The following is a 57,671-nucleotide window of genomic DNA, read 5'->3' on the forward strand; positions in this document are numbered from 1 at the left end:
GATCGTCACGGCCCGGGCGCCCTCGTCGTGTTCCCGCCGTCCCGTGACGATCAGCGCCGGTGCGCCAGCGACAGCGTCCGCTGGGCCGTCGCCACCACCGCCAGGTCGATGAACGTCCCGTCCGGCAGCGCCTGGGCGCCCTGTTCCCGCGCGGCCGCCTTCACCACCGCCTCCGCCCGTTCGAGTTCCTCCTGGGTGGGGAGGTAGGCGCGCTCGATGACCGGGAGCTGGCGCGGGTGGATGGCCGCGCGGCCCAGGAAGCCGAGGGCGCGCCCATGGGCGCAGGTCGCGGTCAGACCGTCCAGGTCCCGGATGTCCGGGTGCACCGACTGGGGCGGCGGCGGCAGGCCCGCCGCCCGCGCGGCGACGATCACCCGGGCGCGGCACCAGTCGAGGCCCGCGTCACCCCGTACGCCCAGGTCGGCCCGTAGGTCCGCCTCGCCGAGGGAGACACCGCGCAGGGCCGGGTGGGCACTGGCGATCTCGTAGGCGTGTTCGATGCCCAGGGCCGTCTCCAGCAGGGCGTGCAGCGGCGGAGCACCGCCGCCGGCCCGGGCCGTACGGTCCGCGATGCCGGTGACCTGCTCCGGCGAGGTCACCTTCGGCAGCCGCAGACCGGTCACCCCCGGCAGCGCGGCCACCGCTCCCAGGTCGGCCGCGGCCAGCGGGCCGTCCAGGGCGTTGATCCGGACGTGGACCGGGACCGGCTGCGGGTCGGCGAGCAGCTCGGCGGTGGCCGCGCGGGCGTACTCCTTGCGGTCCGGCGCGACCGCGTCCTCCAGGTCGACCACGACGATGTCGGCGCCCGAGGCGAGGGCCTTGGCGACCACCCGCGGACGGTCGCCGGGGACGTAGAGCCAGGTGAGGGGGGTCGCGGTCATACGGCGCCCTCCTCGCGCAGGGCCGCGAGCCGGGACGGGGACAGGCCCAGCTCGGTCAGCACCGCCTCCGTGTCCGCGCCGTGCGGGCGGCCCGCCCAGCGGATCGCGCCGGGGGTGGCGGAGAGCCGGAAGAGGACGTTCTGCATGCGCAGGGGGCCCAGCTCGGGGTCGTCGACGGTGGTGATGGTGTCGAGGGCCGCGTACTGGGGGTCCGTCATCACGTCCCGTACGTCCTGGATCGGGGCGACCGCGGCCTCCGCCTTGTCGAAGGCCAGCAGGACCTCCTCCCGGGAGCGCTCGGCGATCCAGGAGCCGACCGCCTCGTCGAGGACGTCGGCGTGCCGGGCCCGGTCGGCGCCGGTCGCGAACCACGGTTCGTCGATCAGCTCCGGGCGGCCGACCAGGTGCATCAGCCGTTCGGCGATCGACTGGGCGGAGGTGGAGACGGCGACCCAGGTGCCGTCCGCCGTGCGGTAGGTACCGCGCGGGGCGTTGTTCTGGGAGCGGTTGCCGGTGCGCGGCTGGACATGGCCGAGCTGGTCGTACCAGAGGGGCTGCGGGCCGAGGACCGTCAGGATCGGCTCGATGATCGCCATGTCGACGACCTGCCCCTCACCCGTACGGTCCCGGGCGGCCAGCGCCGTCATCACCGCGTACGCCGTGGCCAGTCCGGCGATCGAGTCGGCCAGGCCGAACGGGGGCAGGGTCGGGGGTGCGTCCGGTTCGCCGGTGATCGCGGCGAAGCCGCTCATCGCCTCGGCGAGGGTGCCGAAGCCGGGGCGATGGGCGTAGGGGCCGAACTGGCCGAAGCCGGTGACCCGGGTGAGGATCAGGCGGGGGTTGGTCGCAGACAGCTCCTCCCAGCCCAGATCCCACTTCTCCAGCGTGCCGGGACGGAAGTTCTCGATGATCACGTCGGCCGTGGCGGCGAGGCGGAGCAGGGTCGCGCGGCCGCCGCGCTTCGACAGGTCGAGGGTGATCGTGCGCTTGTTACGGGCGAGCAGCTTCCACCACAGGCCCACGCCGTCCTTCGACGGGCCGTGGCCCCGGGACGGGTCGGGCTTGGTCGGGTGTTCGACCTTGACGACCTCCGCGCCGAAGTCGCCGAGCATGGTGGCGGCGATGGGCCCGGCGAAGAGGGTCGCGAGGTCGAGGACGCGCAGGCCGGTCAGCGGGGCGTCGGTCATGAGCCGTACCGTGCCTGGATCTCGGCGCGGTACGGCATCGACGCCGACGCCCCTTCCCGCTGCACGGACAGCGCGGCGGCCGCGGCCGCCCACACCAGGGCCTCCCGTACGGGCCGCGCCTCGCCGAGGGCCGTCGCGAGCGCGCCGACGAAGGTGTCGCCCGCTCCGGTCGAGTCCACGGCGGTCACCCGCGGCGCGGGGACGGTCAGCGGTTCGGCGCCCCGGGCCGCGTACAGGCTGCCCGCCGCGCCCAGCGTGACGACCACCTCCGGCACCTGGTCGAGCAGGGCGGCGGCCGCCTCACGCGGGTCGGTGCGGCCGGTGAGGGCGGCGGCCTCGTGCTCGTTGGGCACCAACAGGTCTGTGGCGGCGAGGAGTTCGGGCGGGAGCGGCTGGGCGGGGGCGGGGGTGAGGATGGTCCGTACGCCGTGGGCGCGGGCGGTGCGCGCTCCCGCGAGGACGGTCCGCAGCGGGATCTCCAGCTGGAGCAGCAGCGCGTCGGCGGAGGCGATCACGCCCTCGTCGCCGGGGGTGAGGCGGTCCACGGTGCCGTTCGCGCCGGGGACCACGACGATCGCGTTGCCGCCCTCGTCGTCGACGACGATGTGCGCGGTGCCGGAGGGGCCCTCGGTGGTGCGCAGCGTGCCGGTGTCGACGCCGGAGCGTTCCAGGGTGGAGCGCAGCCGGGTGCCGAAGGAGTCGTTGCCGACCGCCCCGATCATCGACACGGTGGCTCCGGCGCGGGCGGCGGCGACCGCCTGGTTGGCGCCCTTGCCGCCGGGGATCGTACGGAACTCCCGGCCGGTCACGGTCTCCCCGCGCTGCGGGGCCTTCTCTACGTAGGCGACGAGGTCCATGTTCGTGCTGCCGAGCACGACGATGTGGGTCATGGGCGAGATGCCTCCACATGGGCGAAGTGGGCCAGGGTGTCGAAGCCGGTGCCGTCGAAGTCGGCGACGGAGGTGGCGAGGCGGTTCTTGAGGGGGGTGATCCAGCGCTCGGGCAGGCGCGCGGGCGTGCCCGCGAGGAGGCCGGCGACGCTGCCGGCGGTCGCGCCGTTGGAGTCGGTGTCCCAGCCGCCGGAGACGGCACGGCAGACGGAGCCGGAGAAGTCGCCGTCCGCGTGGGTGAGGGCGGCGGCGATGAGGGCCGTGTTGGGGATGGCGTGGACCCAGTGGTAAGTGGGGGAGTACAGGGCGTGGAGTTCGTCCACGACCGTGTCGAAGTCCGGCTGCTCCCGGGCCAGCCGGACGGCGTGGGTGATCGCCGCCGCGAGGCGGGAGCGGGGCGGGACGACCGCCAGGCCGGCGCGCAGGCAGGCGTGGATGTCGACCCCGCTCGTACCGGTATCGACAGCGGCGTCGCCGGAGGCGGTCGCGATGACGGCCGCCGTGAACATCGCCGCGTAGACGCCGTTGGCGGTGTGGGTGAGCGTGGCGTCGCGGTGGGCCTGCTCGGCGGCGGCCCCGGGGTCGCCGGGGTTGGTCCAGCCGTGGACGTCGGCGCGGATCAGCGCGCCGATCCATTCGCGGAAGGGGTTGCGGTGGCGGGCGGTGTGCGGAGGTTCGATGCCGCTGAGCAGGTTGCGGTAGGCGACGCGTTCGGCGGTGAAGGTGCGGCCGGCGGGGAGTTCGTCCAGCCAGACGGCGGCCACGTCGGCGGTGGTGAAGGCCCTGCCGTGGCGGCGCAGCAGAAGCAGGTTGAGCAGGGGGTAGTTGAGGTCGTCGTCCTCGGGCATGCCGTCGATGTTCTCGGCCAGCGAGGTGGGGGCCGAGCGGCGGTTCCAGGGGTGGGCGCGCAGGAGTTCCTCGGGAACGCCCCTGGCGGTGAACCAGGTGGTCAGGGGCCAGTTGCCGGTGGACCGGGCGAGTCGGCGGATGGCACTGAGGGAGAGTTTCTCGACGGGTTTGCCCAGGAGACAGCCGGCCGCCCGGCCCAGCCAGGCAGCTTCCAGGCGGAGCGGGTCGCACCCGGCCCGCGGGCGGCCGTGGGCGGGCGGCGCGGGTGGCGTGGGCCAGTCCGGACAGCTCGCCCTGATCCGCGCCAGGTCGGTCGGTTCCTCGTCCGCCAGCCGGCTCGGCAGGTCGGCCAGTTCGTCCAGCAGGTCCCGCGCCAGCGTCCGCAGATAGCGCGACGCGGGCTGCGCCGACGCTCCCGCTCGCAGGGGTGCCTCGTGGCCGCCCGCCACCTGCCACCGGTCCGCGATCGCCGAGGGTTCACGTCCGTCCTGGGCGGCCTGGCGCAGCTCGTGCCCCACCAGGTCCTCCGGCTGGACCCAGGTCAGCCGGAGCACCTCGGGCCTCCGATCGTGGTGAAGGCCGCCTCGTGGGCCCGACGGCGCCCTACGTCCCGGGCGAAGATCTCCCGGGTCACCTCGGTGAGGGTGCGGGCCGGTTCCCACAGGTCCAGGCGGCTGGCGTCCGCGACCGTCTTCGACCAGTCCTCGGGCACGGGGGAGCCGAGGGCTCCCGCCAGCGCGCCCGCCATCGTCGCGATCGAGTCGCAGTCGCGGCCGTAGTTCACCGAGCCGAGGACCGACCCGCGGTAGTCGCCGGCCGACAGCAGCAGCATGCCCAGGGCGACGGGGAGCTCCTCGATCGCGTGCAGCCGGGACGGGCGGCGGGCGCCCAGGGACGGGGCCTGGTAGTCGGCGCCCACGGTGTCGAACGGGGCCACCGCCGCCCGGAGCGGCACGAGCGCCGACTCGAACTCCGTGTACCGGGCGGCCGTCTCGCAGACCGCCTCGATCGCCGCGCGCGTGCCGTCCTTCGCCAGGCCGAGGCAGGCGGTCACGACCGAGTCCGGGGTCGCGCCCGGGGCGGTCGCCGCCGCCACGGCCGCCGCGAAGACGCCCGCCGCCTCACGCCCGTACGACGACTGGTGCGGGCCGGCGATGTCCAGCGCCTCCGCGTACGCGGCCGCCGGGTTGGCCGCGTTGATGAGGCCGACCGGCGCCATGTACATCGCCGCACCGCAGTTGACGATGTTGCCGACGCCCGCCTCCCGGGGGTCGACGTGGCCGTAGTGCAGCCGCGCCACCAGCCACTTCTCCGCCAGGAACACCCGCTGGAGCGGCAGCGCCTCCGCCTCCAGCTCCGGGATCCACCGGGGGTTGGTCATCAGGTCCGGGACCAGGTGCTCGGCGATCGCGTACGCGTCCAGGTGGTCGCGGACCGTGGCGTAGACCCGGATCAGCGCATGGGTCATCAGGGTGTCGTCGGTGACGTGGCCGTCGCCCTTGTGGTACGGGGCGATGGGGCGGGCGGTGCGCCACGCGTCACCGTTCCAGGGGCCGACGACGCCGTGCACGCGGCCGCCGTGGCGTTCGAGGATCTGGTAGGGGGAGTAGCCCTCCACGGGGCCGCCGAGGGCGTCGCCGACAGCGGCTCCGACGAGGGCCGCGGTGATCCGCTCGTCGAGGGCCGCCGCGTGACTTTGTTCTCCTTTGGGCGTCATGCCCCGAATCATCCCCCCGCTGGGGCCGGTTGTGCGGCTTCCAGGAGCTCGGCGAGTTCCACCAGGTCGGTGCCGGTGAGACGGGGCAGGGCACAGCCGGAGAGGGTGCGGCAGGTGTCGCGCCAGGACGCGGGGATGGCCGCGCCGCCGCCCAGCGCGCCGGTCAGGGCGCCTGCCAGGGCCGGGGCGGAGTCCGCGACGCGGGACAGACAGGCCGCCGCGGGGACGGCCTCCGCGATCCGGCCGTGCGCCGCGACGGCCAGGGCCAGGGCGACCGGGACCGTCTCGGCGGCGGCGATGCCGTAGCTGTAGACGTGGTCGACGATCTGGTGTTCGAGCAGGGGGATCAGGGCGAAGGCGCTCTCGGCGTCGTGCGCGAGGCTCAGCGCGTGCCGGGCGTTGCGGCCGATCTCGGTCTCCTCGGGGAGTTCGGCCAGGGCCGCCGCCACACAGGACTCCACTCCCGCGCCGGAGAGCGCGAGGGCGAGGGCCGCCGCCATCGCGCGGGCGCCGTGCACGCCGTCGCCGTCCTGGGTGTAGCGGGCGTCGAACTCGGCCAGTGCGGCGGCGAGCCGGGCGTCACCCGGGTGGGCCACGGCGAGCACACAGGCCCGTACGCAGGCCGCGTCGTCGAAGTAGTGCGGGTTGTCGTGGCCGGTGGCGGGCGGTCGCAGACCGGCGGCGAGGTTGCCGAGTCCGGCCCGCACGGAGATGCGGGCGCGCAGCGGGAGCACCGCCGACTCGATCTCCGGGGCGCGCTCGGCCGCCGCCGCGACCTCGCTCGCCACGGCGTTCCAGGTCAGGTCGATCGCGGCCCGTGTCCGGCGCTCCCGGCTGAGGTCGCCCAGGACGCTGTCGTCCCCGGCGCGCAGCACCGCCTCGGCCGCGAACACCGCCCACTCGGCGTCGTCGGAGGGGCCCAGGCACAGTGGCTCCGGCGGCTGGTTGAGGGCGATGGGGACGGGCAGCGTGGTCGTCGCGTTCTGCTCGGCGAAGGTGTCCAGCTCGCGGGTGAGCCGGCGGGTCCACTCCGGCATCCGGGCCGCGCGGTGCCGTGCGGCGGGCCAGCCGGCCGCGTCACCTGCGGCGAGCCCGAGGAGCAGGCCCTCGATACGCCGGGGGCGGGTGTCGGCGACGGCGACGGCGGTGAGCGTGACCGCGTCCGGCGCGGTGCAGGCGTCGGCGGCGCTCGCCGTCGCGGCCCGCGCGTCGGCGCCGTCGTCCCACGGCCCCGGCGGCGTCACGACCACACCTGCGCCTGGCCGGCGCCCGGAGCGGCGGCGAGGGCCACCGGCGGGGTGAAAGTGCCCGGGGTCGCTTCGGGGGCGGCGGTGCCCGGGGCCGGTGTGGGCGGGGTGCGGGTGCCCGGGGTCGCTGCCGGGGCGGCGCTGCTCGGGCCCGGGGCCGGTGTCGGCGTGGCGTCGCCCGGTGCCGGCATGGCGGCGACGGGACTTGGTGTCGGCATGCTGTCGCCCGGGGCCGCCACTGGTGAGGAGAAGTGGCCTGGCGTCGCCACCGGCGAGGTCTGGTTGCCCGGGCCCGCCATTGGTGAGGTGAAGTGGCCTGGCGTCGCCTCCGGCGAGGCCAGGCCGCCCGGTGTGGCGACCGGCGAGGTCTGGTTGCCCGGGGCCGCCGCCGGCGAGGTCTGGTTGCCCGGGGTCGTCGCCGGCGAGGCCAGGCCGCCCGGCGTCGCGACCGGCGAGGTCTGGTTGCCCGGCGTCGCGACCGGCGAGGTCTGGTTGCCCGGCGCCGCCGCCGGCGAGGTCAGGACGCCTGGGGCCGCGACCGGCGAGGTCTGGTTGCCCGGGGTCGCGACCGGCGAGGTCAGGCTGCCCGCGGCCGCCACCGGTGAGGTCAGGTAGCCCGGCGTCGGTGTCGTCGCCGTCGGCATGGCGTTGCTCGGGCTCGGCGTGCGCCGGACCTCCCGCCGTACGGGATCGTCGGCGGGTCTCGGACGGCGTACCGGATCCGCCGGAGCTTCCCCGGGGCCCGGACTCGCCGTGCCCCACTTCCCGCCCTCGCTCGCGGTGAGCAGTTCCGCCACGTCCAGGACGTGGTGCCCGGCCATCGACGGCAGGCAGCTTCCGCGGGCCGGGCCGATCGCCGCCGCCCACTCCGCCGGGATGGCGGACGCGCCCTGGCTCGCGCCCGCGAGCGCGCCCGCCACGGCGGCCGTGGTGTCGGCGTCGCGGCCCATGTTGACCGCGGTCAGGACGGCGTCCCGGAACTCGCCGTCGGCCGCCGCGTACGCGCCGAAGGCCAGGGCCACCGCCTCGGGAGCCAGGTCGGTCCACGGGTAGCCGCCGATCACGACGGCGGAGCGGACCGCGCGTTCGCCCCGGTGGGCCACGGCCACGGCGCGGCGCAGGGAACGGGCCGTCCAGGAGTCGTCGGGGACGACGGCGAGGGCCGCGGCGACGATGGAGATCGGCGGGGCGCCCGCCATGGCCGCGGCGACCCCGGCCGCTACCGCCTGGCCGCCGTAGATGCCCTCGCCGTCGTGGCTGACCGAGCCGTCGATCGCCACCAGCCGGGCCGCCTCGGCGGGACGCCCCGCGGCGAACACCCCGAAGGGTGCCGCCCGCATCGCCAGGCCGTCGCTCCAGGCGTGGCGGTGCTGGGCGGAGATGGGGGCGGCGAGGCCGCGGCGGAGGTTCTCCAGCGTGCCGCGCTCGCTGAAGCCCGCGCCCCGGAAGGGGCCCTCGTGCCGGTCGGCGATCCACTCGTGCCAGGCCGCCTCCACGTGGGCCGGGGTGAGCGCGGAGCCGTGCCGGGCCAGCAGCAGACCGGAGAAGATCGCGTACTCGGTGTCGTCCGTACCGGCCGGCTTCTCGGAGACATAGCCCTTGATGCGGCCCCAGCGGGCGCGGATCTCGGACGGCTTCATGTTCTCGGCCGGTGCGCCGAGAGCGTCGCCGACGGCCAGACCCAGCAGTGCCCCGCGGGCCCGGTCGCGCAGTTCGGCGGCGTCGCCGGGTGCCGGGACCGGGGGAATGCAGGCGGTCGATGCCATACGCGGCCTCTCCTCCGGGGGCTCCGACCAGGGCGCGGAACCCTTTGCGGATGTGTCCCACCGGAGTGGTCAGGCAGAGCATCGGGGGCCCCAGCATCACCCGGTCGACATCTGTGCATAGCTCTACACGGATGAGCGTAAGACGGTAAAGCCGCAGGTTAGCCCAGCCTCTCCTTGCTGGCGGGCGGGAAAACGGTGATCTAGAGTCGGTGTTGTAAAAAAGTAGAACCTTTCTAAAGTTAGCTTTGCCTACGCTTTCCTGGGGGAACTCCATGGCCATCATCGACACCGAGGCGACGCTGCACGAGGCGCACCGCGACAACCACACGCACCGGGACGTGAACGGCGGCTGGCTGCGCCCCGCCGTGTTCGGCGCGATGGACGGTCTGGTCTCCAACCTGGCGCTGATGACCGGAGTCGCGGGTGGTGCCGTGGACCGGCACACCATCGTGCTGACCGGGCTCGCCGGCCTGGCCGCCGGCGCCTTCTCCATGGCGGCCGGCGAGTACACCTCCGTGGCCTCGCAGCGCGAGCTGGTCGAGGCCGAGCTGGACGTCGAGCGGCGGGAGCTGCGCAAGCACCCGCAGGACGAGGAGGCCGAGCTCGCGGCGCTCTACCGGTCGCGCGGCGTCGAACCGCGACTGGCCCGGGAGGTGGCCCGGCAGCTCTCGCGCGACCCGGAGCAGGCGCTGGAGATACATGCCCGCGAGGAGCTGGGCATCGACCCCGGCGATCTGCCGTCGCCGCGGGTCGCCGCCGTGTCGAGCTTCGGCTCCTTCGCGCTGGGCGCGCTGCTGCCCCTGCTGCCGTACCTGCTCGGCGCCACCGTGCTGTGGCCCGCGGTGCTGCTCGCCCTGTTCGGGCTCTTCGCCTGCGGTGCCGTGGTGGCGAGGGTGACCGCGCGGACCTGGTGGTACAGCGGGCTGCGGCAGCTCGCGCTGGGCGGCGCGGCGGCCGGTGTGACGTACGCCCTGGGCAGTCTCTTCGGGACGGCCGTAGGATAGTCCGAATGGAACTTATGCGAGGGACCGCATAAGTAACCGTTACTCGCTGGTTTCGAACGCTTAACCACTGGGCATGAGCCGTAAGCGTCACAGGCAACGAAGCCCGTGGTGCGCCGGCGGGGCGGGCGACGACGCTCTCTTCGCCCCCCTGGGTCGACGGACACCGATCTGTCCGCGGCCACCACACACTTTTGGCCACCTCGCGTGGTACCCCCGCCGCACCCCATGGCGTCCGCATGCTGGAACGGAGTATCCGGTTCCCGAGAACCGTTCCATCATGTAACCTGCACGAAATTTTGCACCCCCGCAGAGGGCCAGCGTCGTCCCTCGGTACCTGCATATGCCACTTGACGACGACGGGAGAGCCGATGCGTACGCCGCGCCAGCCGTCCCAGCACTCCACGAATGGCCAGCACTGGTCTTTCATGGATGCTCGCCCTGCTGCCCAGGGTATGTACGACCCCCGCAACGAGCACGACGCCTGTGGCGTCGGCTTCGTGGCCACCCTCACCGGCGAGGCGAGCCACGCGCTGGTCGAGCAGGCGCTCACGGTTCTGCGTAACCTCGAGCACCGCGGCGCCACCGGCTCCGAGCCCGACTCCGGCGACGGCGCGGGCATCCTCTCCCAGGTTCCGGACGCCTTCTTCCGCGAGGTGACCGACTTCGAGCTGCCCGTCGCCGGCGGATACGCCGTCGGTATCGCGTTCCTGCCCGAGGACGGCACCCAGGACGCCGTCTCACGGATCGAGACGATCGCCGGCGAGGAGGGCCTGACCGTCCTCGGCTGGCGCGAGGTCCCCGTCGCCCCCGAGCTGCTGGGCGCCACCGCCCGCTCGACGATGCCCGCGTTCCGGCAGATCTTCGTCACCGACGGCGCCAGTGAGGGCATCGCCCTCGACCGCAAGGCCTTCGTGCTGCGCAAGCGCGCCGAGCGTGAGGCGGGCGTGTACTTCCCGTCCCTCTCCGCCCGCACGATCGTCTACAAGGGCATGCTGACCACCGGCCAGCTCGAGCCCTTCTTCCCGGACCTGTCCGACCGCCGCTTCGGCTCCGCGATCGCGCTCGTCCACTCGCGCTTCTCCACGAACACCTTCCCGTCGTGGCCCCTCGCGCACCCGTACCGCTTCGTCGCGCACAACGGTGAGATCAACACCGTCAAGGGCAACCGCAACTGGATGCAGGCCCGCGAGTCACAGCTCGTCTCCGACCTGTTCGGCTCCGCCGACGGGCACGGCGGCGGCAAGGGCCTCGACCGCGTCTTCCCGATCTGCACGCCGGACGCCTCCGACTCGGCGTCCTTCGACGAGGTGCTCGAACTCCTGCACCTGGGCGGCCGCTCGCTGCCGCACTCCGTGCTGATGATGATCCCGGAGGCGTGGGAGAACCACGACTCCATGGACCCGGCCCGGCGCGCCTTCTACCAGTTCCACTCCACGATGATGGAGCCCTGGGACGGCCCGGCCTGCGTCACCTTCACCGACGGCACCCAGGTCGGCGCGGTCCTCGACCGCAACGGACTGCGCCCCGGCCGCTACTGGGTCACCGACGACGGTCTCGTCGTGCTCGGCTCCGAGGTCGGCGTCCTCGACATCGACCCCGCCAAGGTCGTCCGCAAGGGCCGCCTCCAGCCCGGCAGGATGTTCCTCGTCGACACCGCCGAGCACCGCATCATCGAGGACGACGAGATCAAGGCCGGCCTCGCCGCCGAGAAGCCCTACGCGGAGTGGCTGGAGGCCGGCGAGATCGAGCTCTCCGACCTGCCCGAGCGCGAGCACATTGTGCACACCCACGCCTCGGTCACCCGCCGCCAGCAGACCTTCGGCTACACCGAGGAGGAGCTGCGCGTCATCCTGGCGCCGATGGCCAAGGCCGGTGCCGAGCCGATCGGTTCGATGGGCACCGACTCGCCGATCGCCGCGCTGTCCGCCCGCCCGCGGCTGCTCTTCGACTACTTCACCCAGCTGTTCGCGCAGGTCACCAACCCGCCGCTGGACGCGATCCGCGAAGAGCTCGTGACCTCGCTGCGGTCGTCCCTGGGCCCCGCGAGCAACCTGCTGGAGCCGACCGCCGCCTCGTGCCGCTCGGTCACCCTGCCCTTCCCGGTGATCGACAACGACGAGCTGGCCAAGCTCATCCACGTCAACGCCGACGGCGACATGCCGGGCTTCAAGGCCGCGACCCTCTCCGGCCTGTACCGGGTGCACGGCGGCGGCGACGCCCTCGCCGCGCGCATCGACGAGATCTGCGCCGAGGCCGACGCGGCCATCGAGAACGGCGCCCGGCTGATCGTCCTGTCCGACCGTCACTCCGACGCCGAGCACGCGCCGATCCCCTCGCTCCTGCTCACCGCGGCCGTCCACCACCACCTCATCCGCACCAAGCAGCGCACCCAGGTGGGTCTGCTGGTCGAGGCCGGTGACGTCCGCGAGGTCCACCACGTCGCCCTGCTCATCGGCTTCGGCGCCGCGGCCGTGAACCCGTACCTGGCGATGGAGTCGGTCGAGGACCTGGTCCGCGCCGGCACGTTCCTGTCGGACATCGAGGCCGAGCAGGCCATCCGCAACCTGATCTACGCCCTCGGCAAGGGCGTCCTGAAGGTCATGTCCAAGATGGGCATCTCCACCGTCGCCTCCTACCGCGGCGCCCAGGTCTTCGAGGCCGTCGGCCTCGACACCGCCTTCGTCGCCAAGTACTTCAACGGCACGGCCACCAAGATCGGCGGTGTCGGCATCGACGTCGTCGCCAAGGAGGTCGCCGCCCGGCACGCCAAGGCGTACCCGGCCAGCGGCATCGCGCCGGCCCACCGGGCCCTGGACATAGGCGGCGAGTACCAGTGGCGCCGCGAGGGCGAACCGCACCTGTTCGACCCGGAGACGATCTTCCGCCTCCAGCACTCCACGCGCACGGCCCGCTACGACATCTTCAAGAAGTACACGGAGCGCGTGAACGAACAGTCCGAGCGGCTGATGACGCTGCGCGGTCTGTTCGGCTTCACCTCCGACCGCGCGTCGATCCCCCTCGACGAGGTCGAGCCGGTCAGCGAGATCGTCAAGCGCTTCTCCACGGGCGCCATGTCGTACGGCTCCATCTCCAAGGAGGCGCACGAGACCCTCGCCATCGCCATGAACCAGCTGGGCGGCAAGTCCAACACCGGTGAGGGCGGCGAGGACTCGGACCGGCTGTACGACCCGGCCCGCCGGTCCAGCATCAAGCAGGTCGCCTCCGGCCGCTTCGGTGTCACCTCCGAGTACCTCGTCAACGCCGACGACATCCAGATCAAGATGGCCCAGGGTGCCAAGCCCGGCGAGGGCGGCCAACTGCCCGGCCACAAGGTCTACCCGTGGGTGGCCAAGACCCGGCACAGCACCCCCGGCGTCGGCCTGATCTCCCCGCCGCCGCACCACGACATCTACTCCATCGAGGACCTGGCCCAGCTGATCCACGACCTGAAGAACGCGAACCCGCAGGCGCGGATCCACGTGAAGCTGGTCTCGGAGGTCGGCGTCGGCACGGTCGCCGCGGGTGTCTCGAAGGCCCACGCGGACGTCGTCCTCATCTCCGGCCACGACGGCGGCACCGGCGCCTCCCCGCTGACGTCGCTGAAGCACGCGGGCGGTCCCTGGGAGCTCGGCCTCGCCGAGACCCAGCAGACGCTGCTGCTCAACGGGCTGCGGGACCGGATCGTCGTCCAGACGGACGGCCAGCTGAAGACCGGCCGTGACGTCGTCATCGCCGCCCTGCTGGGCGCCGAGGAGTTCGGTTTCGCGACCGCTCCGCTCGTCGTCTCCGGCTGCATCATGATGCGCGTCTGCCACCTGGACACCTGCCCGGTCGGCATCGCCACGCAGAACCCGGAGCTGCGCGAGAGGTTCGCCGGCAAGGCCGAGCACGTCGTGAACTTCTTCCGGTTCATCGCCGAGGAGGTCCGCGAGATCCTCGCCGAGCTGGGCTTCCGCTCCATCGAGGAGGCCGTCGGGCACGCCGAGACGCTCGACGTCACCCGTGCCGTCGACCACTGGAAGGCCCAGGGCCTGGACCTGGCCCCGCTGTTCTACGTACCCGAGCTGCCCGAGGGCGCGGCGCGGCACCAGGTCGTCGCGCAGGACCACGGCCTGGAGAAGGCGCTCGACAACGAGCTGATCAAGCTCGCCGCCGACGCGCTGGCCGCGAACTCCGCGACCGACGCCCAGCCGGTGCGCGCCCAGGTCGCGATCCGCAACATCAACCGCACGGTCGGCACCATGCTCGGCCACGAGGTGACGAAGAAGTTCGGCGGCGCAGGTCTGCCCGAGGACACGATCGACATCACCTTCACCGGTTCGGCGGGCCAGTCCTTCGGCGCCTTCCTGCCGCGCGGTGTCACGCTGCGCCTGGAGGGCGACGCCAACGACTACGTCGGCAAGGGCCTCTCCGGCGGCCGGGTCGTCGTCCGCCCGGACCGGGGCGCCGACCACCTCGCCGAGTACTCGACGATCGCGGGCAACACCATCGCCTACGGCGCGACCGGCGGCGAGCTGTTCCTGCGCGGCCGTACGGGCGAGCGGTTCTGCGTCCGCAACTCCGGCGCGACGGTCGTGTCCGAGGGCGTGGGCGACCACGGCTGCGAGTACATGACCGGCGGCCGGGCGGTGGTCCTCGGCGAGACCGGCCGCAACTTCGCGGCCGGCATGTCCGGTGGTATCGCGTACGTCATCGACCTCGACCGCGACAACGTCAACGTCGGCAACGTCGGCGCCGTCGAGGAACTCGACGACACCGACAAGCAGTGGCTGCACGACGTGGTGCGCCGGCACGCCGAGGAGACCGGCTCGACGGTCGCCGAGAAGCTGATCGCCGAGTGGCCGGTGTCCGTGGAGCGCTTCAGCAAGATCATCCCCAGCACGTACAAGGCAGTGCTCGCCGCCAAGGACGCCGCCGAGCGAGACGGTCTGTCCGAGACCGAGATCACCGAGAAGATGATGGAGGCGGCGGTCAATGGCTGACCCGAAGGGCTTTCTCAACCACGGCCGCGAGGTCGCCAAGTCCCGTCCCGTCGACGTGCGCCTGAAGGACTGGAACGAGGTCTACGTCCCCGGCTCGCTGCTGCCGATCATCAGCAAGCAGGCCAGCCGCTGTATGGACTGCGGCATCCCGTTCTGTCACAACGGCTGTCCGCTCGGGAACCTGATCCCCGAGTGGAACGACTACGCCTACCGCGAGGACTGGGCCGCCGCCTCCGAGCGGCTGCACGCCACGAACAACTTCCCGGAGTTCACGGGCCGCCTGTGCCCCGCGCCCTGCGAGTCGGCGTGCGTGCTCGGCATCAACCAGTCGGCGGTCACCATCAAGAACGTCGAGGTCTCGATCATCGACAAGGCGTGGGAGACCGGTGACGTCGCCCCGCAGGCGCCGGAGCGGCTGTCCGGCAAGACGGTCGCGGTCATCGGCTCGGGCCCGGCGGGCCTGGCCGCCGCCCAGCAGCTCACCCGGGCCGGCCACACCGTCGCCGTGTACGAGCGCGCCGACCGCATCGGCGGCCTGCTGCGCTACGGCATCCCCGAGTTCAAGATGGAGAAGCGGCACATCAACCGCCGTATCGAGCAGATGCGCGCGGAGGGCACCCGCTTCCGTACCGGCGTCGAGGTCGGCCGCGACCTCAAGGCGACGGACCTGCGCAAGCGCTACGACGCGGTCGTCATCGCCGCCGGTGCCACCACCGCCCGTGACCTCCCGGTCCCCGGCCGTGAACTCGACGGCGTCCACCAGGCGATGGAGTACCTGCCCCTGTCCAACAAGGTCCAGGAGGGCGACTTCGTGGCCCCGCCGATCTCGGCCGAGGGCAAGCACGTCGTGGTCATCGGCGGTGGCGACACCGGCGCCGACTGCGTGGGCACCGCGCACCGCCAGGGCGCGGCCTCCGTCACGCAGCTGGAGATCATGCCCCGCCCGGGCGAGGAGCGGAACCCGGTCGCCCAGCCGTGGCCGACCTTCCCCATGCTGTACAAGGTCACCTCCGCGCACGAGGAGGGCGGCGAGCGCGTCTACTCCGTCTCGACCACCCACTTCGAGGGCGACGAGGACGGCAACGTCCAGTGGCTGCATCTCGCCGAGGTGGAGTTCGTCGACGGCAAGCTGACCCAGAAGCCGGGCACGGAGCGCAGGATCCCCGCCCAGCTGGTGACGCTGGCGATGGGCTTCACGGGCACGGACCGCGAGAACGGCATGGTCGAGCAGTTCGGCCTGGACCTCGACGAGCGCGGCAACGTCGCCCGTGACGCCGACTTCCAGACCAACGTGCCGGGCGTGTTCGTCGCCGGTGACGCCGGCCGCGGCCAGTCCCTCATCGTGTGGGCGATCGCGGAGGGCCGCTCCGCGGCGAAGGGCGTCGACCGCTTCCTGACCGGGGCCAGCGACCTGCCGGCCCCGATCCGCCCGACGGACCGGTCCCTGATGGTCTGACGGTCCCCCACATACGTCCCGTACAAAGGCGTACGGAACACAGACGGCGCCTGCCCGACTCCCCGACCGGACGAATGGGCAGGCGCCGCCGCATGTCCGCGACGGTTCCCCGCCGCCTCAGACCGCTCCCGTCAGCTCGCCGACCTTCCCCCACACCGCCAGCACCAGCACCAGGAGCAGCGCCGCACACACCCCCGCCTGGATCAGCGAGCGCCGCCCGTCCCGGGGCGCGTACGCGTAGGCCAGTGTCACCACGCCGCCCGCCAGCAGGCCGCCGAGGTGGGCCTGCCAGGAGGCGAAGAAGGAGGAGATCACCAGCCACAGCAGCAGGCCCGTCATGAAGCGGTTGACGGTATTCATGTCGGCGCCCAGCCGGCGGGCCATGACGTAGTAGGCGGCGCCCAGGCCGAAGATCGCGCCGGACGCGCCGACGGTGACGTCGTCCGGCGCGATCAGCAGCACCAGGACCGAGCCGCCGAGTGCCGACAGCAGGTACAGGGCGAGGTAGCGGACGCGGCCCAGCTGCCCTTCCACCACCCGGCCCAGGTTCCACAGCGACGCCATGTTCATCACGATGTGCAGTAGCCCGAACGAGCCGTCGGTGACCGGGATGTGGAGGAACGCGCCGGTCAGCAGCCGATACCACTCCCCGCCCGCGAGACCCTCCGGGTGGAGCTCCGCGGGGTAGGGGTTCTGCCACACGTAGTGCGTGCCGTCCGGGCCCTGGAGCCCCGCGCCCAGCATCCCGAACCGGTCCACGAACTCCGGGCGCACCAGCTCGCCCAGGTAGAACAGGACGTTGAGCCCGATCAGGACGTACGTCACCAGCGGCACGGCCGTGATGCGGCCGCCGAAGACCGTGCGGGCCTGGCGCACCGAACGGGCACCCTCCTTGACGCACTCCACGCACTGGTGGCCGACGGCGGCCTCGCGCATGCAGTTCGGGCAGATGTACCGGTCGCAGCGGGTGCAGCGGACGTGGGACTCCATCTTGGGGTGGCGGTAGCAGGTGGTGACGGTGGACTCGGGCTCCACGGCCGGCTCCTCGGAGGAAGGGTGGGAAGTACGTCGAAGGACACGAGCCGGTGGGGTCGGCGGCGAACAAAATATCGAACGCGGGTGGACGCGCCGAGGGCGGGGCGGTCGTGCCGTAACCTCGCACGCAGTGTGGTGACCGAAGGGGGAGCCGGCGTGGCCGCGATCAGTCTCAGCAAGGTGGAGGAGACCGCTCCCGCGCTGGTCAGCCTGTACAAACGGGCCGGGGACTCGCTCGGCCGGCACGGGCTGGGCGGGCAGCGGGCCGCGGTCTACCTCGTGGTCGATCACTCGGGCTCGATGAAGCCGTACTACAAGGACGGCAGTGTGCAGGCGCTCGCGGACCGGGTGCTCGGGCTGTCCGCGCATCTCGACGACGACGGCCGCGTCCCGGTGGTGTTCTTCTCCACCGACGTCGACGCCGAGACCGACATCGCGCTCGCCGACCACCAGGGGCGGATCGAGCGGATCGTGGCCGGGCTCGGCCACATGGGCAAGACCGCCTACCACCTGGCGATGGACGCCGTGATCGACCACTACCTCGACAGCGGGTCCACCGCCCCCGCGCTGGTGGTCTTCCAAACCGACGGCGGCCCGATCAACAAGCTCGCCGCGGAACGGTACCTGTGCAAGGCGGCCGCGTTGCCGCTGTTCTGGCAGTTCGTCGGCTTCGGCGACCCGGGCAGCCGGCAGTTCGAGTTCCTGCGCAAGCTCGACGAGCTGGCCGTGCCGCAGAAGCGGGTGGTCGACAACGCCGGCTTCTTCCACGCGGGTGCCGATCCCCGCAAGGTGTCCGACGCCGAGTTGTACGACCGGCTGCTGGGTGAGTTCCCGAAGTGGCTGGTGGCGGCCCGGGCGCAGGGGATCGTACGGTGAGCCTCCCGCTGCCCGCCGCCACACGCGCGGCCGTCGCCTGGAAGAACGGCGGCGGCGTGACGCGTGAGATCGCCGCCTTCCCGCCGGGCGCGGGCATGGACGCCTTCACCTGGCGCGTCAGCCTCGCCGAGGTCGCCGCGGACGGGCCGTTCTCGGCGTTCCCCGCGGTGGAGCGGACCCTCACCCTGGTCGAGGGCGCGGGCATGGACCTGACCGTGGGCGGACGGCGGCGACTTGTCGACACGCGGTACGTGCCCCAGGACTTCCCCGGTGACGTGCCCACCGACTGCCGGCTGCTCGGCGGACCCGTCGTCAACCTCAACGTGATGTGGCGCAGGGGCGCCACGGCCCCGACCGTCGCGGTCGTGCGCGGCCGGCTCCGGCTGGGGGCGGCGCACACGCTGGTCGTCGCCCTCGGCGAGGGCGCGGAGGTGGCCGGGCTGCGGCTCGGCCGGCACGACGCCGTCCTGCTGAGCGGACAGGAGGCGCCGCTGCACGCGCACGGACCGACGGCGGTCGTCGGACTCACGCCGTAGCAGCGGACCGAGAGGCACCGGCCGGTCGCGCGCGGCGAGTTGCTCACACGGCCGCCCGCCCCGTTGGCTTGCGCGGGCCGTCGTGCCACCCTGAGGTTGATCCGAGGGGGAGGCCGAGTATGGACGGCGCACGATCGGCGAACGAGGGCGCGCGCAGGGCGAGTTCGGGCCGCCCGGGAGACCCCGGCAAGGGCGAGAGACTGGCCGACTGGGCCGACGGGCGGCTCGGGCTCCACGCGTTGGCCAAGGCCAACATGCGCAAGGTGTTCCCGGACCACTGGTCCTTCATGCTGGGCGAGATCTGTCTCTACAGCTTCCTCATCCTGATCCTCACCGGCGTCTACCTCACCCTGTTCTTCGAGCCGAGCGGCGCCGAGGTCGCCTACCACGGCTCGTACGCGCCGCTCAACGGCGTGCTGATGACCAGGGCCTACGAGTCGACGCTCGACATCAGCTTCGACGTACGGGGCGGGCTGCTGATCCGGCAGATCCACCACTGGGCGGCGCTGGTCTTCGTCACCGGCATGCTCGTACACATGATGCGGGTGTTCTTCACCGGCGCGTTCCGCAAGCCCCGCGAGGTCAACTGGCTGTTCGGCTGGACCCTGTTGATGCTCGGCATCCTCACCGGCCTGACCGGCTACTCGCTCCCCGACGACCTGCTCTCCGGCACCGGCATCCGGTTCGCAGACGGCGCGATCCTGTCCATCCCCATCGTGGGAACGTACATCTCCTTCTTCCTCTTCGGCGGGGAGTTCCCGGGCCACGACATCATCTCCAGGCTGTTCCCGGTCCATGTGCTGCTGCTGCCCGGGATCATGCTCGGCCTGGTGGTGGCCCACCTGATCCTGGTCTTCTACCACAAGCACACCCAGTACCCGGGCCCCGGCCGCGACCAGAAGTCGGTCGTCGGCATGCCCTTCCTGCCGGTCTACATGGCCAAGGCGGGCGGCTTCTTCTTCCTCACCTTCGGCGTGCTGACCATCATGGGCGGCATCGCCAGCATCAACCCCGTGTGGGCCTTCGGGCCGTACCGGCCCGACCTGGTCACCACCGGCGCCCAGCCCGACTGGTACCTCGGTTTCTCCGAGGGCCTGATCCGGGTGATGCCGGGCTGGGAGATCAGCCTCTGGGGTCACACCCTGGTGCCGGGCGTCCTCATCCCGTTCTCGCTCTTCCCGCTGATCCTGCTCGCCCTCGGCGTCTACCCCTTCATCGAGGCGTGGATCACCGGCGACCGACGCGAGCACCACATCCTGGACCGGCCGCGCAACGTCCCCGTGCGCACCGGCCTGGGCGCCGCCTGGCTCAGCCTGTACGTCGTGCTGCTGATCGGCGGCGGCAACGACATCGTCGCCACGCATCTGCACCTGTCCATCAACGCGATCACCTGGTTCGTGCGCATCGGTGTCTTCGTCGTGCCCGTCCTCACCTTCACGGTGACCAAGCGGATCTGCCTCGGCCTCCAGCGCCGCGACCGGGACGACGTGCTGCACGGCAGGGAGACCGGCACCATCCGAAGGCTGCCGCACGGCGAGTACGTCGAGGTCCACGAACCCCTCTCGCCCGCCCGGCTGTTCACCCTCACCCAGCACGAGCAGAACCCGCCCTACGAGATCGGGCCGCGCGTCGACGCCAACGGGGTGCGCCGGCCCGTCACGGTCACCCAGCGGGTGCGGGAACGGCTGGCCCGGGCGATGTTCGGGCCCGAGACACACATCCCGAAGCCCACCGAAACGGAGTACCGGGAGCTCACCGGCGGCGATCACCACCACTGAGGACCAGCGCCCGGCACTCCTGCGGCGTGCCCCAGGCCGTGCGCAGGGCGCGGGCCCTGGTCAGCCAGAGCGACAGGTCGTACTCCGCCGTGTAGCCGATCGCGCCGTGCATCTGGAGCGCCGTACGGGCCGTCGCGTACGCCGCCTCGCAGGCGCTGACCTTGGCGGCGGCCACGTCCGCCGGGTCCATCGTCAGCGCGGCGCCCAGAACCAGGGGGCGGGCGAACTCCAGGGCGATCCGCGCGTCGGCCAGCCGGTGCTTGACCGCCTGGAACGAGCCGACCGGGACGCCGAACTGGACGCGCTGCCCGACATACGCGACCGTCCGGTCGAGCAGCGCGAGGCCGACGCCGAGAGCCTGCGCGGCGGTGGCGAGCCGGGCCCAGAGCACCGCGGGCGCCGAGGGCGGCCCGGGGCCGAGCAGCTCGCCGCCGGGCAGCAGGGGGGTGAGGCGGCGGGCCGGGTCCAGGGAGGCGCGCACGGGGCCGGCCCCGGGAGCCAGCCGCAGACCGTCCGGTGTGAGGGCGAGACGGAGGTCGGCCGCGTCGCCGTCCAGGGCGTACGCGCCCGGCCCGGCCGCCAGCGTCGCCATCGTCGCGCCCGAGGCCAGCGACGGCAGGAAGCGCTTCGCCGGGCCCGGCCCCGCGGCACCGGCGAGGAGCACGGCAGCCGCGACCGTCTCCGCCAGCGGCCCCGGCGCCGCGTGCCTGCCCAACTCCACGAAGGACAGGGCGAGTTCCACCGGTCGCGGACCCAGCCCCTCGTACTCCTGCGCGACCGCCAGCGCGAACACCCCCGCCTCGGCGATCCGCGACCACAGCGCCCGGCCCGGTGCGTGCTCGCCGCGGCTCCAGGCGCGCACCACCGCGGGTGTGCCGGCGGACGTCAGCATCGCGTCCAGCGACCGCGTGAACTCCCGCTGCTCGGCGTCGGGCAGGAAACGCATCAGCGCCGTCCCTTCGGCAGGCCGAGCAGCCGCTCGGCGACGATGTCGCGCTGGATCTCGTTCGTGCCGGCGTAGATCGGGCCCGCGAGGGAGAAGACATAGCGCTCGGCCCAGTCGGAGTCCGCCAGTTCGCCGTCGGGCCCGAGGAGGTCCAGCGCCGTCTCGTGCAGCGCGATGTCGTACTCCGACCAGAAGACCTTGTTCAGGCTGGACTCCGGGCCGACCGGCTCGCCCGCCAGGAAGCGGGACGCGGCCGCGTAGGTGAACAACTGGTAGGCGCGGGCGCCGATCAGCGCGTCCGCGACCCGTTCCCGGGCCCACTCGGGGCTGCCCCGCGCCCGCCACAGACGCCGCAGACGGTCGGCGGCGGCGAGGAAACGGCCCGGGGAGCGCAGGGTGAGCCCCCGCTCGTCGGCGGCCGTGGACATCGCGACCCGCCAGCCCTCGCCCGGCTCACCGACGACGTCCTCGTCCGGCACGAACACCTCGTCCAGGAACAGCTCCGCGAACGCCGGTCTGCCGTCGAGGCGGCCGACGGGACGGACCGTGACACCGGGGGCACGCAGGTCGAACATCAGGTAGGTCAGGCCCTGGTGGGGTCGCGGCCGGTCCGGCTCGCTGCGGAACAGGCCGAACGCCCGGTCCGCGAAGGCCGCCCGCGACGACCACGCCTTCTGCCCGCTCAGCAGCCAGCCGCCGTCCGCGCGCACCGCCTTCGAGCGCAGCGACGCCAGGTCCGAGCCCGCCTCCGGCTCCGACCACGCCTGCGCCCAGACCACCTCCCCGCTCGCCATGGGCGGCAGCACGCGGGCCCGCTGCTCCTCGGTGCCGTGCGCGAAGAGGGTGGGGGCGAGCAGACCGACGCCGTTCTGGCCGACACGGCCCGGACCGCCCGCCGCGTAGTACTCCTCCTCGAAGACCAGCCAGCGGATCAGCCCGGCGTCCCGGCCGCCGTACCGCGTCGGCCAGTCGACCACCGACCAGCGGTCCGCGGCCAGTTCGGCCTCCCACGCGCGGTGGGCCGCGAAGCCCTCCGCGGTCTCCAGGGAGGGCAGCGGCGGGCGCGGCACCCGGGCGTCGAGCCAGGCGCGGGCCTCGGCGCGGAAGGCCTCGTCGGCGGGGGAGTGGGTGAGGTCCACGGTCTCCGTCCCTCCCTCGAATCTTCCCTAACAAGTGTTTGGTAGGTTAGCGTGGGCCCATGACAGACGTCGAGAGTCCGGCCTGCCCGTCCGGGCACGGACTGCTGCGCGGACGCACCGCCGTCATCACCGCGGCGGCGGGCGCCGGGATCGGCGGCGCGACCGCCCGCCGGTTCCTGGAGGAAGGCGCGCGCGTGTTCATCAGCGACGCCCACACCCGGCGGCTGAAGGAGCACGAGGCCGCGCTCGCCGCCGAGTTCGGCGCCGACGCGGTCACCGCCCAACCCTGTGACGTGACCGACGAGACGCAGGTGCGGGCACTGTTCGACGCCGCCGCGACACGGCACGGGCGGCTGGACATCGTCGTCAACAACGCCGGCCTCGGCGGTACCTCGACACTCGTCGACATGACCGACGAGCAGTGGTCCCGCGTGCTGGACGTGACCCTGAACGGCACCTTCCGCTGCACCCGGGCGGCCCTGCGCGCGATGCGGGCGACCGACGGCGGAGTGATCGTCAACAACGCCTCCGTCGTCGGCTGGCGCGCCCAGGCCGGACAGGCGCACTACGCCGCCGCGAAGGCCGGCGTGATGGCGCTGACCCGGTGCGCGGCGATCGAGGCGGCGCAGTACGGGGTCAGGGTGAACGCCGTCGCGCCGAGCCTCGCCATGCACCCCCACCTGGCCCGGGTGACGACCCCCGAACTGCTCGCGGAGCTCACCGCCCGCGAGGCCTTCGGCCGGTACGCCGAACCCTGGGAGGTGGCCAACGTCATCGTGTTCCTCGCGTCCGGCTACTCCTCGTACCTGACCGGGGAGGTCGTCTCCGTCAGCAGTCAGCACCCCTAGGAGCACCGACCACAATGGACCCGTGCCGACCAAGAAGAAGCCCCAGGTGACCGCAGCGCCCGCCCGCCGCGGCGAACTCCTCAACACCGCCGCCGAGGTCTTCGCCGAGCAGGGCTACAACGCCACCACCGTGCGAAAGATCGCGGACCACGCGGGCATGCTCGCGGGCAGCCTCTACTACCACTTCGACTCCAAGGAGTCGATGCTCGAAGAGATCCTGCGCACCTTCCTCGACGAACTCTGGGGCGGCTACGACGCCGTCCTGAGCGCCGAACTGGGCCCGCGCGAGACCCTGGAGGCCCTGGTCACCGAGTCGTTCCGGGAGATCGACCGGCACCGCGCCGCCGTCGCGATCTACCAGAAGGAGTCCCGGCAACTGGTGGCGCAGGAGCGGTTCGCGTTCCTCGCCGACTCGCAGCGCAGGTTCGAGCGGGCGTGGCTGTCCACGCTGGAGCGCGGGGTCGCCGCCCGGGTCTTCCGGGACGACCTCGACGTCCGGCTCACCTACCGGTTCGTCCGCGACACGGTGTGGGTCGCCGCGTCCTGGTACCGGCCGGGCGGACAGCACAGCCCGGAGGAGATCGCCCGGCAGTACCTCTCGATGGTGCTGGACGGGATCGCCGTACGCGCCTAGACAGACCAGCACAGGTCCCGGCACAGCCCGGTACGACCCAGCACGACCCAGCACGACCCAGCACGGGATTCAGCACGGCCCAGCACAGCGCAGCCCGTACGACCCAGCACGGCCCTGCACGTAGCTCAGCACGTCACTCACGCGGAATCACTGGGGAGTCACCATGGCCGAGGCCTACATCGTCGAAGCGGTCCGTACGCCCGTGGGGCGGCGCGGAGGAGGGCTCAGCGGGGTGCACCCGGCCGATCTGGGCGCGCACGTGCTGAAGGAACTCCTCACCCGCGCCGACGTCGACCCGGCCGCCGTCGAGGACGTCGTCTTCGGCTGCCTGGACACGGTGGGGCCGCAGGCCGGCGACATCGCCCGGACCGCCTGGCTGGCTGCCGGGCTGCCGGAGGAGGTGCCGGGCGTGACCGTGGACCGGCAGTGCGGCTCCTCGCAGCAGGCCGTGCACTTCGCGGCCCAGGCCGTGCTCTCCGGCACCCAGGACCTGGTGGTCGCGGGCGGGGTGCAGAACATGTCCCAGATCCCCATCGCCTTCGCCACCCGGCAGGCCGCCGAACCGCTCGGCTTCACCCAGGGCCCCTTCGCCGGCAGCGAGGGCTGGCGGGCACGGTACGGGGACCGGCCGGTGAACCAGTTCGCCGGCGCCGAGATGATCGCCGCGAAGTGGGGGATCAGCCGTCAGGACCAGGAGGAGTTCGCGCTGCGCTCCCACCGGCGGGCGCTGCGGGCCATCGACGAGGGCCGCTTCGAACGGGAGATCGTCCGCTACGGCCCGGTCGCCGTCGACGAGGGACCGCGCCGGGACACCTCACCGGAGAAGATGGCCGCGCTGAAGCCCGTCATCGACGGCGGCACCGTCACCGCCGCCTGCTCCTCGCAGGTCTCCGACGGCGCCGCGGCCCTGCTGCTGGCCTCGGAGCGGGCGGTGCACGAGCACGGACTGCGGCCCCGGGCCCGCGTGCACCATCTCTCCGTGCGCGGCGAGGACCCCATCCGCATGCTCACCGCGCCGATCCCGGCCACCGCCCACGCCCTGAAGAAGACCGGGCTGTCGATCCACGACATCGACCTCGTGGAGATCAACGAGGCCTTCGCCCCGGTCGTCCTCGCCTGGCTGAAGGAGACCGGCGCCGACCCGGCGAAGGTCAACGTCAACGGTGGCGCCATAGCCCTCGGACACCCGCTCGGCGCCAGCGGCGCGAAGCTGATGACCACGCTCCTGCACGAACTGGAGCGCACCGGCGCCCGCTTCGGCCTCCAGACCATGTGCGAGGGCGGCGGCCAGGCCAACGTGACGGTCATCGAGAGGCTGTGAGCCGCTCCCGTACCTCCTGCGCCTCCTTCATGATCCGCTCCACCAGTTCCGCGCAGGACGGCAGGTCGTCGATCACGCCGGCGACCTGCCCGGCGGCCATCACCCCCAGGTCCGCCCGCCCGTCCACCATCGCGGCCTTCAGCAGCATCGGCGTGTTCGCGGCGAGCAGGACCTGACTCCAGGCGAGGTCCTTGCCGTGCCGCAGGGCCAGACCGTCCCGGACCATCCGCCGCCAGGTCAGCCCGGACAGCCGCCGGAAGCCCGCCGCCCTGCGCACGGCCTGCGACAGCGCCCTCACCCGGCCGGCGTCCTCCAGCGCGTCGACCAGGTCCGTACGCAGCATGCGATGCGGCAGACCGTCCACCGCGCGCGTCACCGTCACGTCCCGCACCGTCGCCGCCAGATACCGCGCCTTCACCGCGTCCGGCACCGTCGAGTCCGACGTCAGCAGGAACCGGGTGCCCATGGCCACGCCCGCCGCGCCGTACGCCAGCGCCGCGACCAGGCCCCGCCCGTCGAAGAAGCCGCCCGCCGCCACGACCGGTATGTCCACGGCGTCCACGACCTGCGGCAGCAGCACCGTCGTCGCCACCTCGCCGGTGTGGCCGCCGCCCTCCCCGCCCTGCACGACCACCGCGTCCGCGCCCCACGCCGCGACCTTCTCGGCATGCCGGCGGGCGCCGACGGACGGGATGACGACCACCCCCGCCTCCTTGAGTTCGGCGATCAGCTCACGGGACGGGGCCAGCGCGAACGACGCCACCCGCACCCCCTCCGCGACGATCACACGCACCCGCTCGCCCGCGTCGCCCGCGTCCGCGCGCAGATTCACCCCGAACGGCGCGTCCGTACGCGAGGCGACCTCCCGGATCGCCGCCCGCAGCTGGTCGAGGGTCATCGTCGCGGAGGCCAGTACGCCCAGCGCGCCCGCGTTCGCCGCCGCCGACACCAGCCGCGGGCCCGCCACCCATCCCATGCCCGGCTGCACGATCGGGTGCCGCACCCCGACCAGCCTTGTGAACGCCGTCTCCATCACACCCCCGTCCGCTCCGGGACCTCCCGGGCGCGGGCGTTCGCCGGGTCGATCACCTCCCGGATCAGCCGCAGTTCCCCGGCGGTGGGCTCCCGCGTGTACGGCACCTCCGCCGGGACGGCGAGCGGGAACGCCGTCGCCTCCCGCACCTGCTCGACGCTCACCCCCGGATGCAGCGACGCCAGCCGCATGGCGTGCTCGGGCGTGGCGAAGTCGAAGACGCCGAGGTCGGAGACGACGCGAGGGATCCCGTGGAAGCGGGCCGTGCGCGGATGGCGGGCGGCGCGGTCGTACCCCACCCCGCACACCAGGTCGACCTGCGCCACGAAGACCCGCCGGGAGTGCCTGGGGACCCAGTAACTCGTCGGATTGTTGAGGGTGTTGACCGGGGCGCCCCGGACGCCGAGCAACTGCCGCCTCGGCGCCGCCCAGTCGCCGATGCACGCGATGTTCTGGTTGCCGAACCGGTCGATCTGGCTCGCGCCCATCATCACGTGCCGCCGACCGCCGCTGACGAGGTCCAGATGCTGGCCGTAGGGCAGCCATCCCTCGGGAGTGCCGTCGAGGTCCACGAGCATCGCCTCGCCGTCGGTCAGCAGCAGATCCGGGGCGAAGGTGTGCCGGGCGAGCCGCGCGCCCACGGACGGGATCACCCCGCCCATCGGGCTCGCCAGGATCTCGCCCGCACCGCGCCAGGCCTCGGCGCAGGCGATCACGCAGTACTCGGCACGGGTGGGCGCGGAGGTGGGGCTGCCACCCGGGGCGCTCACAGTTCCCGCTCCTTGCGCCAGGCCCGTACCGCCGACCGGTAGGTGTGCTCGTCCCCGCCCAGGAACCGGGTCGCGAACTCCGGCCAGGGCGTGGCCGCGTACTGCCTCTGGAACTCCTCGTCCCGTCCGTAGTCGGGTGCGCAGGACGTGAAGTGCGCGCCGTTCGGCGCCTCGACCACGCCCGTCACCGTGTGCCGCTTGAGCAGCAGCGACTGCGGGCCGGCCTCGGCCTTCCCGGTCAGCTCCGCGGTGTCCACGATCCGCTCGCACGAGACGTAGGCCGCGTCCGCCGCCGCGCAGAACAGGTCGTCGAAGTACGGGTCCGGGCCCAGGTACTGGCCGTTGCCCCGCCGGTCCGCGCGGTTGACGTGCACCAGGGCCGCGTCCAGGCACAGCGCGGGCATCGCCACGAACGTCTCCCCGTCCTCGTAGGGGGAGTCGACGGTCCGCAGCGTGGGGTTGATCCGCATCACGTCCGAGCCGATGCCGGCCCGCACCGGCAGGAACGGCAACCGGCTCGCGGCCGCGCGCAGCCCCCACAGGAACATCGCCTCGTCGATCTCCATCAGCTCGAACGCCCCCCGCTCGCGAGCCGCGCGGTAGTGCGGTTCGAGCGGGATCGAGTCCAGGGTGGTGAAAGCGGCGACCAGCTTCCGGATCCGTCCGGCGGCGGCCAGCATGCCGACGTCCGGGCCGCCGTACGAGACGACGGTGAGATCGGTGATGCCGGTGCGCAGCAGTGCTCTCACCAGGGCCATCGGTTTGCGGCGTGAGCCCCAGCCGCCGATGCCGACGGTCATGCCGCTGGCCAGCCCGGAGACCGCCTCGTCGGCGGTCATCGTCTTGTCACCCACCTACGCCCCCCTCCTTCCCGAAGGTGTCCCGGATCCGGTCGGCCACCCCGCTGACGTCCGCCTCGAACGTGAAGCCCTGCTCGAAGCGGTAGCTGCGGCGCACGTCGACGGGGTCGATGCCGTTGATGGCGGACTTGGCCAGTCGCAGCAGTTCGCCGTCCTTGGCGGCGATCTCCCGCGCCAGCTCCAGCGCGGCGGCCCGCAGCCCGTCCCCCGGCACCACCCGCCACACCGAGCCGTACGCGTGCAGCTCGGCCGCGCTCGCCGTGCGCGAGGTGAAGTACAGCGCGCGCATCAGGTGCGCGGGGACCAGCCGGGCCAGATGCGTGGCCGCGCCCAGGGCTCCCCGGTCGAGTTCGGGCAGGCCGAAGACGGCGTCGTCGCCCGCCACGATCACGTCCGCGTTCCCCACGAGGCCTATGCCGCCGCCCAGGCAGAAACCCTGCACCGCCGCCACCACCGGCACCTCGCACTCGTACACCGCCGCGAACGCCTCGAAGCAGCCGCGGTTGGCGCCGACCAGTGCCGAACGGCCGTGCGCCTGTATCTCCTTGATGTCCACGCCCGCGTTGAAGCCGCGCCCCTCGGCGGTCAGCACCACGCACCGGACCTCCGGAGCGCGGCCCGCCGCGCGCACGGCGTCGGCCAGGGCGAACCAGCCGGCCACCGGCAGCGCGTTCACCGGCGGGAAGTCGACCGTGACGACGGAAATCCCCTTTTCCGGGGACGAGGTGGAGACACCCATCGGCGCATCAGCTACCTTTCCACCCAGCCGCTATTCCACCAAACATTTGTTAGGTGTGAGGCTTCGAAGCTAGCAGTCGGCGGATCGCAGCGGGAGGCCCTGTGGACAACTCGCACCCCTCGCCACTGGACGGCAGGACGGTGGTGGTGACCGGCGGCACCCGGGGCGTGGGGGCGGGGATCGCGCGGGCGTTCGCGGCGGCGGGGGCACGGGTCGTGGCCTGCGCCCGCAGACCTCCGCCCGAAAAGCTCCCGGCGGGCGTCGAGTTCGCCCCGCTGGACCTGCGCGACCCGCCCGCCGTACGGGACTTCTTCGACGCGCTGCCCCGACTCGACGTGCTCGTCAACAACGCGGGCGGGGCGCCCTACCGCCTGCTGGCCGACACGGACGCCGAGCGGCACGCACGGGTCATCGAACTGAACCTCGTCACCCCGCTGACGGCCTCCCTCGCCGCGTACGAGCACCTCCGACGGACCCGGGGCGCCGTCGTCATGATCGGCAGCGTCAGCGGCGGCCGGCCCTCGCCCGGGTCGGCGGCGTACGGGGCGGCCAAGGCGGGACTGGAGAACCTGGCCCGTTCCATGGCCGTGGAGTGGGCGCCGGAGGTCCGCGTCAACACCCTCGTCGTCGGCATGGTCCGCACCGAGCTGTCCCATCTCCACTACGGCGGCGAGGACGGCATCGAGGCGGTCGCACGCACCGTCCCGCTCGCCCGACTGGCCGCACCCGCCGACATCGGCGCCGCCGCGCTCTTCCTCGCCTCCGACGCCGCGGCCTACATCAGCGGGGCGAGCCTGCTCGTGCACGGGGGCGGGGAGCGGCCCGCCTTCCTGGACGCCGCGACCGTCAACAAGGGGGAATGAATGAGGACCGGGAAGAACGGAATCTGCGCGGGACGGGTCGTCGTCGTCACCGGCGCCGGACGCGGCCTCGGCCGCGCACACGCGCTCGCGTTCGCCGCGGCGGGAGCGCGGGTCGTCGTCAACGACCTCGGCGTGGGACTGGACGGCACGCCGGGACCCGACAGCCCCGCGGCGCGGGTCGTGGACGAGATCAGGGCAGCCGGCGGCGAAGCCGTCGCCCACGCGGGAGACGTCGCCACCGGCGAAGGGGCCGCCTCGCTGATCCGGGCCGCGCTGGAGACCTACGGCCGGCTCGACACACTCGTCAACAACGCGGGGTTCCTGCGCGACAGGATGCTGGTCAACCTCGACGAGGACGACTGGGACGCCGTCGTCCGCGTCCACCTCAAAGGGCACTTCCTGCCGCTGCGGCACGCGGCCGCGCACTGGCGGCAGGAGACCAGGGCCGGGCGCCGGCCCGAGGCGCGGGTCATCAACACCAGCAGCGGAGCCGGGCTGCTGGGATCACTCGGACAGGGGAACTACAGCGCGGCGAAGGCCGGGATCCTCGGGCTGACACTGGTCGCCGCGGCCGAACTGGAGCGGTACGGCGTCCAGGTCAACGCGATCGCGCCCGCGGCACGGACGAGGATGACCGAACGGACGTTCGCCGCGGCGATGGCGGCGCCGGACGACGGGTTCGACGCGATGGCACCGGAGAACGTCTCGCCGCTGGTCGTCTGGCTGGGCTCGGCCGACAGCGCGGGCGTCACCGGGCGCGTCTTCGAGGCGGAGGGCGGCCGCATCACCGTCATGGAGGGATGGCGGCCCGGACCCACGACGGACCACGGGGAGCGCCGGCGACCCGAGGAGGCCGGAGCGGCCGCACGCAAGCTCCTCGCGGAGGCGGAGACACCGGGGGCGGTGTACGGGACGTAGGGCCGTCCGGCGGGTCGCGGGCGCGAAGGGAGGCTTTCGGCCATGCGGCGGGTGAGGGGGCGTGGGGACGTAGCGGCGTCCAGCGGGTCACGGGGACGTGAGGCGCAGGGCCATCGGCGGGGCATAGGGCCTGGCGGCCCGGCGGCCTGGCGGCCCGGAGGCCCGGCGGTCTCGGGGTCGGCACGACGGAGCGGTCACGACCGGCGGCGCGCTCGCCCCCCACCGCTCACGTGTCGCACTCCAGCACCGTCCGGCACAACGCACACCGCGCCCGCACCCGCCCCCGCACCGGCACCCTGATCCGCTGATGACAGGTCGGGCACGGGAACGACACCCGAAGCGGACCTTGGACGTCCGGACTGAAGTCGTACGGCGTACCCGGCGCGGCGGCCCCGACGTGCTCCTGGACCTGGACCTGGCCCTGCGCATGGCGACGGTCCCGCGCATAACGACGCCGCCCCGCCCAGCCCGCCGCCCTCAGCGGCGGCTGCTGCTCGTCACTGCGTGCCAGGGACAGACCCTTCCCATAGGCCTCGTACGCCTGCGGACTCGTGAACCACACCGACGGATCCTCGCCGAACACCAGCGCACGCTTCGCCAGGACGTACCCGAACTCCTCGGGCGTGAGATAGCCGAGCTTCTGCGACGACACCGCGTCCTCCCGGAACGCGTCCAGAAGCAGCCAGCCCGCGCCCAGATACGTGGTCGCCGTGTCCGTGAGGATCTCGTTGTCGCGCGTACCCGGGAAGGACAGATCCAGCCGGTGCAGATAGACATGCATGATCTCGTGCGCCAGAGCCGCGCCGATGTCCCGGCGATGCGTACGGAACCGGTCGTTCAGCTCCACGAAGTACTCGGGGCCCGCCGCGAGTTCGATGTGCGCCGCGTGCTCCATCTCCCGGAACCCGACGATCATGCGCGCGTCCGGCAGCCGATAGTGCCGCACGAGCTCCCGCGCGATGCGCTGAGTGCCCAGATGGAGGTCGTCGGTGTCGCAGAACGCCACGTCGACCGGGGCCACACTGCTCGCGAACGTCTGCACCGTGTCGTACGACAGCCGCTTGTACAACGCCGTGACGGCGGCCCGCACCGTCTCCAGATGCGGGTAGCCGTGCTTGACCGGTCCGCCGTTCGCCACACCCGCACCCCCAAGACGCCTGAAGCCGATTCCACTGTACGAGGACCCGCACGGAATTTCCCCGCCGTCGGCGCCGGCGTCTCCCGGCCGCTCGTGCACGCGGCCGTCGGATCACCCGCCGCCGGCTCCGCGTAGGGTGAACGCTCATGACCACCAGCAACACCGGTACCGCAGACGTCGACCCCGCCGTCCGCGAGGAACTCGCCCGGCTGCGCGACAGCATCGACAACATCGACGCGGCCGTCGTCCACATGCTCGCCGAGCGCTTCAAATGCACCCAGCAGGTCGGCCACCTCAAGGCCGCACACCACCTGCCGCCCGCCGACCAGGACCGCGAGGCACGGCAGATCGCCCGCTTGCGCGCACTCGCCGAGAGCGCCAAGCTCGACCCGGCCTTCGCTGAGAAGTTCCTCAATTTCATCATCGCCGAGGTGATCCGCCACCACGAGCACATCGCGGACAGCACGGCGAACGGCTCCACCTCGACGGCCGATTGACGTCGGTGTACGCCCCCGGGGAGTGACACGGGGACGCGTCCGGGGCATGCTGCGCTGTGCACTGCTCGTCAACCAGCGGGCACTGCGCGTCAGCACCCCGGACGTAAGCTGGTGGTCCCACCGTGGGAGGGACGTCGGGCCATGCCGTCGGATGCCACGATCCTCATAGTCGACGACCACGAGGACACGCTGTACGCCCTGGAAAGCGCCCTGGCCCCGCTCGGCTACCAGGTCAGCCGGGCCACCAGCGGCGACGAGGCACTCAAACAGGTACTGCGCGGCCGCGTCGGCCTGCTCCTGCTCGACGTGCGCATGCCCGGCGTCAGCGGGCTGGAGGTCGTGCGCTACATGCGGCGCGTGGAACAGACCCAGCACATCCCCGTCGTCCTGCTCACCGGCTTCGGCCCCGACCACGAACTGACCTCCGCCGCCTTCGGACTCGGCGTCGCCGACCTGGTCATGAAACCCATCGACCCCTGGGCACTGCGCACCAAGGTCCGCTTCCTCTACGACGCCCACCAGCGCCAACAGACCCTGGAACAGGAAGTACGCGAACTGCGCGCCCTCGTCAAAGGCCACACCGACACCACCCGACGCCCCCCGCGCACCGGCCTGCCCCTCCCGGACGCCCGCGTTCCGCCCCAGCGGGACATCCCACGGGCGGCTCCGGCGCGAGAAGGGACATAGGGCGCGTACCGAACCGCCTCTGTGCCTCGACGACGCCATCAGGCAGCATGTCGTTCATGTCCGTACTGACGCGCGACGAAGCGCAGACCCGTGCCCAGCTCCTCGACGTCCACCGCTACACGATCGAGCTCGATCTGACCACCGGAGACGACACCTTCGGGTCCGTGACCGTCATCGGATTCACCGCTCACTCGGACGCGGACACGTTCGTCGAACTCAAGCCCGCCGAGCTGCGCTCCGCCACCCTCGACGGACAGCCCCTCGATCCCGAGACCCTCGACGGCAACCGGCTGCCCCTGAAGAACCTCACCAGCGGCGAGCACGAACTGCGCGTCGACGCCGTCATGCGCTACTCCCGCACCGGCGAGGGCATGCACCGCTTCACCGACCCCACCGACGGCGAGACGTACCTCTACACACAGCTGTTCATGGAAGACGTGCAGCGCGTCTTCGCCGCCTTCGACCAGCCCGACCTCAAGGCCGTCTTCGACCTGTCCGTGCAGGCCCCCGAGGGCTGGACCGTCCTCGCCAACGGCGTCACCGACCACCTGGGCGAGGGCCGCTGGAAGGCCGCACCCACCCCGCTCATCTCCACCTACCTCGTCGCCGTCGCCGCCGGCCCCTGGCACTCCGTGCGCACCGAGCACCGCGGCCTGCCCTTCGGCATCCACTGCCGCCGCTCCCTCGCCCCCCACCTCGACGCGGACGCCGGGGAACTCCTCGAGATCACCCAGCAGTGCTTCGACCGCTACCACGAGAAGTTCGAGGAGCCCTACCCCTTCGACTCCTACGACCAGGCCTTCGTCCCCGAGTTCAACGCGGGCGCCATGGAGAACCCCGGCCTGGTCACCTTCCGCGACGAGTTCGTCTACCGCTCCGCCGTCACCGACACCGAGCGCCAGACCCGCGCCATGGTCATCGCCCACGAGATGGCCCACATGTGGTTCGGCGACCTCGTCACCCTCAGGTGGTGGGACGACATCTGGCTGAACGAGTCCTTCGCCGAGTACATGGGCTACCAGACCCTCACCGAGGCCACCCGCTTCACCGACACCTGGACCGACTTCGGCGTCGTGCGCAAGCCCTGGGGCTACGACGCCGACCAGCGCCCCTCCACCCACCCCGTCGCCCCCGACGCCGTCGAGGACACCGCCTCCGCACTCCTCAACTTCGACGGCATCTCCTACGCCAAGGGCGCCTCCGCGCTGCGCCAACTGGTCGCCTGGCTGGGCGACAAGGACTTCCTGGCCGGCATCAACACCCACTTCGCCCGCCACCGGTTCGCCAACGCCACCCTCGCCGACTTCATCGACTCCCTCGCCGCCGCCACCGACCGCGACGTCCACGCCTGGGCCGACGCCTGGCTGCGCACCACCGGCGTCGACACCCTCACCCCCGTCGTCACCGTCGGCGACGACGGCACCCGCACCCTGACCGTCGAACACGCCGGCAGCCGCCCGCACCGCATCGCCGTCGGCCTCTACGACCAGGACCTGAACGACGCGAGCCGCCTCACCCTGCGCGAACGCCTCGACCTCGACGTCCCCGGCGCCGCCCCGCAGCCCATCGGCAAGCGCCCCGCACTGCTGCTGCTCAACGACGGCGACCTGACCTACGCCAAGGTCCGCTTCGACCCCGAGTCCTTCGAGACCGTCACCAGGAGCCTGTCCGGCCTGCCCGAACCGCTGACCCGCGCGGTCGTCTGGAACGCCCTGCGCGACGCCGTACGCGACGGCGAACTCCCGCCCGCCGCCTACCTGGAGGCCGCCCGCGCCCACCTCCCGCGCGAGAGCGACCTCGCGCTCGTCCAAGGAGTGCTCGCCTTCGCCTCCGCCCAGGTCGCCGACCGCTACCTCAGCCCCGAGGACCGCCCCGCCGCCCTCGCCACCCTCACCGGCCTGTGCCGCGACCTCATCCGCCGCACCGAGGACGGCGACAACCCCGGCCTGCGGCTCATCGCCGTACGCCACTACATCGACGTCGCCGCGCAGCCGGACACCATCAGCGCCTGGTTCTCCGAGGGCACCGTCCCCGGCGGCCCCGAACTCGACCCCGAACTGCGCTGGCGCATCCTCGGCCGGCTCGCCGTCCTCGGCGCGATCGACGACGCCGTCATCGACGCCGAACTCGTCCAGGACCCCAGCGCCACCGGCCAGGAGGGCGCCGCCCGCTGCCGGGCCGCCCTGCCCGACCCCGAGGCCAAACGCCTGGCCTGGGAGGCGATGTTCGCCACCGACGACCTCTCCAACTACCTCTTCACGGCCACCGCCCAGGGCTTCTGGCAGCCCGAACAGGCCGCTCTGGTACGGGACTACGTGCCGCTCTACTACCAGGACGCGGTCGCCGTCGCCGCCCGCCGCGGCCCCGCCATCGCCGAGGCCGCCGGCCGCTGGGCGTTCCCCGCCGCCGCCGTCGACCCCGAGACACTGCGCCTGGGCGAGGAGTGCCTGCGCGACGCCGGCCCCATCCCGGCCCTGCGCCGCAAGCTCATCGACCAACTCGACGACCTGGCGCGGGCACTGCGGGTCAGGGAGGCGTAGCCCCGCGCAGGGGGTGGTTCCACGCAGGGGTGGTTCCACGGAGGGGTGCTTCCACGCAGGGGTGGGTCCCCCGGAGGCGTCCACCTCCGGGGGCGGGGGCGGGAACGCGGCACCCCGAAGGCGGGCCGCCGACCGGCCGGCCCGAGGTGGGCCGGGTGGTTCCGGCGGTGAGCACAGCGTGGCGTCACCGCCGGGCCCGTACTCCCCAACACGTTTTCCCCGCACGGGAGTACCCCCACCCGGGTCCCGCTCGTTGGGCATTCGGGGTGAGCCGTCGCATCCGCGTACAAGCCGGAACTCCCCCCGCCCCGCGCCCCGGAGGAGCCCATGAGCACGCCGCCGCTCGCCTCAGGTCCCGAAGGCTCCAGCGCCCTGCGGCCGCTGCTCGACACCGTGCTGGAAGCCCTGCGCGACGGCCGCCGGGCACGCGGCGGACCACTGCCCGCCGGCGGACCTGACGCCGTCGCCGCCCGCCTCAGGACCGCCGTCGCAGACGTACTGCCCGACCACGGCGACCCCGACGCCCTGCGCACCCTCGTCCACGCCCTCACCGCAGGCGCCGCCGACCCCGCCGACCCCCTGTGCGCCGCCCACCTGCACTGCCCGCCGCTCGCCGTCGCCGCCGCCGCCGACCTCGCCGTCAGCGTCCTCAACCCGTCCCTGGACTCCTGGGACCAGGCACCGGCCGCCTCCGAGCTGGAAACCCTGGTGACCGGCACACTCGCCCGGCTCGCGGGACTCGCCGACGCCCTCGTCACCACCGGCGGCACCGAGTCCAACCAACTCGCCCTGCTGCTCGCCCGCGAAGCACACGGCGGCAGCGTCCGCCTCGTGCACGGCGCCAACGCCCACCACTCCCTGCCCCGCGCCGCCTGGCTGCTCGGACTGCCCGAACCCGTCGTCGTCCCGGCCCCCGCCGGCACCCTCGACCCCGCGGCCCTCGACGAAGCCCTCACCGAACTGCACGGCCCGCTGCTCGTCGCCGCCACCGCGGGCACCACCGACGCCGGACTCATCGACCCGCTGCCCGAGATCGCCGCCCTGTGCGCCGCCCACGGCGCCCGACTGCACATCGACGCCGCCTACGGCGGAGGCCTCCTCTTCAGCGACCGCCACCGCCCCGCGCTCACCGGCCTCGACGCCGCCCACACCGTCACCCTCGACCTGCACAAACTCGGCTGGCAACCGGTCGCCGCGGGCCTCCTCGCCGTACGGGACGCCCACGACCTCACCGTCCTGCACCAACACGCCGACTACCTCAACGCCGACGACGACACCGAAGCCGGCCTGCCCGACCTGCTCGGCCGCTCCCTGCGCACCACCCGACGCCCCGACGTCCTCAAGATCGCCGTCACCCTCAAGACCCTCGGCAGGACAGGCGTCGCGGCCCTCGTCGACCAGGTCTGCGCCCACGCCACCCGACTCGCCGAACTCCTCGAAGCCCACCCCCGCTTCGAGCTCTACGACCGCCCCACCATCAGCACGGTCCTCTTCCGGCCCGCCGAAGCCACCGACGACACCGTCGCCGACCTACGCCGACGCCTCCTGCACGAAGGCCGCGCCGTCCTCGGCCGGACCCGCCTCGACGGCCGGCTCTGGCTCAAGGCCACCCTCCTCAACCCCCACATCCGGCCCGAAGACCTGGCCGGGCTCCTGCACCTCGTGGAAGGAACCACCCCCCGATGACCCACCCCCCACACCACGAGCCCGAAGCGCCCCGCGACCTGGTCGGCATCGGCATCGGCCCCTTCAACCTCTCCCTCGCCGCCCTCGCCCACCCCCTCGCCGAACTCGACGCCGTCTTCTACGAACAACGCCCCGGCTTCGACTGGCACCCCGGCCTGCTCATCGACGGCGCCACCATCCAGGTGCCGTTCCTCGCCGACCTCGTCACCCTCGCCGACCCCGCCAGCGCCTGGACCTTCCTCAACTACCTCAGAGCCCGCGACCGGCTCTTCCCCTTCTACTTCGCCGAGCGCTTCCACATCCAGCGCGCCGAGTACGACGCCTACTGCCGCTGGGTCGCCGAGAGCCTCCCCGGACTGCACTTCCGCCACCAGGTCGAGGCCGTCCGCTGGAACCACGAACGCGACGTCTTCGAAGTCGACTACACCCACCTCGACACCGACGGCGAAGCCGAAGCCCTCGGCCGCACCTACACCCACAACGTCGTCCTCGGCGTCGGCACCGAGCCCTACGTGCCCGACCCCCTCAAACCCCTCGTCGAAGCCCCCGGCGTACCCGTCCTGCACGCCGCCGACTACCTCGCCCACCGCGAGACCTTCGCCGCCGCCGAACACGTCACCGTCGTCGGCTCCGGACAGTCCGGCGCCGAGGTCTTCCTCGACCTCCTGCGCCACCGCCCGCCCGGCCGCGACCGCATCCACTGGATCGGCCGCACCGAGGCCTTCGCCCCCATGGAGTACTCCAAGCTCGGCCTGGAGCACTTCACCCCCGACTACACCCGCTACTTCCACACCCTCGACGAATCCGCCCGCGACCGGCTCGTCACCACCCAGTGGCAACTCCACAAGGGCATCGACAGCGACACCATCGCCGCCATCCACGACGAGCTCTACCGCCGCACCCTGCACGGCGGCTGGCCCGACGCCGTCCTCACCCCCGGCGTCCGCGTCCGCACCGCCGGCCGCATCGCCAACACCAAGATCGAACTACACCTGGAACACGTCCAACAGGGCAGCCGCAGCCGCCTCACCACCGACGCCGTCATCCTCGCCACCGGCCACCGCGAACGCCCCCTGGACCGCATCCTCGCCGGCCTCGACCCCTACCTGCACCGCGACAGCCGCGACCGCCCCCGCGTCGACGAACACTTCCGACTCGTCCTCGACCCGGCCGTCACCGGCTCCGTACACGTCCAGAACGCCGCACTGCACACCCACGGCGTCGGCACCCCCGACCTCGGCCTCGCCGCCTGGCGCAGCGCCACCATCCTCAACTCCCTCACCGGGAAAGAGACCTACCCGCTGCCGACCCGCACCGCCTTCACCACCTTCGGACTCGCCCCACAGCCGCGGATCCCACGGACCCGGCAGCCACAAGCGGCCCTCACCCCCCTCGTCGAAGGCCGCTGACGACGAACCGGCGACCGACCACCACCACCGCGGACCCGGCCGAACCCGACCGGATCCACGAACAGTTCGACCCCGACGACGGCCCGCAAGCCGACGACACCGGCGCGCGTGCCGGCGCCGCCGCCGTCGACGTACAGCCACACGCCCCTAGAACACCGGCGTACCGTCGCGCGTGAGCCTCCAGTCCACCGACGCGAAGTCCTTCGGGTCCAGCTCACCCTTCGCGGTCACCCACTCCGCGATCCGCGTCCGGATCTCCGTCGACTCCGCCCACAGCTCCGTCGCGGAGGCCACGTGCGGGAACGCCCCGCCACCGTTGGCACGGTAGTTGTTCACCGCCAGCACGAACTGCTGAGCGTCGTCCAGCGCCGCACCGTTGTAGGTCAGGTTCTTGATCCGCGACCCCGCGGCCTGCGCGACGTCGATGTCGTACACCAGACCCGACACATAGTCGTAGTTGTAGTCCGGACGGCCGTTCGCGTTCGTCAGCTTCTCTGTGTCGACCACCGCGTCCGCCGCCGTCCGCACGAAGTACTCCGCCGAGTACTCCAGGTACGCCCGCACCTGCGCACCCGTCATCAACTTCGCGACCAGCGTGTTGTCGTACACGTACAGGCTCGACAGATCCCGGATCGTCACCTCGCCCGCCGGGATCTGCGACGTCCGCGAGAACGGCGACGCCTGCGCGATGACCGGCACCGACGCGTACGCCGTACCCGCCAGCGCCGCCCTCACCACGTCCTCCTGGACCTTGGTGATCAGATCGATGATCGGCGCGTCCTTGTAACGGGCATCCACCGTCGTCAGCGTGTCCGTCGCGCTGCCGACGACCTGATTGACGTACTCGACGACCTTCGCGTGCTCGTCGCGCAGCAACCGGGTGATCTTCGGGTCGTCCGCGACCGTGTTCGAGTTCAGCAGCGACGCCGCCACCGACTCGACCTCCCACCTGCCCTTCGCGAACACCAGCTCGACGTCGAACAAGGTGAGGCGCTCTCCCCAGCACAGCGGCTCAGAGAGCACGACCGTCTTGCCCGTCGCCTCGTTGGTGACCTTCAGCTCCGGGATCTCCACATGCGCGTGCCCCACGAGAATCGCGTCGATCCCCGGCACCTGCTTCGCCACATTGGCCGCCGCGTTCTCCACGTACGGCAACTGGTCACCGTACGACGACGTACCCGAAGAACCCGAATGCGCCGAGACGATCACCACGTCCGCGCCCATCGACCGCAGCTTCGGCACCCACTTCGCGGCCTGCTCCTCCAGACCCGGGAACGCCAGCTTGCCCTGCACATACGCCTTGTCCCAGATCGCGATGCCCGGGTTGGTCAGACCGAGCACCGCGACCTTCACCGGCGGCGCGCCCGGCACGTGGAAGTGCTTCATGAAATAGGGCGGGAAGGCGGGCTTCAACGTCTTCGCGTCCACGGCGTTCGCGCCGAGCAGCGGGAAATCGAGCTGGTGCTCGAACTTGCGGAGCGTCTCGATGCCGTAGTTGAACTCGTGGTTGCCCAGCGCCGCAGCGTCGTAACCGATCGCGTTCATCGCCTGAGCCATCGGGTGCACCGGACCACCCTTGGCGGTGATCGGGTCGACCTTCGCGTAGTAGTACGTCAGCGGCGTGCCCTGGATCGTGTCACCCGCGTCCAGCAGCAGCGTGTTGCAGTGGCCCCGTTCCTCGCGGATCTGGTTCACCAGAGTCGAGATCCGGGCCAGGCCCACCGAGTTGCCCTTGGCGTCCGAGTACGCCGTGTCCTTGAAGTAGTCCCAGTTGAAGACGTTGCCGTGCAGATCCGTCGTCCCCATCACCGTCAGCGCGTACCGCTTGGCCGGCTTGGTCGGCCTGCCCGGCCCCCTCGACTCCGCGGCCTCGGCCGCGGGAGCCGCCGCCGCACCGGCGATCGCCACCCCCGCCCCGGTCACGGCCGACTTCTTCAGGAACTTCCGGCGATTCAACGGCATATCGGGTTCTCCTCCGGGAACGGTCAACAACGCGCGTAGATTCTGACCCGTCCATGACCTACCGCAACAGGTCCAGCAGGTTGCGATCAGGTGTCCTGGCCCGTGAATCCACGACCCGAAATCAACCAACCAGTGACAGAGTTGGACGTATGACCACCACCCCCGACACCCCACCGACGGCCCTCCCCTACGGCACCCCCGACGCCCCCCGCATCGCCGTACGCGGCGAAGCCCGCCTCGAAGTCGAACCCGAAACCGCCCGCGTCATCGTCACCGTCGGCGCCCGCGGCAAAGACCGACGCACCGCACTCGACGACCTCACCCGCCGCAACACCATCGTCCTCGACCTCATCAAAACCTACGCGGACGCCGTCGAACGCCTCGAGACCAGCGGCCTCTCCATCACCCCCGAACTCACCCGACACGGCCGCGGCGAACGCGTCCGCACTTACCACGGCAACGTCTACGTCACCGCCGAACTCACCGACTTCACCGCACTGGGCGAACTCATCACCCGCCTGGCCGACCTCGACCTCACCAGCGTCGACGGCCCCTGGTGGGCCCTTCGCCCCGACTCCCCGGCCCACCGCCAGGTACGCCGGCAAGCCGTACGAGAAGCCGTCCAACGCGCCCGCGAATACGCCGAAGCCCTCGACACCACCCTCGACGCACTCGTCGAGCTCGCCGACATCGGCGCCGAAAACACCCCGCCGGCCTACCCCCAGCCGCCCGGCCGCATGCGCTCCATGGCCTTCGCCGAAGCCACCGAAGACACCGCCGCACCCCTCGACCTCGAACCCCAGCGCCAACACCTGCACGCCCAGGTCAACGCCCGCTTCACCATGCGACCACCCCGCCTGTAAACCGACCAGATGCTCATCGGAGCGCGGCGACGCACACTTCAACAGTTGTCAATAGCCCTTCACGCAAAGGTGGTTGAGTAGTCATGCCACGCCAATTCTCTACCCGCCGGTAAGGCCTAGGCTCGAAACATGCGCCGAGCAAAAATCGTCTGCACCCTGGGCCCCGCGACCGACTCGTACGACCGGATCAAAGCCCTGGTCGAGGCCGGAATGGACGTCGCCCGCTTCAACCTCAGCCACGGCGAGCACGCCGAACACGAGGAGCGATACCAGCGCGTACGAAAGGCCTCCGACGAGACCGGCCACAGCGTCGGCCTCCTCGCCGACCTTCAGGGCCCGAAGATCCGACTCGGCCGCTTCACCGAAGGCCCCGTACTCCTTGAACGCGGCGACACCTTCACCATCACCGTCGAAGCAGACACCGAAGGCGACCGCCACACCTGCGGAACCACCTACCAAGGCCTCGCCACCGACGTCACCCCCGGCGAACGCATCCTCGTCGACGACGGCAAAGTATGCCTCGAAGTCACCTCCGTCGACGGCCCCCGCGTCCACACCACCGTCATCGAAGGCGGCATCGTCTCCGACCACAAGGGCCTCAACCTCCCCGGCGTCGCCGTCTCCGTCCCCGCCCTCTCCGACAAGGACGAGGCCGACCTCCGCTGGGCCCTGCGCACCGGCTTCGACGTGATCGCCCTCTCCTTCGTCCGCAGCGGCAAGGACATCCAGGACGTCCACCGCATCATGGACGAGGAAGGCCGCCGCCTCCCCGTCATCGCCAAGGTCGAGAAGCCCCAGGCCGTCGAGAACATCGACGACATCGTCGCCGCCTTCGACGGCATCATGGTCGCCCGCGGCGACCTCGGCGTGGAAATGCCCCTCGAACAGGTCCCGATCGTCCAGAAACGCGCGATCAAACTCGCCAAGCGCAACGCCAAGCCGGTCATCGTCGCCACCCAGATGCTCGACTCCATGATCGAGAACTCCCGCCCCACCCGCGCGGAGGCCTCCGACGTCGCCAACGCGGTCCTCGACGGCACCGACGCGGTGATGCTGTCCGGCGAGACGAGCGTCGGCAAATACCCCGTCGCCACCGTCCGCACCATGGCGAAGATCGTCGAAGCGGCCGAGGAGGACATCCTCGCCAAGGGCCTGCCCCCGCTCACCGAGAACAACAAGCCCCGCACCCAGGGCGGCGCGGTCGCCCGCGCGGCGGCCGAGATCGGCGACTTCCTCGGCGCGAAGTTCCTCGTCGCCTTCACTCAGTCCGGCGACACCGCCCGCCGCCTCTCCCGCTACCGCTCCCCGATCCCGCTCCTGGCCTTCACCCCGGAACCGGCCACCCGCTCCCAGCTGAACCTCACCTGGGGTGTCGAAACGTTCCTGGGCCCGCACGTCGACTCCACCGACGCGATGGTCGACCAGGTCGACGAGCTGCTGCTGCAGTACGGGCGCTGCCAGAAGGGTGACGTCGTGGTCATCACGGCGGGCTCACCCCCCGGGGTGGCCGGCACCACGAACCTGGTCCGCATCCACCACATCGGCGAGGACGACAGCCCGAAGTAGACGGTGGCGCGGGTCAGTGCTTGGGGCCTACGTGGACGTCGAGCAGGGCTACGGAGGCTTTGCGGGCGATGGAGATGTTGAACGGGTCGCTGCCGCGGGCCAGAGTCGTCCACTCGACGCCGACCTGGTCGAGGGTGTCCGTAAGGAGCTTCCGGATGTCGTCGGACTTGTTGGCGAAGAAGTAGCGCGGGTATTCGTACCGCTTGCGCTCACCGGCGACCATGCGGGTCGTCCAGTTGGTGATGCGACAGCCGTCGGAGTGAATGAGCCCCCGGATGAACTCCCACGGGTGGGCGTCGACGATTTCCTGCTGCCAGGGCTCCAGAGCGATGTGGCGGTCGTGCTTCTTGCCCGGACCGTGCTGGGGGAAGAGGCAGTAGAGGTGCATCGAGTAGACCTTGACGTTGCGGCAACCGGTCCTGCGGACCCGGCAGACAGAGTTGTCGGGGAAGACCGTACGCATGGCCTGCTCGCACTCGTCCATCAGGCCAGGCCATGACTCGGCACAGGTGATCATGAGGTTGGGTGCGCGGTGCTCGGAGTAGCGGCTGATGTGACCGTCGCCGAGATAGAGGCCCAGCAGATAGCTGTATGCCGACTCGTTGAGTTCTCGGCCATCGCATTTTGGGCATTTGGGGTCGCGCTTGCCCTGACACTCGCCGCGTTTCGCTCGGTCCACATGCTTCCAGTAGCTCACCGTCCCTAAAGGCACCTTCAGACCCCGCGCCACGTCGGCGTTGCTCATGCCGTTTCGGAGGAGAGTGACAGCTTTTTGTCGTACTTCAGTGCCATGGAAGTTCATGCGAACACTCTGCGTCACCCATCGTGACCCAGTGCAGCAAAAAGCGGATGTTCACGAGAACGTGAACATCCGCTTTCTGGACGGTGCCGGGTGCGGGACTCGAACCCGCAAGCCCTCTCGGGCAGATGTGTTTGAGACATCCGTGTATGCCATTCCACCAACCCGGCAGGACTGGCTGCCCGGAAGCATACCGGGTCACCACAGCTCCTCGCCTCTAGGTAGGCTGCATAGGCAGCAGTACCTGCCCGGCCCGTACCAAGGAGCCCCCGTGACCGCCCCCGAGTCGCCCCAGCCCGTAGACGCGCCCGACGACGACAAGTCGCACGTGCCTCCGCTGACGACCCGTGTCGTCATCGCCGAGGACGAGGCCCTGATCCGGCTCGATCTCAAAGAGATGCTGGAGGAGGAGGGCTATTCCGTCGTCGGTGAGGCCGGTGATGGTGAGCAGGCCGTCGAGCTCGCCCGTGAGCACAAGCCTGACCTCGTGATTCTCGACGTGAAGATGCCCAAGCTGGACGGCATCTCGGCGGCGGAGAAGATCGCCGAGGAGCGGATCGCGCCGGTGCTGATGCTGACCGCGTTCTCGCAGCGGGACCTCGTCGAGCGGGCGAGGGACGCGGGGGCCATGGCGTATCTCGTCAAGCCCTTCAGCAAGAGCGATGTGGTGCCCGCCATCGAGATGGCCGTGTCGCGCTTCACGGAGTTGAAGGAGCTGGAGCGTGAGGTCGCCGACCTGAGCCAGCGTCTGGAGACGCGGAAGCTGGTGGACCGGGCGAAGTCGGTGCTGCAGACGCAGTACGGGCTGACGGAGCCGGCCGCGTTCCGGTGGATCCAGAAGACGTCGATGGACCGGCGGATGTCGATGCAGCAGGTCGCCGAGGCGGTCATCGCGGACGCCGAGGAGAAGAAGGCCGCGAAGGGCTGAGTTCCACCGCCCCCGCGTACGTACGACGAGGCCCGCGTTCCCTGAGTCAGGGGCGCGGGCCTCGTCGTGGGTGAAGCGGGTGGGTCAGTCCTCGCCGAGGTAGGCCTTGCGGACGGACTCGTCGTGGAGCAGGTCCTGGCCGGTGCCGGAGAGGACGATGCTGCCGACCTCCATGACGTGGCCGTGGTCGGCGAGCGAGAGTGCCGCTTGGGCGTTCTGCTCGATGAGCAGGATGGTCATGCCCTGGGACTTGAGTTCGGCGATGGTCGCCATGATCTTCTGCATCATGATCGGTGAGAGGCCCATGGAGGGTTCGTCGAGCATGAGCAGTTTGGGCTGGGACATGAGGGCGCGGCCCATGGCGAGCATCTGCTGTTCGCCGCCGGAGAGGGTGCCCGCGGCCTGCTTGCGACGTTCGCCCAGGATGGGGAAGAGGTCGTAGGCGCGCTGGATGTCCTTCTCGATGCCGGGTTTGTCGCTGCGCAGGAAGGCGCCGAGGCGGAGGTTGTCCTCGATGGTCATGCGCGGGAAGATGTGCCGGCCTTCGGGGGAGTGGGCCAGGCCCAGGGAGACGACCTGGTGGGCGGGTGTCTTCTTGAGGGACTTGCCGTTGAACTTGATCTGGCCGCCGACGGGCTTGAGGAGGCCGGAGAGGGTGCGCAGGGTGGTGGTCTTGCCGGCGCCGTTGGTGCCGATGAGGGTGACGACCTCGCCTGCTTCGACCTTGAACGAGATGCCCTTGACGGCTTCGATCTTGCCGTAGGCGACGCGGAGGTCCTCGACTTCGAGGAGTGCGGTCATCGGTCGTTCTCCTTGCCGGGCGTGGCGTCCGTCGTGGTCTCGGCGTTCGCTTCGGCGGCCTCGACTTCGGCGATCTCTTCGTCGCCGGGGGCGTCTTCGAAGGGTTCGCCGAGGTAGGCGGCGATGACGCGTTCGTCTGCCTGGACGGTGGCGCTGTCGCCTTCGACGAGTTTTTCGCCCTGGACGAGGACGGCGACGCGGTCGCAGAGGTTGAAGATGAAGCGCATGTCGTGCTCGATGACGAGAACGGCGATGCCCTTGTCGCGGATCGCGAAGACGAGTTCTTCCGTGGCCCGGGTCTCTTGCGGGTTCATGCCGGCGGTGGGCTCGTCGAGGAGGAGCAGGCCCGGTTCGCTGGCGAGGGCGCGGGCGATCTCCAGTTTGCGCTGCTCGCCGTAGGGGAGGTTGCGCGCGAGGTGGTCGGCCTTGGCCGCGAGTCCCACGAACTCGAGGAGTTCCATGGCGCGTTCGCGGGAGGCGGCTTCGGCCCGGTGGAAGCCGGGGAGGCGCAGGACGGCTGACCAGAAGCCTTCTTTGGTGCGGGTGTGGCGGCCGACGAGGACGTTTTCCAGGACTGTCATGTTGGCGAACAGTCGGATGTTCTGGAAGGTGCGTGCGACGCCGGCGGCGGTGACTTTGAAGGACTTGGGCGGCAGGACGGTGCCCTTGTAGCGGACTTCGCCTTCGGTGGGGATGTAGAGGCCGGTGAGGCAGTTGAAGAAGGTGGTCTTGCCGGCGCCGTTGGGGCCGATGAGGCCGACGATCTCGCCGCTGTTGACGGTGAGGTCGACGTCTCGGACCGCGGTGAGGCCGCCGAAGCGCATGGTGACGCCGCGGGCGTCGAGGACGGTTTCCCCGGTGGCGGGGGCGCCGGGGGTGGTGTCCTTGGTGGTGGTGTCGGTGGTCATGGTGGTCAGGCCCCTGCCTTGGTGAGGACGGTGGGCGCTTCCGCTTCTTCGTGGAACTCGAGCTGGCGGCGTCGGTTGGGGATGAGGCCCTCAGGACGGAAGCGCATCAGCAGGATGAGTGCGAGACCGAAGGCGAAGAGCTGGTAGTCGCCGAGGAACTGGAGCTTGTTGGGGATGAGGAAGAGCAGTGAGGCGCCGATGAGGGGGCCGCCGATGGTGCCCATGCCGCCGAGGACGACGGCGGCGAGGAGGAAGGCGGAGTTGGGCGGGATGGGGCCGGCGAAGAGGTACTGCTCGGGGGTGACCGTGTAGGTGACGTGGGCCTGGACGGTGCCGGCGAGGCCGGCGAGGGAGGCGCCGACGGCGAAGGCGATGAGCTTGACGCGGAAGCCGTTGATGCCCATGGCGAGGGCGGCGGTCTCGTCTTCGCGGATGGCGACCCAGGCGCGGCCGATGCGGGAGTCGCCGCTGCGTCGGAACACGGTGACGACGACGGCGGTGATGATCAGCATCAGGAAGAAGTAGTTGGCGAAGCGGCCGATGTCGATGCCGAGGATGTTGTGGACGGCTCCGAAGTCGAATCCGAGGATGTCGAGGTTCGGGATGGAGGAGATGCCGTTGGAGCCGTTGGTGATGTCGGGGCCGGAGGTGCCGTCGAGGTTGTTGGCGGTGATCCGGAAGATCTCTCCGAAGCCGAGGGTGACGATGGCGAGGTAGTCGCCGCGCAGTCGCAGGGTCGGGGCGCCGATGAGCACGCCGAAGACGAGGGATGCGCCGGCGCCGACGAGGGCGGCCGCCCAGAAGGGGAAGTGCACGTCGAAGGGGGAGCTGGGGGATCCGGAGACCATGGCGGCGGCGTAGGCGCCGACGCCGAGGAAGGCGACGTAGCCGAGGTCGAGGAGGCCGGCGAGGCCGACGACGATGTTCAGGCCGAGGGCGACGGTGGCGAAGATGAGGATGTAGACGCCGAGGGTCGCGTACTGGTCGTCGGTCTGGGTGAAGGGGAATGCGGCCGCGGCGACGAAGGCGCCGCAGACGGTGATGTTCTGGTGCCGGGCGGTGATCTGGGATGCCTGTGTGATCAGACCGGACTTGTTGAGGGCGGCGAAGCCGAAGCCGGCGGTGATGAGGAAGCCGATGAACAGTTCGTCGTACTCGGTGCCGATGCCGTAGGTGAAGACGGTGAGGCCGAGGGCGAGGAGGGCGGCGATGATGAGGATCTCGACGTACGAGGAGAGCTTGCCGACCGGGCGGGCGGTGCCGGAGGCGAAGGCGGCCTTGATGGTCGTCCACTGGTGGGCGGCCTTGTGCTTGGAGTGCTCCCACGCCGTGTCGTCGGGGTCGATCGGGTCGGCCTCGGGGTGCTCGAAGGGCAGGGCGAGTGCGCCGATGAAGGCGGTGAGGCTGCCGAGCGCGACGAGGTAGCCGCCGGGTTCGAGGTTGACGACGCCGCCGAGGGTGCTGCTGATCGCGAGGACCGTGTACCAGCTGGTGGCGAAGGTGGCGAGGGCGGCGAACTTGATGGCGCCGTCGGCGCCGGCGGGGATGAGCCAGCCGAGGCCCTTGATGCCGTGGGAGGCGAGGGCGAAGAGGGTGGTGAGGAGCGCGCCGATGAGGACGAGGACCTGGAGGCCGCCCGGGTAGCCGTAGACGGTCAGGTCGCCGGGGAACGCGGAGGTCCAGGTCCAGGCGAGGAAGGTGGAGATGACGGTGAGGATGGCACCGCCGGTGGCGAGGAGTCGGCCCACGTGTGGCGGGATGCCGATGAGGCCGGACTGCGCGGGCGCGGGTGCGCTGGGGGTTTCGGGTGCGGTGGTCTGTGTGGTCATCGGTGTCACGCCCTGTCAGCGACGCGCTCGCCGAGCAGGCCCTGGGGCCGGAACAGCAGCACGAGGATGAGGAGTACGAAGGCCCAGACGTCGGCCCAGGCATTGCTGCCGAACTTGTCCATGCCGGGGATGTCGGCGATGTAGGCGGTGGCCAGGGTCTCGGCGACGCCGAGGACGATGCCGCCGATCATGGCTCCGTAGATGTTGCCGATGCCGCCGAGGACGGCCGCGGTGAAGGCCTTCAGGCCGAGCAGGAAGCCCATCTTGAAGTCGATCTGGCCGTACTTCAGGCCGTAGGCGACGGCTCCGACGGCGGCGAAGGTGGCGCCGAGGGCGAAGGCGATCACGATGATGCGGTCGGTGTTGACGCCCATGAGCTTGGCGGTGTCCGGGTCCTGGGCGGTGGCCTGCATGCCGCGTCCGGTGCGGGTCTTCATCACGAAGTAGCCGAGGAAGGCCATGCTGAGGGGCGCCGCGGCGAGGAGGAAGACGTCGCCGGTCTGGATGGTGACGCTGCCGATGTCGAAGGATCCGCCGGGGATTTCGGGGAAGGTGCGGGCGGACTTGGCCTCGGGGTACCAGGCCCAGACGGCCTGCTGGAGGGCGAGGGAGAGGCCGATGGCGGTGATGAGTGGTGCGAGGCGTGGTGCGTTGCGCAGCGGGCGGTAGGCGAACCGTTCCGCGCCTACGGCGATGGTGACGGAGACGATGATGGCGCCTACGAGCATGAGGGGCAGTGCGAGCCACATCGTGGTGCCACCGGGGAGCCAGAGCCAGACCGTGAGAGCGCCGAAGGCTCCGGTCATGAAGATCTCGCCGTGGGCGAAGTTGATGAGCTGGACAATGCCATAGACCATTGTGTAGCCGATGGCGACAAGGCCGTACATGGATCCCAGTAGCAGGCCGTTGACCAGCTGCTGCGGCAGTTCGTTCACCGCATGTCCTCCGAGACGGTTCGGATGTTACGACGGGTGGGGCCGGATGTGAGTGCGCGCGGGGCGCCAGTGGAACAGCGCCCCGCGCGGCTCAGGTGTGGTGCGGGTGGTGTCAGCCGGAGTAGGTGCCGGACTTGACGGCCTTCCACGCGCCGTTCTCGACGGCGTAGACGGTGAGCTGCTTGTTGGTGGCGTCGCCGAACTCGTCGAAGGAGACCTTGCCGGTCACGCCGTCGAAGGAGACGTTCTGGACGGCGGCGGTGACCTTGGCGCGGGCGTCGTCGGGCAGCTTGCCGCCGTTGTCGTCGACGACCTTCTTGACGGCCTCGATGATGGACCAGGCGGAGTCGTAGGAGTAGCCGCCGTAGGCGCCGTAGGCCTCCTTGTAGCCGCCCTTGCCGTAGTTGGCGACGAACTCCTTGGCGGAGTCGAGGGTTTCGACGGGGGCGCCGACGGAGGTGGAGAGGTCGCCGGTGGCGGAGGCGCCGGCGAGCTTGATGAAGTCGTCGGCGTAGATGCCGTCGCCGCCGATGAGCGGGATCTTGGCGCCGGCGGCCTTGATCTGCTTGCTGAGCGGGCCGGCCTGCGGGTACTCGCCGCCGTAGTAGACGGCCTCGGCGCCGGAGTTCTTCACCTCGGTGGCGACGGCGGAGAAGTCCTTGGACTCGGGGTTGATGTGCTGGGTGCCGACGACGGTGCCGCCGAGCTTCTTGAACTCCTCGGTGAAGGTGCCCGCGAGGCCGGCGCCGTAGGTCTTCTTGTCGTCGATGACGAAGACCTTCTTCTTCTTGGCGTCGTTGAAGACGTACTGGGCGGCGAACGGGCCCTGGATGGCGTCCGTGGTCGCGGTGCGGAAGTACGACTTGTACGTGCGGGTCTTGCTGGTCGCCCAGTTGGTGCCCTGGGTGAGCGCCGGGTTGGTGTTGGCCGGGGAGACCTCGACCAGCTTGGCGTCGTCGAAGACCTTCTGCATCGACTCGGCGACGGAGGAGTTCAGCGGGCCGACGACGCCGATGACGCTCTTGTCGGCGACGAGCGCGGTGGCGTTCTGCTGGCCCGCGGAGGGCTGTGCCTGGTCGTCCTTGGAGACGACCTTGAAGGTGACGCCGTCGACGTACTTCTTGTCGTTGGCCGTCTTGGCGGCGAGGTCGACGGAGTTCCTGATGCCGAGGCCCAGCGCGGACAGGTCGCCGGTGAGCGGGGCGTCGACGCCGATGGTGACGACGGTGCCGCCGCTGTCGGAGCTCTTGTCGCCGCTGTCCCGCGAGCCGCAGGCGGTGAGGGTGAGTGCTCCCGCGGAAAGCGCGGCGGTGATGGCGATGAGCGAACGTTGACGCACGTTCCAGTCCTTTCCCTGGGCGGCCCTCCCCCCTGGAAGAGGCCGAGTCGAACGCTGGCCGAAGTGATATTCCGGCCGCGGTGACTGGCCGTGACTCTAAGCCGGGGCGAGAACATGGAGGAGAGTCTGACCAAGGCTGTGACGCTCTTGTTATGACACGAGGTAATGCAGAGCGGTACCCAGAGGGTGGAACAGTGGAATTCCAGCCGATTCGCCCTGTCCGCATGGTGAGAACTCGCAGGACGGGACTGGGGAGTTCAGGTGTCTCGGGCGTTTTGGTCGTTACCGAGATTCGTTGCTGCAGGCGACTTGTAGGGCTTCGGAGAGGTCGTGTGCATACCGTGGGCCGAGGATGAAGCTCTGGACTTGTATTGCGCGCACATTACGTAGAGTTACATCCAGGAAAGGGAGTCCGGCGTTCCTCGGCACTTTTCCGCATTCCGTGACATGCATGGTGATCGCGATCTTGCTGGTGGATCCAGATTCTGTCCGAAAAGGGGCCAGTGGGGCCGATGTCAGGGCGAGTCCGGCGTAGGGCTGCGCCACGCGGGTCACGGTGACGGGCGGCCCCGAATCGACGACGCTCAGGAGCACCTCGAAACCGAAGCTCTTCGGCGGCGCGCCGGGCTTCGCGGCCTGCCCGCCGAGGTAGGTGACCTCCACCGTCTGGGCCGGGAACGGCGGTGCGGGGGAGGCCTGTTGGCGCCTGGGCTGCCGGGTCTCGCAGACGTAGCCGCTGCCGGCGAGCAGGGCGACGGCGGTCAGGGTGGCGAGCGCGGCCCGGCGGTGCTCGGCGTAGTGGCGGGCCAGCCGGCCGCGCGGTTTCACGGGGTGCGCCGGGAGCTCTTTCCGCGCGCGCGTGCCCTCTCCGGGCTCGACGGGGCCGACGCCGCTCACTGCCAGGGGCCCTTGCCGGGGCCGCCGGAGCGGTACCAGTCGGCGCAGCCCGTGCGCGTCTCGCGGTCGATCAACTCGTCGGCCGCGTCGGCCCCTTGGCGTTTCTTCTCGGTTCGCGCGGCGTTCACGACGGTCCGCAGGATCTCGTACTGGCCGTTGGACAGCCCCATCGACTGGTAGTCACCGTAGGTAGGGGAGTCCAGGACCTCGCGCGCCCAGTGGGCGACGATGCGGGTGCACAGCTCTTCGGGCGGGGTGGGCGAGGGGCTGCCGCTCGCGCTGCCCGTACGGCCGGTGTCGCCCGTACGGCTCGCATCGGCCGTTCCGCTCGCGTCGCCCGGGCCGCCGCAGCCGGTCGTCAGTGTGCCCGTCAGGAGCGCGAGTCCGAGCAGGCGCGCCGCCGCGGGCCGAGAAAAGAGGCCTCCCGTTGCCATGCCCCGACGCTAGGGCGCCCGGCGGCGCGGGGCAACGGCCCCGCGCGCGCCGCGACTTGCCCCGGAGGTCAGCCGGCCGTGTGCACGCGGGCCTGGTCGCTCGGGTTCACGTCCCGCAGCAGACAGGTCAGCCGGGCCGTGCAGACCCGCCGGCCCTCTTCGTCGCTGATCACGATCTCGTACGTGGCGGTGGTGCGCCCGCGGTGCACGGGTGTGGCGACTCCGGTCACCAGGCCGGACCGGGCACCGCGGTGATGGGTGCAGTTGAGGTCGACACCGACGGCGATCTTGGAGCTGCCGCCGTGCAGCATGGAGCCGACCGAGCCGAGGGTCTCGGCGAGCACGGCGGAGGCGCCGCCGTGCAGCAGGCCGTACGGCTGGGTGTTGCCCTCGACCGGCATGGTGCCGACGACGCGGTCGGCGGAGGCCTCCACGATCTGGACGCCCATACGGTTGCCGAGGTGGCCGGCGGAGAACAGGGCGGGCAGGTCGACGCCGAGCGCGGCGTACTCGTCGAGGACCTCCTGCGGGAACTTCACGTGCTGCTGCTCGCCCATGGGACCGGCTCCGTTCTTCGTGATCTGTACGGCCGTGCCGTGCCGTTCTCCGCACGGCACGGCTCGCTGAGCAAACGCTCAGTCGGTCGCCGATTGTTCCAGACGCACGACGACGGACTTGCTGGCCGGGGTGTTGCTGGTGTCGGCGGTGGCGTCCAGCGGGACCAGGACATTGGTCTCCGGGTAGTAGGCGGCCGCGCAGCCCCGCGCCGTCGGGTAGAGCACCACCCGGAAGCCGGGCGCCCGCCGCTCCACCCCGTCCTTCCACTCGCCCACCAGGTCGACGTACGAGCCGTCGGCCACCCCCAGCGTCCGGGCGTCCTCGGCGTTGACGAGCACGACCCGGCGGCCGTTCCTGATGCCCCGGTAGCGGTCGTCGAGGCCGTAGATCGTGGTGTTGTACTGGTCGTGCGAGCGCAGCGTCTGCAGCAGCAGCCGGCCCTCGGGCAGTTCGGGGTACTCGACGGGCGCGGCGGTGAAGTTGGCCTTGCCGGTGGCCGTCGGGAAGCGGCGCTCGTCCCGCGGGGCGTGGGGGAGGGCGAAGCCGCCGGGGTCGGCGACGCGCGCGTTGAAGTCCTCGAAGCCGGGTATCACGCGAGCGATGCGGTCACGGATCGTCGCGTAGTCCTTCTCGAACTCCTCCCAGGGAGTGTCGCTGTCCGCGCCGAGCACCCGGCGGGCGAGCCGGGCCACGATGGCGGGTTCGCTCAGCAGCTGCGCGCTCGCGGGCGTGAGCCGGCCGCGGGAGGCGTGCACCATGCCCATCGAGTCCTCGACCGTGACGAACTGCTCGCCGCCGCCCTGGACGTCCCGCTCGGTGCGGCCGAGCGTCGGCAGGATCAGCGCCCGCGCGCCCGTGACGACGTGCGAGCGGTTGAGCTTCGTCGACACGTGCACGGTCAGCCGCGCGCGCCGCATGGCCGCCTCGGTGACGTCCGTGTCGGGGGAGGCGGAGACGAAGTTGCCGCCCATGGCGAAGAAGACCTTCGCCTCGCCGTCGCGCAGCGCGCGGATGGCCTGCACGACGTCGTAGCCGTGCTCGCGCGGCGGCGCGAACCCGAACTCCCTCTCCAGGGCGTCAAGGAAGGCGGGGGCGGGCCGCTCGAAGATGCCCATCGTGCGGTCGCCCTGCACGTTGGAGTGGCCGCGCACCGGGCAGACGCCCGCGCCCGGACGGCCGATGTTGCCGCGCAGCAGCAGGAAGTTGACCACTTCGCGGATGGTCGGGACGGAGTGCTTGTGCTGGGTGAGGCCCATGGCCCAGCAGACGATGGTGCGTTCGGAGGCGAGCACCATCCGCAGGGTCTCGTCGATCTCCTCGCGGGTGAGGCCGGTCGCCGCGAGCGTCTCGTCCCAGTCGGCGGCGCGGGCCGCCGCGGCGAACTCCTCGAAGCCGTGGGTGTGCTCGTCGATGAAGGCCTGGTCGGTGGCGCCGTCCGTCTCCAGGATCAGCCGGTTCAGGAGGCGGAAGAGGGCCTGGTCGCCGCCGATGCGGATCTGGAGGAACAGGTCGTTGAGCGCGGCGCCCTTGAGCATGCCCTGGGGGGTCTGCGGGTTCTTGAAGCGCTCCAGGCCCGCCTCGGGCAGCGGGTTGACGCTGATGATCCGCGCGCCGTTCGCCTTGGCCTTCTCCAGCGCGGACAGCATCCGCGGGTGGTTGGTGCCCGGGTTCTGGCCGGCGACGATGATCAGATCGGCCTGGTAGAGGTCCTCCAGCAGGACGCTTCCCTTGCCGATGCCGATCGTCTCGTTCAGGGCCGAGCCCGACGACTCGTGGCACATGTTCGAGCAGTCCGGCAGGTTGTTGGTGCCCAGCTCGCGCGCGAAGAGCTGGTAGAGGAACGCGGCCTCGTTGCTGGTGCGGCCCGAGGTGTAGAAGAGGGCCTCGTCGGGCGAGCCGAGCGCGGCGATCTCCTCGGCGACTATGTCGAAGGCGCGCTCCCAGCCGACCGGCTCGTAGTGCTCGGACCCTTCGGCGAGATACATGGGGTGCGTGAGCCGTCCCTGCTGCCCCAGCCAGTAGCCGCTGCGCCCGTTGAGGTCCCGCACGGAGTGCGCCGCGAAGAACTCCGGGGTGACCCGGCGCAGGGTGGCCTCCTCGGCGACCGCCTTCGCACCGTTCTCGCAGAACTCCGCCGCGTGCCGGTGGTCCGGCTCCGGCCAGGCGCAGCCCGGGCAGTCGAAGCCGTCCTTCTGGTTCACACGCAGCAGCGTCAGCGCGGTGCGCCGCACGCCCATCTGCTGCTGGGCGATGCGCAGGGAGTGCCCGACGGCCGGCAGTCCGGCGGCCGCGTGCTTCGGCTCCGCGACCTGCGGCGCGTCCTGGACCGGATCGGCCTTGGGCGGCTTCGTTGCCATCGCACGCTCTCCTTCTGCTGCGCGGGTGCTGTGTCTGCCGGGACTGTGCCGCCGGCGGTCCCACCGCGGACCCCCGGATCCCCGACCTCCTTCGATCCTCGCACGTGCCGGCGACAGCGCTTCCGGCCGGGCACGCGGGGATCGGGAGCAATGGTTGCTGGAGGAAGCACGACGACCGCGCTCCGCGGTGCCGTGCCGGCGCGTCGCCGCCTCTTCGCGGTGCCCGCCCGCCCGTGCGTCGCCGCCTCTTCGCGGTGCCTGCCCGCCCGTGCGTCGCCGCCTCTTCGCGGTGCTTGCCCGCCCGTGCGTCGCCGCCTCTTCGCGGTGCTTGCCCGCCCGTGCGTCGCCGCCTCTTCGCGGTGCCTGCCCGCCCGTGCGTCGGCCGTCGCCCGCCGTGCTTGCCGGGTGGCTGTCCGCCCGCCGTGCTCGCTCGCGTCGACCGCGCTGCGCCCCGCCCGCTCGCGTGTCGACCGCCGTCCGTCGTGCCGCCCGTGTGTCGACTGCCTCTTCGCGGTGGCCGCCCGTGTGTCGCCGCCTCTTCGCGGTGCCTGCCCGCCCGTGCGTCGGCCGTCGCCCGCCGTGCTTGCCGGGTGGCTGTCCGCCCGCCGTGCTCGCTCGCGTCGACCGCCCTGCGCCCCGCCCGCTCGCGTGTCGACAGCCGTCCGTCGTGCCGCCCGTGTGTGGACCGCTGCCGGTCGCCGCGCTGCACGCGGGCGTGGGCTGGTGCCTGGCGGCTGCTGGCCTTCATCGGGGCCCCGCCGCGCTGCACGCGCGCGTGGGCTGCCTCGTCACGCTTGCCCGCGTGCGCGGGCCGCACGTCGCCGTGCCTGGCCGCGCGGGCGGCCGGGGCGGGTGCGGTGGTTGAGTGCGGTGGGCGGAGCCGAGTGTCAGTGCGGCGTGGCAGGATCGGGGACGTGGCAGAGACAGCAGCGAAGAAGACCGACCGTACCCCCGGCGAAAGCCGTCCGCGACTGATGCTCATGGACGGGCACTCGCTGGCCTACCGCGCGTTCTTCGCGCTGCCCGCGGAGAATTTCACGACTGCGACGGGGCAGCCGACGAACGCGATCTACGGCTTCGCGTCGATGCTGGCCAACACGCTGCGCGACGAGGCGCCCACGCACTTCGCGGTGGCCTTCGACGTCTCCCGCAAGACCTGGCGCTCCGAGGAGTTCACGGAGTACAAGGCGAACCGTTCCAAGACCCCGGACGAGTTCAGGGGCCAGGTCGAGCTGATCGGCGAGCTCCTCGACGCGATGCACGTCTCCCGGTTCGCGGTCGACGGCTTCGAGGCCGACGACATCATCGCCACGCTCGCCACCCAGGCCGAGGCCGCGGGCTTCGACGTACTGATCGTCACCGGTGACCGCGACTCCTTCCAGCTGGTCTCCGAGCACACGACGGTGCTCTATCCGACGAAGGGCGTCTCCGAGCTGACCCGCTTCACCCCGGAGAAGGTTTTCGAGAAGTACGGATTGACGCCCGCGCAGTACCCCGACTTCGCGGCCCTGCGCGGCGACCCGTCCGACAACCTCCCCGGCATCCCCGGCGTCGGCGAGAAGACCGCCGCGAAGTGGATCAACCAGTTCGGGTCGTTCGCGGACCTGGTCGAGCGCGTCGACGAGGTCAAGGGCAAGGCCGGGCAGAACCTGCGCGACCACCTGGACGCGGTCAAGCTCAACCGCCGGCTCACCGAGATGGTGGTGGACGTCGAGCTGCCGAAGACGGTCGCCGACCTGGAGCGCGCGCCGTACGACCGCAAGACCCTCGCGATGATCCTGGACACCCTGGAGATCCGTAACCCGTCGCTGCGCGAGCGGCTCCTGGCCGTCGACCCGGGCGCCGAGGAGGCCGAGACGACCGTGGCGGTCGCGCCGGGCGTGGAGCTGGACGGCACGGTGCTCGGCACCGGCGAACTGGCCGGCTGGCTCGCCGAGCACGGCACCGAGATCCTCGGCGTCGCCACCGTCGGCACCTGGGCGCTGGGCACCGGCTCGGTCTCCGAGGTCGCCCTCGCCGCGGCCGGGGGGCCCGCCGCCTGGTTCGACCCGGCCGAGCTGGACGAGGGCGACGAGAACGCCTTCGCGGCCTGGCTGGCCGACGACAGCGGACGGAAGATCTTCCACAACGCCAAGGGCGCCATGCGGGTCTTCGCCGAGCACGGCTGGAGCGTCGCCGGCGTACGCATGGACACCGCGCTCGCCGCCTACCTCGTCAAGCCGGGCCGGCGCTCCTTCGACCTGGACGCGCTGTCCCTGGAGTACCTGGGCCGGGAGCTGGCCCCGGCCGCAGCGGCCGACGGGCAGCTGGCCTTCGGCGCGGACGACGGAGCCGAGGCCGAGGCCCTGATGGTGCAGGCCCGCGCGATCCTCGACCTGGGCGAGGCCTTCGAGGGCCGGCTCGAGGAGGCCGGCGCCGCGGACCTCCTGCGGGACATGGAGCTGCCCACCTCCGCGCTCCTCGCGCGCCTGGAGCGGCACGGCATCGCGGCGGACCGGGCCCACCTGGAGGCCATGGAGCAGATGTTCGCGGGCGCGGTGCAGCAGGCCGTGAAGGAGGCGCACGCGGCGGCCGGGCACGAGTTCAACCTGGGCTCGCCCAAGCAGCTCCAGGAAGTGCTGTTCGGTGAGCTGGCCCTGCCCAAGACCAAGAAGACGAAGACCGGCTACACCACCGACGCCGACGCCCTCGCCTGGCTGGCCGGCCAGACCGACAACGAACTGCCGGTCATCATGCTCCGCCACCGTGAGCAGGCGAAGCTGCGTGTCACCGTCGAGGGCCTGATCAAGACGATCGCGGGCGACGGCCGTATCCACACCACCTTCAACCAGACGGTGGCGGCGACGGGCCGGCTGTCCTCCACGGACCCGAACCTGCAGAACATCCCGGTCCGTACGGACGAGGGCAGGGCGATCCGGCGCGGCTTCGTGGTCGGCGAGGGCTTCGAGTCCCTCATGACGGCGGACTACAGCCAGATCGAACTGCGCGTGATGGCCCACCTCTCCGAGGACGAGGGCCTGATCGAGGCGTTCACCTCGGGCGAGGACCTGCACACCACGGTCGCCTCGCAGGTCTTCGCGGTCGAGCGCACCGCCGTCGACGCGGAGATGCGGCGCAAGATCAAGGCGATGTCGTACGGCCTGGCGTACGGCCTGTCGGCCTTCGGTCTGTCCCAGCAGCTGAACATCGAGGCGGCCGAGGCCCGCGCGCTCATGGACACCTACTTCGAGCGCTTCGGCGGGGTCCGGGACTATCTGCGCCGG

The 57,671-nt window shown here is 71.5% G+C and carries 46 protein-coding genes and 1 tRNA gene (1 of these 47 running past the window's edge); 20 read left to right on the forward strand and 27 right to left on the reverse strand.

Annotated elements, in window-relative coordinates; genetic code table 11:
* Positions 1–50: 50 nt before the first annotated feature.
* The 7 genes from ACFV0T_RS34225 to ACFV0T_RS34255 are packed head-to-tail and all read right to left on the reverse strand — an operon-like array spanning position 51 to position 8,537.
* Positions 51–881, reverse strand: a complete 831-nt coding sequence (locus tag ACFV0T_RS34225) for an HpcH/HpaI aldolase/citrate lyase family protein (RefSeq protein WP_385787971.1) — start codon at positions 879–881, stop codon at positions 51–53.
* Entirely contained in the window at positions 878–2,068 is a 1,191-nt protein-coding gene (locus ACFV0T_RS34230; RefSeq protein ID WP_385787974.1) for a CaiB/BaiF CoA transferase family protein, read from the reverse strand. Before ACFV0T_RS34230 ends, ACFV0T_RS34225 begins: the two co-directional genes overlap by 4 nt.
* Positions 2,065–2,958, reverse strand: a complete 894-nt coding sequence (gene rbsK / locus ACFV0T_RS34235; protein ID WP_385787980.1) for a ribokinase — start codon at positions 2,956–2,958, stop codon at positions 2,065–2,067. Before rbsK ends, ACFV0T_RS34230 begins: the two co-directional genes overlap by 4 nt.
* A complete protein-coding gene (locus ACFV0T_RS34240; protein ID WP_385787983.1) occupies positions 2,955–4,361 on the reverse strand; it encodes an ADP-ribosylglycohydrolase family protein in 1,407 nt (468 codons plus the stop codon). The genes rbsK and ACFV0T_RS34240 overlap by 4 nt, the downstream gene beginning before the upstream one ends.
* Complete coding sequence (locus ACFV0T_RS34245) at positions 4,349–5,524, reverse strand: ADP-ribosylglycohydrolase family protein (protein WP_385787986.1); 1,176 nt, start codon at positions 5,522–5,524, stop codon at positions 4,349–4,351. The genes ACFV0T_RS34240 and ACFV0T_RS34245 overlap by 13 nt, the downstream gene beginning before the upstream one ends.
* Positions 5,525–5,532: 8 nt before the next feature.
* Positions 5,533–6,768, reverse strand: a complete 1,236-nt coding sequence (locus ACFV0T_RS34250; protein ID WP_385787989.1) for an ADP-ribosylglycohydrolase family protein — start codon at positions 6,766–6,768, stop codon at positions 5,533–5,535.
* Complete coding sequence (locus ACFV0T_RS34255) at positions 6,765–8,537, reverse strand: ADP-ribosylglycohydrolase family protein (protein ID WP_385787992.1); 1,773 nt, start codon at positions 8,535–8,537, stop codon at positions 6,765–6,767. The genes ACFV0T_RS34250 and ACFV0T_RS34255 overlap by 4 nt, the downstream gene beginning before the upstream one ends.
* Before the next feature lie 272 nt (positions 8,538–8,809).
* Between ACFV0T_RS34255 and ACFV0T_RS34260 the strand changes: the two genes are divergently transcribed.
* From ACFV0T_RS34260 to ACFV0T_RS34270, 3 genes are all read left to right on the forward strand, one after another.
* Complete coding sequence (locus ACFV0T_RS34260; protein ID WP_385787995.1) at positions 8,810–9,541, forward strand: VIT1/CCC1 transporter family protein; 732 nt, start codon at positions 8,810–8,812, stop codon at positions 9,539–9,541.
* 368 nt (positions 9,542–9,909) lie between these two features.
* Positions 9,910–14,523, forward strand: a complete 4,614-nt coding sequence (gltB, locus tag ACFV0T_RS34265) for a glutamate synthase large subunit (RefSeq protein ID WP_385787998.1) — start codon at positions 9,910–9,912, stop codon at positions 14,521–14,523.
* Complete coding sequence (locus tag ACFV0T_RS34270; protein WP_385788001.1) at positions 14,516–15,979, forward strand: glutamate synthase subunit beta; 1,464 nt, start codon at positions 14,516–14,518, stop codon at positions 15,977–15,979. The genes gltB and ACFV0T_RS34270 overlap by 8 nt, the downstream gene beginning before the upstream one ends.
* 117 nt (positions 15,980–16,096) lie before the next feature.
* Here the strand turns inward: ACFV0T_RS34270 and ACFV0T_RS34275 are convergent, their stop codons facing one another.
* On the reverse strand, positions 16,097–17,014 hold the full coding sequence (locus tag ACFV0T_RS34275) for a rhomboid family intramembrane serine protease (RefSeq protein WP_385788004.1): 918 nt from the start codon (positions 17,012–17,014) through the stop codon (positions 16,097–16,099).
* A 156-nt stretch (positions 17,015–17,170) separates the two neighbouring features.
* On the opposite strand from ACFV0T_RS34275, the gene ACFV0T_RS34280 reads away from it, so the two are divergent.
* The 3 genes from ACFV0T_RS34280 to ACFV0T_RS34290 all read left to right on the forward strand — a co-directional run bounded on the left by ACFV0T_RS34280 (position 17,171) and on the right by ACFV0T_RS34290 (position 20,204).
* Complete coding sequence (locus ACFV0T_RS34280) at positions 17,171–17,890, forward strand: vWA domain-containing protein (RefSeq protein ID WP_385788007.1); 720 nt, start codon at positions 17,171–17,173, stop codon at positions 17,888–17,890.
* Positions 17,887–18,426, forward strand: coding sequence for a HutD family protein (locus tag ACFV0T_RS34285; protein ID WP_385788010.1), 540 nt, complete (start codon positions 17,887–17,889; stop codon positions 18,424–18,426). Before ACFV0T_RS34280 ends, ACFV0T_RS34285 begins: the two co-directional genes overlap by 4 nt.
* Before the next feature lie 119 nt (positions 18,427–18,545).
* A complete protein-coding gene (locus tag ACFV0T_RS34290; RefSeq protein ID WP_385788012.1) occupies positions 18,546–20,204 on the forward strand; it encodes a cytochrome bc complex cytochrome b subunit in 1,659 nt (552 codons plus the stop codon).
* On the opposite strand, the gene ACFV0T_RS34295 is transcribed toward ACFV0T_RS34290, so the two are convergent.
* Together ACFV0T_RS34295 and ACFV0T_RS34300 are read right to left on the reverse strand one after the other, a co-directional pair.
* The gene (locus ACFV0T_RS34295) at positions 20,179–21,150 is read right to left on the reverse strand and encodes an acyl-CoA dehydrogenase family protein (protein WP_385788014.1); all 972 of its coding nucleotides are present in this window, start codon (positions 21,148–21,150) and stop codon (positions 20,179–20,181) included. The genes ACFV0T_RS34290 and ACFV0T_RS34295 overlap by 26 nt on opposite strands.
* The gene (locus ACFV0T_RS34300) at positions 21,150–22,289 is read right to left on the reverse strand and encodes an acyl-CoA dehydrogenase family protein (protein ID WP_385788017.1); all 1,140 of its coding nucleotides are present in this window, start codon (positions 22,287–22,289) and stop codon (positions 21,150–21,152) included. Before ACFV0T_RS34300 ends, ACFV0T_RS34295 begins: the two co-directional genes overlap by 1 nt.
* Positions 22,290–22,348: 59 nt before the next feature.
* Here ACFV0T_RS34300 and ACFV0T_RS34305 point away from each other — a divergent pair, with 59 nt between their 5' ends.
* The 3 genes from ACFV0T_RS34305 (at position 22,349) to ACFV0T_RS34315 (ending at position 25,092) form a co-directional block, all read left to right on the forward strand.
* Positions 22,349–23,137 (forward strand): SDR family oxidoreductase, encoded by a 789-nt coding sequence (locus ACFV0T_RS34305; RefSeq protein WP_385788020.1) that lies wholly within the window; start codon positions 22,349–22,351, stop codon positions 23,135–23,137.
* Positions 23,138–23,159: 22 nt separating this feature from the next.
* Positions 23,160–23,771: a TetR/AcrR family transcriptional regulator gene (locus ACFV0T_RS34310; protein WP_385788023.1), complete on the forward strand. Its 612-nt coding sequence runs from the start codon at positions 23,160–23,162 to the stop codon at positions 23,769–23,771.
* A 163-nt stretch (positions 23,772–23,934) separates the two neighbouring features.
* Entirely contained in the window at positions 23,935–25,092 is a 1,158-nt protein-coding gene (locus ACFV0T_RS34315; RefSeq protein WP_385788026.1) for an acetyl-CoA C-acetyltransferase, read from the forward strand.
* Here the strand turns inward: ACFV0T_RS34315 and ACFV0T_RS34320 are convergent.
* From ACFV0T_RS34320 to ACFV0T_RS34335, 4 genes are read right to left on the reverse strand one after another with little or no spacing between them, the layout of a single operon-like run.
* Complete coding sequence (locus ACFV0T_RS34320; RefSeq protein WP_385788029.1) at positions 25,076–26,125, reverse strand: NAD(P)H-dependent flavin oxidoreductase; 1,050 nt, start codon at positions 26,123–26,125, stop codon at positions 25,076–25,078. The two genes, ACFV0T_RS34315 and ACFV0T_RS34320, sit on opposite strands and share 17 nt — an antisense overlap.
* Positions 26,125–26,895, reverse strand: coding sequence for a CoA-transferase subunit beta (locus ACFV0T_RS34325; RefSeq protein ID WP_385788031.1), 771 nt, complete (start codon positions 26,893–26,895; stop codon positions 26,125–26,127). Before ACFV0T_RS34325 ends, ACFV0T_RS34320 begins: the two co-directional genes overlap by 1 nt.
* Positions 26,892–27,749 carry a CoA transferase subunit A gene (locus ACFV0T_RS34330; protein ID WP_385788035.1) on the reverse strand — a complete coding sequence of 286 codons (858 nt, stop codon included), beginning with the start codon at positions 27,747–27,749 and terminating at the stop codon, positions 26,892–26,894. The genes ACFV0T_RS34325 and ACFV0T_RS34330 overlap by 4 nt, the downstream gene beginning before the upstream one ends.
* A complete protein-coding gene (locus tag ACFV0T_RS34335; protein WP_385788038.1) occupies positions 27,742–28,494 on the reverse strand; it encodes an enoyl-CoA hydratase family protein in 753 nt (250 codons plus the stop codon). Before ACFV0T_RS34335 ends, ACFV0T_RS34330 begins: the two co-directional genes overlap by 8 nt.
* A 101-nt stretch (positions 28,495–28,595) precedes the next feature.
* On the opposite strand from ACFV0T_RS34335, the gene ACFV0T_RS34340 reads away from it, so the two are divergent.
* Together ACFV0T_RS34340 and ACFV0T_RS34345 are read left to right on the forward strand one after the other, a co-directional pair.
* Positions 28,596–29,357, forward strand: coding sequence for an SDR family oxidoreductase (locus tag ACFV0T_RS34340; RefSeq protein ID WP_385788040.1), 762 nt, complete (start codon positions 28,596–28,598; stop codon positions 29,355–29,357).
* Positions 29,358–30,275, forward strand: coding sequence for an SDR family oxidoreductase (locus ACFV0T_RS34345; RefSeq protein WP_385788043.1), 918 nt, complete (start codon positions 29,358–29,360; stop codon positions 30,273–30,275). It begins immediately after the preceding gene.
* 226 nt (positions 30,276–30,501) lie between these two features.
* Here the strand turns inward: ACFV0T_RS34345 and ACFV0T_RS34350 are convergent, their stop codons facing one another.
* Positions 30,502–31,413, reverse strand: a complete 912-nt coding sequence (locus ACFV0T_RS34350) for a hypothetical protein (RefSeq protein WP_385788045.1) — start codon at positions 31,411–31,413, stop codon at positions 30,502–30,504.
* A gap of 146 nt (positions 31,414–31,559) precedes the next feature.
* Here ACFV0T_RS34350 and ACFV0T_RS34355 point away from each other — a divergent pair, with 146 nt between their 5' ends.
* The 5 genes from ACFV0T_RS34355 (at position 31,560) to ACFV0T_RS34375 (ending at position 38,232) form a co-directional block, all read left to right on the forward strand.
* Positions 31,560–31,910: a chorismate mutase gene (locus tag ACFV0T_RS34355; protein ID WP_385788048.1), complete on the forward strand. Its 351-nt coding sequence runs from the start codon at positions 31,560–31,562 to the stop codon at positions 31,908–31,910.
* 141 nt (positions 31,911–32,051) lie between these two features.
* Positions 32,052–32,597, forward strand: coding sequence for a two-component system response regulator (locus ACFV0T_RS34360; RefSeq protein WP_385788051.1), 546 nt, complete (start codon positions 32,052–32,054; stop codon positions 32,595–32,597).
* A gap of 56 nt (positions 32,598–32,653) precedes the next feature.
* Positions 32,654–35,137: an aminopeptidase N gene (gene pepN / locus ACFV0T_RS34365; protein ID WP_385788054.1), complete on the forward strand. Its 2,484-nt coding sequence runs from the start codon at positions 32,654–32,656 to the stop codon at positions 35,135–35,137.
* A gap of 327 nt (positions 35,138–35,464) precedes the next feature.
* Complete coding sequence (locus ACFV0T_RS34370; RefSeq protein WP_385788056.1) at positions 35,465–36,823, forward strand: pyridoxal phosphate-dependent decarboxylase family protein; 1,359 nt, start codon at positions 35,465–35,467, stop codon at positions 36,821–36,823.
* Entirely contained in the window at positions 36,820–38,232 is a 1,413-nt protein-coding gene (locus tag ACFV0T_RS34375; RefSeq protein WP_385788059.1) for a lysine N(6)-hydroxylase/L-ornithine N(5)-oxygenase family protein, read from the forward strand. The genes ACFV0T_RS34370 and ACFV0T_RS34375 overlap by 4 nt, the downstream gene beginning before the upstream one ends.
* A gap of 147 nt (positions 38,233–38,379) precedes the next feature.
* Here the strand turns inward: ACFV0T_RS34375 and ACFV0T_RS34380 are convergent, their stop codons facing one another.
* Complete coding sequence (locus ACFV0T_RS34380; protein ID WP_385788062.1) at positions 38,380–40,194, reverse strand: bifunctional metallophosphatase/5'-nucleotidase; 1,815 nt, start codon at positions 40,192–40,194, stop codon at positions 38,380–38,382.
* Between the two features lie 149 nt (positions 40,195–40,343).
* On the opposite strand from ACFV0T_RS34380, the gene ACFV0T_RS34385 reads away from it, so the two are divergent.
* Positions 40,344–41,057: an SIMPL domain-containing protein gene (locus ACFV0T_RS34385; protein WP_385788065.1), complete on the forward strand. Its 714-nt coding sequence runs from the start codon at positions 40,344–40,346 to the stop codon at positions 41,055–41,057.
* 129 nt (positions 41,058–41,186) lie between these two features.
* Complete coding sequence (gene pyk, locus ACFV0T_RS34390) at positions 41,187–42,623, forward strand: pyruvate kinase (protein WP_385788068.1); 1,437 nt, start codon at positions 41,187–41,189, stop codon at positions 42,621–42,623.
* 13 nt (positions 42,624–42,636) lie between these two features.
* On the opposite strand, the gene ACFV0T_RS34395 is transcribed toward pyk, so the two are convergent.
* Both ACFV0T_RS34395 and ACFV0T_RS34400 read right to left on the reverse strand, forming a co-directional pair.
* Positions 42,637–43,425: a helix-turn-helix domain-containing protein gene (locus ACFV0T_RS34395; RefSeq protein WP_385788071.1), complete on the reverse strand. Its 789-nt coding sequence runs from the start codon at positions 43,423–43,425 to the stop codon at positions 42,637–42,639.
* Positions 43,426–43,509: 84 nt separating this feature from the next.
* Positions 43,510–43,592 (reverse strand) — tRNA-Leu (locus tag ACFV0T_RS34400).
* 101 nt (positions 43,593–43,693) lie between these two features.
* On the opposite strand from ACFV0T_RS34400, the gene ACFV0T_RS34405 reads away from it, so the two are divergent.
* A complete protein-coding gene (locus ACFV0T_RS34405) occupies positions 43,694–44,350 on the forward strand; it encodes an ANTAR domain-containing response regulator (RefSeq protein WP_385788074.1) in 657 nt (218 codons plus the stop codon).
* Positions 44,351–44,434: 84 nt separating this feature from the next.
* On the opposite strand, the gene ACFV0T_RS34410 is transcribed toward ACFV0T_RS34405, so the two are convergent.
* The 9 genes from ACFV0T_RS34410 to ACFV0T_RS34450 all read right to left on the reverse strand — a co-directional run bounded on the left by ACFV0T_RS34410 (position 44,435) and on the right by ACFV0T_RS34450 (position 54,408).
* Entirely contained in the window at positions 44,435–45,151 is a 717-nt protein-coding gene (locus tag ACFV0T_RS34410; protein WP_385788077.1) for an ABC transporter ATP-binding protein, read from the reverse strand.
* The gene (locus tag ACFV0T_RS34415) at positions 45,148–46,059 is read right to left on the reverse strand and encodes an ABC transporter ATP-binding protein (protein ID WP_385788079.1); all 912 of its coding nucleotides are present in this window, start codon (positions 46,057–46,059) and stop codon (positions 45,148–45,150) included. The genes ACFV0T_RS34410 and ACFV0T_RS34415 overlap by 4 nt, the downstream gene beginning before the upstream one ends.
* Before the next feature lie 5 nt (positions 46,060–46,064).
* Complete coding sequence (locus tag ACFV0T_RS34420; RefSeq protein WP_385788082.1) at positions 46,065–47,888, reverse strand: branched-chain amino acid ABC transporter permease; 1,824 nt, start codon at positions 47,886–47,888, stop codon at positions 46,065–46,067.
* Positions 47,889–47,893: 5 nt separating this feature from the next.
* Complete coding sequence (locus ACFV0T_RS34425; RefSeq protein ID WP_385788085.1) at positions 47,894–48,823, reverse strand: branched-chain amino acid ABC transporter permease; 930 nt, start codon at positions 48,821–48,823, stop codon at positions 47,894–47,896.
* A gap of 112 nt (positions 48,824–48,935) precedes the next feature.
* Positions 48,936–50,162 carry a branched-chain amino acid ABC transporter substrate-binding protein gene (locus ACFV0T_RS34430; protein ID WP_385788088.1) on the reverse strand — a complete coding sequence of 409 codons (1,227 nt, stop codon included), beginning with the start codon at positions 50,160–50,162 and terminating at the stop codon, positions 48,936–48,938.
* Positions 50,163–50,444: 282 nt separating this feature from the next.
* On the reverse strand, positions 50,445–51,059 hold the full coding sequence (locus tag ACFV0T_RS34435; protein WP_385788091.1) for a Tat pathway signal sequence domain protein: 615 nt from the start codon (positions 51,057–51,059) through the stop codon (positions 50,445–50,447).
* Positions 51,056–51,493, reverse strand: coding sequence for a hypothetical protein (locus ACFV0T_RS34440; RefSeq protein WP_385788094.1), 438 nt, complete (start codon positions 51,491–51,493; stop codon positions 51,056–51,058). Before ACFV0T_RS34440 ends, ACFV0T_RS34435 begins: the two co-directional genes overlap by 4 nt.
* 68 nt (positions 51,494–51,561) lie before the next feature.
* Complete coding sequence (locus ACFV0T_RS34445; RefSeq protein WP_385788097.1) at positions 51,562–52,050, reverse strand: PaaI family thioesterase; 489 nt, start codon at positions 52,048–52,050, stop codon at positions 51,562–51,564.
* A gap of 78 nt (positions 52,051–52,128) precedes the next feature.
* Complete coding sequence (locus tag ACFV0T_RS34450) at positions 52,129–54,408, reverse strand: FdhF/YdeP family oxidoreductase (protein ID WP_385788100.1); 2,280 nt, start codon at positions 54,406–54,408, stop codon at positions 52,129–52,131.
* A 914-nt stretch (positions 54,409–55,322) separates the two neighbouring features.
* Here ACFV0T_RS34450 and polA point away from each other — a divergent pair.
* Positions 55,323–57,671: the 5' portion of a DNA polymerase I gene (gene polA / locus ACFV0T_RS34455; protein ID WP_385788102.1), read on the forward strand. It continues 378 nt past the right edge of the window; the window shows 2,349 of its 2,727 coding nt (coding positions 1–2,349); it begins with the start codon at positions 55,323–55,325; its stop codon lies beyond the right edge, outside the window.

The sequence above is a fragment of the Streptomyces sp. NPDC059582 genome (assembly GCF_042735715.1).
Lineage (GTDB): Bacteria > Actinomycetota > Actinomycetes > Streptomycetales > Streptomycetaceae > Streptomyces.

Coding starts and splice junctions, on each gene's coding strand:
- ACFV0T_RS34225 (WP_385787971.1), bottom strand. CDS start 881: ATGACCGCGACCCCCCTCACCTGGCTCTACGTCCCCGGCGACCGTCCG.
- ACFV0T_RS34230 (WP_385787974.1), bottom strand. CDS start 2,068: ATGACCGACGCCCCGCTGACCGGCCTGCGCGTCCTCGACCTCGCGACC.
- rbsK (WP_385787980.1), bottom strand. CDS start 2,958: ATGACCCACATCGTCGTGCTCGGCAGCACGAACATGGACCTCGTCGCC.
- ACFV0T_RS34245 (WP_385787986.1), bottom strand. CDS start 5,524: ATGACGCCCAAAGGAGAACAAAGTCACGCGGCGGCCCTCGACGAGCGG.
- ACFV0T_RS34255 (WP_385787992.1), bottom strand. CDS start 8,537: ATGGCATCGACCGCCTGCATTCCCCCGGTCCCGGCACCCGGCGACGCC.
- ACFV0T_RS34260 (WP_385787995.1), top strand. CDS start 8,810: ATGGCCATCATCGACACCGAGGCGACGCTGCACGAGGCGCACCGCGAC.
- gltB (WP_385787998.1), top strand. CDS start 9,910: ATGCGTACGCCGCGCCAGCCGTCCCAGCACTCCACGAATGGCCAGCAC.
- ACFV0T_RS34270 (WP_385788001.1), top strand. CDS start 14,516: ATGGCTGACCCGAAGGGCTTTCTCAACCACGGCCGCGAGGTCGCCAAG.
- ACFV0T_RS34290 (WP_385788012.1), top strand. CDS start 18,546: ATGGACGGCGCACGATCGGCGAACGAGGGCGCGCGCAGGGCGAGTTCG.
- ACFV0T_RS34295 (WP_385788014.1), bottom strand. CDS start 21,150: ATGCGTTTCCTGCCCGACGCCGAGCAGCGGGAGTTCACGCGGTCGCTG.
- ACFV0T_RS34305 (WP_385788020.1), top strand. CDS start 22,349: ATGACAGACGTCGAGAGTCCGGCCTGCCCGTCCGGGCACGGACTGCTG.
- ACFV0T_RS34315 (WP_385788026.1), top strand. CDS start 23,935: ATGGCCGAGGCCTACATCGTCGAAGCGGTCCGTACGCCCGTGGGGCGG.
- ACFV0T_RS34320 (WP_385788029.1), bottom strand. CDS start 26,125: ATGGAGACGGCGTTCACAAGGCTGGTCGGGGTGCGGCACCCGATCGTG.
- ACFV0T_RS34335 (WP_385788038.1), bottom strand. CDS start 28,494: ATGGGTGTCTCCACCTCGTCCCCGGAAAAGGGGATTTCCGTCGTCACG.
- ACFV0T_RS34345 (WP_385788043.1), top strand. CDS start 29,358: ATGAGGACCGGGAAGAACGGAATCTGCGCGGGACGGGTCGTCGTCGTC.
- ACFV0T_RS34355 (WP_385788048.1), top strand. CDS start 31,560: ATGACCACCAGCAACACCGGTACCGCAGACGTCGACCCCGCCGTCCGC.
- ACFV0T_RS34360 (WP_385788051.1), top strand. CDS start 32,052: ATGCCGTCGGATGCCACGATCCTCATAGTCGACGACCACGAGGACACG.
- pepN (WP_385788054.1), top strand. CDS start 32,654: ATGTCCGTACTGACGCGCGACGAAGCGCAGACCCGTGCCCAGCTCCTC.
- ACFV0T_RS34370 (WP_385788056.1), top strand. CDS start 35,465: ATGAGCACGCCGCCGCTCGCCTCAGGTCCCGAAGGCTCCAGCGCCCTG.
- ACFV0T_RS34375 (WP_385788059.1), top strand. CDS start 36,820: ATGACCCACCCCCCACACCACGAGCCCGAAGCGCCCCGCGACCTGGTC.
- ACFV0T_RS34380 (WP_385788062.1), bottom strand. CDS start 40,194: ATGCCGTTGAATCGCCGGAAGTTCCTGAAGAAGTCGGCCGTGACCGGG.
- ACFV0T_RS34385 (WP_385788065.1), top strand. CDS start 40,344: ATGACCACCACCCCCGACACCCCACCGACGGCCCTCCCCTACGGCACC.
- pyk (WP_385788068.1), top strand. CDS start 41,187: ATGCGCCGAGCAAAAATCGTCTGCACCCTGGGCCCCGCGACCGACTCG.
- ACFV0T_RS34395 (WP_385788071.1), bottom strand. CDS start 43,425: ATGAACTTCCATGGCACTGAAGTACGACAAAAAGCTGTCACTCTCCTC.
- ACFV0T_RS34410 (WP_385788077.1), bottom strand. CDS start 45,151: ATGACCGCACTCCTCGAAGTCGAGGACCTCCGCGTCGCCTACGGCAAG.
- ACFV0T_RS34415 (WP_385788079.1), bottom strand. CDS start 46,059: ATGACCACCGACACCACCACCAAGGACACCACCCCCGGCGCCCCCGCC.
- ACFV0T_RS34420 (WP_385788082.1), bottom strand. CDS start 47,888: ATGACCACACAGACCACCGCACCCGAAACCCCCAGCGCACCCGCGCCC.
- ACFV0T_RS34440 (WP_385788094.1), bottom strand. CDS start 51,493: ATGGCAACGGGAGGCCTCTTTTCTCGGCCCGCGGCGGCGCGCCTGCTC.
- ACFV0T_RS34445 (WP_385788097.1), bottom strand. CDS start 52,050: ATGGGCGAGCAGCAGCACGTGAAGTTCCCGCAGGAGGTCCTCGACGAG.
- ACFV0T_RS34450 (WP_385788100.1), bottom strand. CDS start 54,408: ATGGCAACGAAGCCGCCCAAGGCCGATCCGGTCCAGGACGCGCCGCAG.